Origin of the sequence: Actinomyces acetigenes (assembly GCF_031296635.1) — a bacterium.
GTDB classification, from domain to species: domain Bacteria; phylum Actinomycetota; class Actinomycetes; order Actinomycetales; family Actinomycetaceae; genus Actinomyces; species Actinomyces acetigenes.
The window spans coordinates 1-57,156 of the sequence record NZ_JASPFC010000011.1 but is presented as its reverse complement, the minus strand read 5'-3'; the positions used below and the strand labels follow the sequence as shown (position 1 = coordinate 57,156).

At 69.1% G+C, this 57,156-nt stretch carries 49 protein-coding genes and 4 tRNA genes (1 of these 53 only partly in view); 38 read left to right on the top strand and 15 right to left on the bottom strand.

The annotated features are described in order from the left end of the window. A protein-coding gene (locus RIV14_RS06180; RefSeq protein WP_075371739.1) for a fumarylacetoacetate hydrolase family protein crosses the window boundary here: on the top strand, positions 1-186 show its 3' portion. The gene continues 639 nt to the left of window position 1, outside the view; only the last 186 of its 825 coding nucleotides appear in the window; its start codon lies beyond the left edge, outside the window; the stop codon is at positions 184-186. A 140-nt stretch (positions 187-326) separates the two neighbouring features. Here RIV14_RS06180 and RIV14_RS06175 read toward each other — a convergent pair whose 3' ends face one another. After that, positions 327-1,175, bottom strand: a complete 849-nt coding sequence (locus tag RIV14_RS06175; protein ID WP_075371740.1) for a hypothetical protein — start codon at positions 1,173-1,175, stop codon at positions 327-329. A gap of 246 nt (positions 1,176-1,421) precedes the next feature. Between RIV14_RS06175 and gltX the strand changes: the two genes are divergently transcribed. After that, the gene (gene gltX / locus RIV14_RS06170; RefSeq protein WP_075371741.1) at positions 1,422-3,038 is read left to right on the top strand and encodes a glutamate--tRNA ligase; all 1,617 of its coding nucleotides are present in this window, start codon (positions 1,422-1,424) and stop codon (positions 3,036-3,038) included. 133 nt (positions 3,039-3,171) lie between these two features. On the opposite strand, the gene RIV14_RS06165 is transcribed toward gltX, so the two are convergent. Next, positions 3,172-3,927: a serine/arginine repetitive matrix protein 1 gene (locus RIV14_RS06165; protein ID WP_075371742.1), complete on the bottom strand. Its 756-nt coding sequence runs from the start codon at positions 3,925-3,927 to the stop codon at positions 3,172-3,174. A 93-nt stretch (positions 3,928-4,020) separates the two neighbouring features. Beyond that, on the bottom strand, positions 4,021-4,782 hold the full coding sequence (locus RIV14_RS06160; RefSeq protein WP_075371743.1) for a hypothetical protein: 762 nt from the start codon (positions 4,780-4,782) through the stop codon (positions 4,021-4,023). Positions 4,783-5,053: 271 nt separating this feature from the next. Between RIV14_RS06160 and RIV14_RS06155 the strand changes: the two genes are divergently transcribed. From RIV14_RS06155 to RIV14_RS06140, 4 genes are all read left to right on the top strand, one after another. Then, positions 5,054-5,125 (top strand) — tRNA-Gln (locus RIV14_RS06155). An 18-nt stretch (positions 5,126-5,143) separates the two neighbouring features. Continuing rightward, positions 5,144-5,216 (top strand) — tRNA-Glu (locus RIV14_RS06150). A gap of 41 nt (positions 5,217-5,257) precedes the next feature. Next, positions 5,258-5,330 (top strand) — tRNA-Glu (locus RIV14_RS06145). Between the two features lie 48 nt (positions 5,331-5,378). After that, a tRNA-Glu gene (locus RIV14_RS06140) sits at positions 5,379-5,451 on the top strand. A gap of 95 nt (positions 5,452-5,546) precedes the next feature. Here RIV14_RS06140 and RIV14_RS06135 read toward each other — a convergent pair. Then, on the bottom strand, positions 5,547-6,389 hold the full coding sequence (locus RIV14_RS06135) for a polysaccharide deacetylase family protein (protein ID WP_428978866.1): 843 nt from the start codon (positions 6,387-6,389) through the stop codon (positions 5,547-5,549). 173 nt (positions 6,390-6,562) lie between these two features. On the opposite strand from RIV14_RS06135, the gene RIV14_RS06130 reads away from it, so the two are divergent. From RIV14_RS06130 to RIV14_RS06120, 3 genes are all read left to right on the top strand, one after another. Next, positions 6,563-8,197, top strand: a complete 1,635-nt coding sequence (locus RIV14_RS06130; protein ID WP_075371893.1) for a ribonuclease J — start codon at positions 6,563-6,565, stop codon at positions 8,195-8,197. Between the two features lie 18 nt (positions 8,198-8,215). Continuing rightward, a complete protein-coding gene (locus RIV14_RS06125; RefSeq protein ID WP_075371744.1) occupies positions 8,216-9,151 on the top strand; it encodes a PfkB family carbohydrate kinase in 936 nt (311 codons plus the stop codon). A 156-nt stretch (positions 9,152-9,307) separates the two neighbouring features. Continuing rightward, positions 9,308-12,232, top strand: a complete 2,925-nt coding sequence (locus tag RIV14_RS06120) for an FtsK/SpoIIIE family DNA translocase (RefSeq protein ID WP_075371745.1) — start codon at positions 9,308-9,310, stop codon at positions 12,230-12,232. Here the strand turns inward: RIV14_RS06120 and RIV14_RS06115 are convergent. Further along, positions 12,221-13,564 carry a CapA family protein gene (locus RIV14_RS06115; protein WP_075371746.1) on the bottom strand — a complete coding sequence of 448 codons (1,344 nt, stop codon included), beginning with the start codon at positions 13,562-13,564 and terminating at the stop codon, positions 12,221-12,223. The genes RIV14_RS06120 and RIV14_RS06115 overlap by 12 nt on opposite strands. A gap of 241 nt (positions 13,565-13,805) precedes the next feature. Between RIV14_RS06115 and pgsA the strand changes: the two genes are divergently transcribed. The 6 genes from pgsA (at position 13,806) to RIV14_RS06085 (ending at position 17,893) form a co-directional block, all read left to right on the top strand. Continuing rightward, complete coding sequence (gene pgsA, locus RIV14_RS06110; protein WP_143223294.1) at positions 13,806-14,429, top strand: CDP-diacylglycerol--glycerol-3-phosphate 3-phosphatidyltransferase; 624 nt, start codon at positions 13,806-13,808, stop codon at positions 14,427-14,429. 22 nt (positions 14,430-14,451) lie between these two features. Beyond that, entirely contained in the window at positions 14,452-14,973 is a 522-nt protein-coding gene (locus RIV14_RS06105; protein ID WP_081379464.1) for a CinA family protein, read from the top strand. 161 nt (positions 14,974-15,134) lie between these two features. Further along, positions 15,135-15,545: a helix-turn-helix domain-containing protein gene (locus tag RIV14_RS06100; protein WP_004565236.1), complete on the top strand. Its 411-nt coding sequence runs from the start codon at positions 15,135-15,137 to the stop codon at positions 15,543-15,545. A 129-nt stretch (positions 15,546-15,674) separates the two neighbouring features. Then, on the top strand, positions 15,675-15,893 hold the full coding sequence (locus tag RIV14_RS06095) for a DUF3046 domain-containing protein (protein WP_070662908.1): 219 nt from the start codon (positions 15,675-15,677) through the stop codon (positions 15,891-15,893). 267 nt (positions 15,894-16,160) lie between these two features. Continuing rightward, positions 16,161-17,402, top strand: coding sequence for a recombinase RecA (gene recA, locus RIV14_RS06090; RefSeq protein ID WP_075371748.1), 1,242 nt, complete (start codon positions 16,161-16,163; stop codon positions 17,400-17,402). Beyond that, positions 17,402-17,893 carry a regulatory protein RecX gene (locus RIV14_RS06085; RefSeq protein ID WP_075371749.1) on the top strand — a complete coding sequence of 164 codons (492 nt, stop codon included), beginning with the start codon at positions 17,402-17,404 and terminating at the stop codon, positions 17,891-17,893. Before recA ends, RIV14_RS06085 begins: the two co-directional genes overlap by 1 nt. Positions 17,894-17,913: 20 nt before the next feature. On the opposite strand, the gene RIV14_RS06080 is transcribed toward RIV14_RS06085, so the two are convergent. Both RIV14_RS06080 and RIV14_RS06075 read right to left on the bottom strand, forming a co-directional pair. Next, positions 17,914-18,321 (bottom strand): hypothetical protein, encoded by a 408-nt coding sequence (locus tag RIV14_RS06080; protein ID WP_256699013.1) that lies wholly within the window; start codon positions 18,319-18,321, stop codon positions 17,914-17,916. Then, positions 18,309-19,196, bottom strand: coding sequence for a hypothetical protein (locus RIV14_RS06075; protein ID WP_256699015.1), 888 nt, complete (start codon positions 19,194-19,196; stop codon positions 18,309-18,311). The genes RIV14_RS06080 and RIV14_RS06075 overlap by 13 nt, the downstream gene beginning before the upstream one ends. Before the next feature lie 173 nt (positions 19,197-19,369). Here RIV14_RS06075 and RIV14_RS06070 point away from each other — a divergent pair, with 173 nt between their 5' ends. Then, positions 19,370-21,097, top strand: coding sequence for a formate--tetrahydrofolate ligase (locus tag RIV14_RS06070; protein ID WP_075371750.1), 1,728 nt, complete (start codon positions 19,370-19,372; stop codon positions 21,095-21,097). 67 nt (positions 21,098-21,164) lie between these two features. Here the strand turns inward: RIV14_RS06070 and RIV14_RS06065 are convergent, their stop codons facing one another. The 4 genes from RIV14_RS06065 to RIV14_RS06050 all read right to left on the bottom strand — a co-directional run bounded on the left by RIV14_RS06065 (position 21,165) and on the right by RIV14_RS06050 (position 26,738). Continuing rightward, complete coding sequence (locus RIV14_RS06065) at positions 21,165-22,559, bottom strand: ABC transporter substrate-binding protein (protein ID WP_081381786.1); 1,395 nt, start codon at positions 22,557-22,559, stop codon at positions 21,165-21,167. A gap of 8 nt (positions 22,560-22,567) precedes the next feature. Next, entirely contained in the window at positions 22,568-23,521 is a 954-nt protein-coding gene (locus RIV14_RS06060; protein WP_075371751.1) for a carbohydrate ABC transporter permease, read from the bottom strand. Positions 23,522-23,534: 13 nt separating this feature from the next. Further along, complete coding sequence (locus tag RIV14_RS06055; RefSeq protein ID WP_075371752.1) at positions 23,535-24,446, bottom strand: carbohydrate ABC transporter permease; 912 nt, start codon at positions 24,444-24,446, stop codon at positions 23,535-23,537. A 111-nt stretch (positions 24,447-24,557) separates the two neighbouring features. Continuing rightward, complete coding sequence (locus RIV14_RS06050) at positions 24,558-26,738, bottom strand: alpha-galactosidase (protein WP_075371753.1); 2,181 nt, start codon at positions 26,736-26,738, stop codon at positions 24,558-24,560. Between the two features lie 191 nt (positions 26,739-26,929). Between RIV14_RS06050 and RIV14_RS06045 the strand changes: the two genes are divergently transcribed. The 8 genes from RIV14_RS06045 to RIV14_RS06010 all read left to right on the top strand — a co-directional run bounded on the left by RIV14_RS06045 (position 26,930) and on the right by RIV14_RS06010 (position 36,250). After that, positions 26,930-28,072 carry an ROK family transcriptional regulator gene (locus RIV14_RS06045; RefSeq protein ID WP_075371754.1) on the top strand — a complete coding sequence of 381 codons (1,143 nt, stop codon included), beginning with the start codon at positions 26,930-26,932 and terminating at the stop codon, positions 28,070-28,072. Between the two features lie 175 nt (positions 28,073-28,247). Beyond that, a complete protein-coding gene (gene miaB, locus RIV14_RS06040) occupies positions 28,248-29,909 on the top strand; it encodes a tRNA (N6-isopentenyl adenosine(37)-C2)-methylthiotransferase MiaB (protein WP_075371755.1) in 1,662 nt (553 codons plus the stop codon). An 85-nt stretch (positions 29,910-29,994) separates the two neighbouring features. Then, the gene (locus RIV14_RS06035) at positions 29,995-30,465 is read left to right on the top strand and encodes a YbjN domain-containing protein (protein ID WP_075371756.1); all 471 of its coding nucleotides are present in this window, start codon (positions 29,995-29,997) and stop codon (positions 30,463-30,465) included. Continuing rightward, entirely contained in the window at positions 30,465-31,265 is an 801-nt protein-coding gene (locus RIV14_RS06030; protein WP_075371757.1) for a type III secretion system chaperone family protein, read from the top strand. The genes RIV14_RS06035 and RIV14_RS06030 overlap by 1 nt, the downstream gene beginning before the upstream one ends. A gap of 5 nt (positions 31,266-31,270) precedes the next feature. Next, the gene (gene miaA, locus RIV14_RS06025) at positions 31,271-32,266 is read left to right on the top strand and encodes a tRNA (adenosine(37)-N6)-dimethylallyltransferase MiaA (RefSeq protein WP_075371758.1); all 996 of its coding nucleotides are present in this window, start codon (positions 31,271-31,273) and stop codon (positions 32,264-32,266) included. Between the two features lie 10 nt (positions 32,267-32,276). After that, positions 32,277-33,227 (top strand): diaminopimelate epimerase, encoded by a 951-nt coding sequence (locus tag RIV14_RS06020; RefSeq protein ID WP_075371759.1) that lies wholly within the window; start codon positions 32,277-32,279, stop codon positions 33,225-33,227. An 82-nt stretch (positions 33,228-33,309) separates the two neighbouring features. Next, a complete protein-coding gene (brnQ, locus tag RIV14_RS06015; RefSeq protein WP_075371760.1) occupies positions 33,310-34,731 on the top strand; it encodes a branched-chain amino acid transport system II carrier protein in 1,422 nt (473 codons plus the stop codon). A 28-nt stretch (positions 34,732-34,759) separates the two neighbouring features. After that, positions 34,760-36,250 (top strand): MFS transporter, encoded by a 1,491-nt coding sequence (locus RIV14_RS06010; RefSeq protein WP_075371761.1) that lies wholly within the window; start codon positions 34,760-34,762, stop codon positions 36,248-36,250. Positions 36,251-36,332: 82 nt separating this feature from the next. On the opposite strand, the gene RIV14_RS06005 is transcribed toward RIV14_RS06010, so the two are convergent. Next, on the bottom strand, positions 36,333-36,941 hold the full coding sequence (locus tag RIV14_RS06005) for a class I SAM-dependent methyltransferase (RefSeq protein ID WP_075371762.1): 609 nt from the start codon (positions 36,939-36,941) through the stop codon (positions 36,333-36,335). A gap of 186 nt (positions 36,942-37,127) precedes the next feature. Between RIV14_RS06005 and hflX the strand changes: the two genes are divergently transcribed. The 3 genes from hflX to RIV14_RS05990 all read left to right on the top strand — a co-directional run bounded on the left by hflX (position 37,128) and on the right by RIV14_RS05990 (position 41,939). Then, complete coding sequence (gene hflX, locus RIV14_RS06000) at positions 37,128-38,750, top strand: GTPase HflX (protein WP_075371763.1); 1,623 nt, start codon at positions 37,128-37,130, stop codon at positions 38,748-38,750. A gap of 8 nt (positions 38,751-38,758) precedes the next feature. Continuing rightward, positions 38,759-40,819 (top strand): ATP-dependent DNA helicase, encoded by a 2,061-nt coding sequence (locus RIV14_RS05995; RefSeq protein WP_075371764.1) that lies wholly within the window; start codon positions 38,759-38,761, stop codon positions 40,817-40,819. 118 nt (positions 40,820-40,937) lie between these two features. Further along, complete coding sequence (locus RIV14_RS05990) at positions 40,938-41,939, top strand: L-lactate dehydrogenase (RefSeq protein ID WP_070662872.1); 1,002 nt, start codon at positions 40,938-40,940, stop codon at positions 41,937-41,939. 74 nt (positions 41,940-42,013) lie between these two features. Here RIV14_RS05990 and lexA read toward each other — a convergent pair whose 3' ends face one another. Next, complete coding sequence (gene lexA, locus RIV14_RS05985) at positions 42,014-42,802, bottom strand: transcriptional repressor LexA (RefSeq protein ID WP_075371765.1); 789 nt, start codon at positions 42,800-42,802, stop codon at positions 42,014-42,016. Positions 42,803-43,015: 213 nt separating this feature from the next. On the opposite strand from lexA, the gene RIV14_RS05980 reads away from it, so the two are divergent. The 3 genes from RIV14_RS05980 (at position 43,016) to RIV14_RS05970 (ending at position 45,559) form a co-directional block, all read left to right on the top strand. Continuing rightward, positions 43,016-43,771, top strand: coding sequence for a LysM peptidoglycan-binding domain-containing protein (locus tag RIV14_RS05980; RefSeq protein WP_075371766.1), 756 nt, complete (start codon positions 43,016-43,018; stop codon positions 43,769-43,771). Between the two features lie 106 nt (positions 43,772-43,877). Further along, complete coding sequence (gene nrdR / locus RIV14_RS05975) at positions 43,878-44,333, top strand: transcriptional regulator NrdR (RefSeq protein WP_070662870.1); 456 nt, start codon at positions 43,878-43,880, stop codon at positions 44,331-44,333. An 83-nt stretch (positions 44,334-44,416) separates the two neighbouring features. Next, entirely contained in the window at positions 44,417-45,559 is a 1,143-nt protein-coding gene (locus RIV14_RS05970; RefSeq protein WP_075371767.1) for a glycosyltransferase family 4 protein, read from the top strand. Positions 45,560-45,614: 55 nt separating this feature from the next. Here the strand turns inward: RIV14_RS05970 and RIV14_RS05965 are convergent, their stop codons facing one another. Beyond that, entirely contained in the window at positions 45,615-46,364 is a 750-nt protein-coding gene (locus RIV14_RS05965) for an IclR family transcriptional regulator (protein ID WP_070662866.1), read from the bottom strand. Between the two features lie 206 nt (positions 46,365-46,570). Between RIV14_RS05965 and leuC the strand changes: the two genes are divergently transcribed. The 7 genes from leuC (at position 46,571) to RIV14_RS05930 (ending at position 54,675) form a co-directional block, all read left to right on the top strand. Continuing rightward, positions 46,571-48,064 carry a 3-isopropylmalate dehydratase large subunit gene (leuC, locus tag RIV14_RS05960; RefSeq protein ID WP_075371768.1) on the top strand — a complete coding sequence of 498 codons (1,494 nt, stop codon included), beginning with the start codon at positions 46,571-46,573 and terminating at the stop codon, positions 48,062-48,064. 81 nt (positions 48,065-48,145) lie between these two features. Beyond that, entirely contained in the window at positions 48,146-48,799 is a 654-nt protein-coding gene (leuD, locus tag RIV14_RS05955) for a 3-isopropylmalate dehydratase small subunit (RefSeq protein WP_070662862.1), read from the top strand. 244 nt (positions 48,800-49,043) lie between these two features. After that, a complete protein-coding gene (gene murA / locus RIV14_RS05950) occupies positions 49,044-50,366 on the top strand; it encodes a UDP-N-acetylglucosamine 1-carboxyvinyltransferase (RefSeq protein ID WP_070662904.1) in 1,323 nt (440 codons plus the stop codon). Positions 50,367-50,507: 141 nt separating this feature from the next. Next, positions 50,508-51,275, top strand: a complete 768-nt coding sequence (locus tag RIV14_RS05945) for a lysophospholipid acyltransferase family protein (RefSeq protein ID WP_075371769.1) — start codon at positions 50,508-50,510, stop codon at positions 51,273-51,275. After that, positions 51,272-52,327, top strand: coding sequence for an NAD(P)H-dependent glycerol-3-phosphate dehydrogenase (locus RIV14_RS05940; RefSeq protein ID WP_428978865.1), 1,056 nt, complete (start codon positions 51,272-51,274; stop codon positions 52,325-52,327). The genes RIV14_RS05945 and RIV14_RS05940 overlap by 4 nt, the downstream gene beginning before the upstream one ends. 85 nt (positions 52,328-52,412) lie before the next feature. Then, a complete protein-coding gene (locus RIV14_RS05935; RefSeq protein WP_075371770.1) occupies positions 52,413-53,579 on the top strand; it encodes a D-alanine--D-alanine ligase family protein in 1,167 nt (388 codons plus the stop codon). Then, positions 53,566-54,675, top strand: coding sequence for a thiamine-phosphate kinase (locus RIV14_RS05930; RefSeq protein ID WP_075371771.1), 1,110 nt, complete (start codon positions 53,566-53,568; stop codon positions 54,673-54,675). Before RIV14_RS05935 ends, RIV14_RS05930 begins: the two co-directional genes overlap by 14 nt. Positions 54,676-54,769: 94 nt before the next feature. Here the strand turns inward: RIV14_RS05930 and rpmB are convergent, their stop codons facing one another. Next, positions 54,770-54,961 carry a 50S ribosomal protein L28 gene (rpmB, locus tag RIV14_RS05925; protein ID WP_003785965.1) on the bottom strand — a complete coding sequence of 64 codons (192 nt, stop codon included), beginning with the start codon at positions 54,959-54,961 and terminating at the stop codon, positions 54,770-54,772. Positions 54,962-55,479: 518 nt separating this feature from the next. Here rpmB and RIV14_RS05920 point away from each other — a divergent pair. Continuing rightward, positions 55,480-57,156 (top strand): DAK2 domain-containing protein (locus RIV14_RS05920; RefSeq protein WP_309325016.1); only part of this gene is annotated, 1,677 nt, incomplete at its 3' end.

The window sequence follows — 57,156 nt, the reverse complement described above, 5'->3', positions numbered from 1 at the left end:
ACCACGGACATGATCCGCACGATTCCCGAGCTGGTCTCCTACGTATCGACGATCTTTACCCTTCTGCCTGGCGACGTCATTCTCACTGGAACGCCGGCGGGAGTCGGCGAGATCCGCGCCGGTCAGCGCGTCGAGGTCGAGGTCGAGGGCATCGGCTTCTTCTCCAACCCGGTGGTCCGTCGCTGAGGCAATGTGACTGGTGCCGAGGAGCTGGAGTCCTCGCCCCGATGACGATGGGTGGGGTTCTCAGGCATGCCCCGAGAACCCCACCCATAACCGGTGAGTACCGGTGTTGCTCATCGGCTCAAGGGGAGCCGCGGGCCCGATCAGGTGTCCTTGGGAGAGCTTCCCGAGCCCTTCTCGTCGCTCTTCTTGTCGCCTGAATCGCTCTTCTCCTTGTTGTTACTCTTGGAGTCCTTGCCAGATCCGTTGTCGGGCCCGGCCTCATCCATGTCGGCTGGGCCGGGGTTACTGATCGGCGTGGCCTTGAACAGCGTCTCCATCTCGCTGGAGGAGTAGGCGTCAGCAGGGCAGGCGTACGCCGCCTGGAGCATAACGGGTGTGCCCACCGTGCTGAATACACGGACGACCCTGGTGACCTTGTAGTCCTTGTGGTCTTCCGTACCGGTGTATGTGAAATCCAGCCGTCTGGTCTCGATGCCGTGACCATCGGTGTCCTTGACCAGGGTGGAATCGTCCTTGGTGGGTTCGAAGGAGACGTTCGTGAAGTCCGGCTTCTGATAGGCGGTGATAAAGGCTTCTGCCTGATAGTCCGACTCGGCGCGATCGCCTTCCCCGCTTGATTCGTACAGGTTCTGCGTCGCGGAGAACACGCATCCGTTCGACTTTTCCATTCTGTTCTTGCCGTCGGTGTCGTAGACGGTTACCTTCCAACCGGAGTGGGACTGCGGGAACTCCCACGAAGGAACGTACTCGACGTTACTGTTCTTACCTCCCTTGGAGGGCTTTCCCGACGGCTCCGTGCTCTTGCCCGACTTTTCAGCGGATGATGACGCACTGCTGGAGGCGCTGGGGTGCGCGGGGCCGGACTCGTCCTGGCACGCAGCGAGAGCCGGGACGGCCAGAGCGAGGCTGAGCCCAGCGACAAGAGGGAGTCTGAGAGCCGATCGGCGGCGGTTGGCGGAACGCGCCAAGGGATGCAGGGACGGGGACATGAGGCCTCCAAGGAACGGTGAGTCGGGGGTCTTCCCGAACGGGCTGGGGATGTCAACACCTCTGGTGGAAGCCGCGAGGACTTCCTGGCGGCGACATCATGTTCTCATGGGTGGCACGTTAATTCGTCCGTGTGCGCAGTGCGATGGGGTGAGATCCCCATCTCTCGGAATGGTGGGTAACCCCCTTCAGGGGGTTACCCACCCTGTTCCCTGAGCGGCGCCTGAGGGGACTATCCTGGACCTATCATGCCTGAACTCAGTGATCACTCATCCGCCTTCCGTCCTGAGCCCGTAGCCGCCTCCGGCGTTCCGGGGCAGGGCTCATCGTCTGTGCGCGTGCGTTTCTGCCCTTCACCTACGGGAACCCCTCATGTGGGCATGGTGCGCACCTGCCTGTTCAACTGGGCCTACGCCCGCCATACCGGTGGCACCTTCGTCTTCCGGATCGAGGACACCGACGCCGCCCGTGACTCCGAGGAGTCTTTCGATGCCATCCTGGACTCCCTGACGTGGTTGGGCCTGGACTGGGACGAGGGCGTGGGTAAGGGCGGCCCTCATGAGCCCTACCGCCAGTCCCAGCGCATGGACCTGTACAAGGAGGTGGCCGCCGAGCTGCTGGCGGCGGGCTACCTGTACGAGTCCTTCTCCACCTCCGAGGAGATCGAGGCCCGTCACCGTGAGCGCGGCGAGGACCCCAAGCTCGGCTACGACGGCTTCGACCGCGATCTGACCCAGGAGCAGAAGGACGCCTTCCGCGCCGAAGGGCGCCTGCCCGTCCTGCGGATGCGGATGCCGGAGGAGGACATCACCTTCACCGACCTGGTCCGCGGCCCGATCACCTTCAAGGCCGGTAGCGTGCCGGACTACGTCGTCGTGCGCGCAGGCGGTGAGCCCCTCTACACCCTGGTCAACCCCGTTGACGACGCCGCGATGGGCATCACCCATGTTCTGCGCGGTGAGGATCTGCTGTCCTCCACTCCGCGGCAGGTGGTCCTCTACCGGGCCCTCATGGACATCGGTCGGGCTCGGGTCGTTCCCGAGTTCGGTCACCTGCCCTACGTCATGGGGGAGGGCAATCGGAAGCTGTCCAAGCGGGACCCGCAGTCCAACCTCCTCATCCACCGCTACCGCGGCATGATCCCCGAGGGGCTCCTCAACTACCTGGCCCTCCTGGGGTGGTCACTGAGCGCGGACCGCGACGTCTTCTCCGCTGCTGAGATGATCGAGGCCTTCGACGTCCACGACGTCAACCCCAACCCGGCCCGCTTCGACCCCAAGAAGTGCGAGGCCATCAATGCCGAGCAGGTGCGTGCGCTGGGGGAGGCCGACTTCCGGGACCGGCTGGTGCCCTACCTCGCCGATGCCTACCCCGACCCGACCGGAGAGACCGCTCAGGTGCCACTGGTCTCAGCGGACTCCTTCGACAAGCTCACTGCTCGGGAGCAGGAGATCCTCAACGAGGCTGCCCCTCTCATCCAGACGCGGATCCAGCTGCTGCGCGAGAGCCGCGACATGCTCGGCTTCCTCTTCGTGTCCGACGACGATCTCGTCGTTGACGACAAGGCCCTGGCCAAGCTCAAGGCCTCGGCCGGAGACGTGCTGGAGGCGGGCATCAGCGCCCTGGAGGGGCTCAGCCCTGAGCAGTGGGACAAGGACCATCTGGAGGAGGCCCTCAAGACCGCCATCGTCGAGGGGCGGGGCATGCCCGACGGCGAGGGGATCAAACCGCGTCTGGCCTACGGCCCGTTGCGTGTCGCGGTGACCGGGCGACAGGTCTCTCCGCCGTTGTTCGAGTCCATGGAGATCCTCGGAAGCAGCTCCACCCTGAACAGGCTGAAGGCTCTTCGGGCCCGGCTCGGGTGAGGTGACTGCACGATGAACTGAGCCGGTGGGGCCGGGACGCGGCGCTGAGTGCGGGCGTCCCGACCCCACCAGTGCAAAGCCGAGTGCAGTACCGCACCAGCCGTCCCGCTCTTCTGCGGGCCGCGCTGGCCGGCTACATGGCTCCGGCGTCGATTCCCTGGATCCGGATGCCTCCCAGAATCGTGTGCCACTGATCCAGCCCGATGAGAGAGCCCTGAGGGCACAGCAGCATGACCTCGAAAGTGAACCCCTTCTCTCCCACTCGCCTGTCGAAACGGTATCCATCCATGGGCGTGTTGGGGGCGTCTGAGAAGTTGACGGTCACGGAGAAGGTCTCCTCATAGCCCGGGAAGGTTCCGCTGTCGTCCCGGACGGCCTCCACCGGGTTTGGTCCCTGTGTCGTCTGGTATCCGGAGAAGATCGTCTGCTGGCCCTTGAGGGCCGCTTTGGACTGAATGTCGTCTCCGACTCCTCGGAGGGTGTAGTACCTCTCCTCCGCGTCGCTGGAGACGAAGCCGAAGCAGGCGGGGTTGGCGTTGACCGTGTATCCGTCAATAGTCCCGTTGGGGCCGGCCGAGTCCTTCTTGATGCGCTCGTCGTCGTGCGTCCAGACCGACGAGTCCTCGCTGGAGATGGTGACACTCGGTGCCGTCCATGTCGTTGCCGAGGGGGAGGGCGTCGATGGTGAGGCGCTCGGGCTCGGTGACTTGGACGGTGTGGGCGAGCTGGACTCGCTGGCCTCGGTGGAGGCCTCGGCGGAGGCGCCGGCGGGCTCGACGCTCAGCTGCCCCTTGTGGGCGGGGCCGCAGGCGCTCAGCGCCAGGCTGGCTGCGAGGCACATTCCCAGGGCGAGGCGACGAGCCCTGGAGGGGGTGCGGGCGAGGAACATCTGGCGATGGTGCTGTGCTGAATGAGGCAATGCGGCTCTCCTGGTGGTGAGAAAGGAGGAGGGAAGGTGCTGTGACTCGGTACCGGGACTCATTTATCCCATGGCCCCAGCATCGAGTCCTGCCACTCGTGTCGAGAACAAGAACTGGTGCCATGTATCGGCGGAGGCGAGTTTGTCCGGGGTGCACTCAAGGAAGACTTCGAGGGTGACGCCCAGATCGCTGATCTGCCGGAAGAAACGGTATCCCGCTACGTTGTTCGTCGAGCCGTTTGCATATGTGACAGTGGCTGTGTATTCGATTTCGTATCCGGGGAGCGTTCCATTGTCGTCTCGTACGGCGTTGACGGAAGTCGGACCTGAGGTCACCGAGAAAGAGCTGTGGTTCGACATCGTCTCCTGCACCTCGGTGGAGGAGGAGAGGTTGTCTCCACCCCTTCTTCCTTCGTCGTGAATTGTTTGGTTTGCTTTGTAGAAGATAATGGCTAGACAGCCTCCTGCGTCGAAGTTGTAGGCCTGGCTGATTTCTGATGATGTCGCGACCGGTCGTTCGAGTATGTCGTCCTGCCGGTGCCACGTGCCGGTGGTGTCGTTGGAGATTGTGACGTTCGGGGCCGTCCAGGCTGTTGCGGAAGATGTTGCCGATGGTGTCGGGGTTGGTGTCGTGGACGGCGTGTCCGAGCTGGAGGGGTCGGCCGTGGTGGAGGCGCCGGCGGGCTCGACGGTCAGCTGCCCCTTGTGAGAGGGACCGCAGGCGCCGAGGGGAAGGGCTGCGATCAGGGCCAGTCCAAGAGTGAGGAGGCGAGTGCTGCAGGGGCTGTGACCTACACGGTGACGGTGTCGCAGGCGGGTGGGCATATTGCCTCCCAGGAGGGTGGGGGTGAGTAGGAACTAGATGGGAGTGTAGGGGATGCCTCTGGAGCCCCGCTCGGTTGTGAGCGTTCAGAAAGGGGTGTGATGCTGGTTGCCAGGGTCTTGTGAGGCCGTGATCGGGAGAATGAAGGGGGGAGGTGCCTGAGGCTCCTGCTATGTGTCGGTCTTCACCTCTTGGCGATTTGATGGGGTGGGGATGGGCGTGTAGATTACTGCCCGCTGCCTCGGACGTGATCCGTTCCGGGGTGAGGCCCTTTGGGGTATGGTGTAATTGGCAACACGACTGATTCTGGTTCAGTTATTCTAGGTTCGAGTCCTGGTACCCCAGCGGATCTGACGATCTGTAGCCCCCATCGTTTAGTGGCCTAGGACACCGCCCTCTCACGGCGGCGGCGCCGGTTCGAATCCGGCTGGGGGTACGAGGGTCCGGTTGCTGGTTTCGGCACTCGGACTGTCATAAGCCCCCATCGTTTAGTGGCCTAGGACACCGCCCTCTCACGGCGGCGGCGCCGGTTCGAATCCGGCTGGGGGTACGGATCAGGCAGGCCGATCGGCTCTGCTGGTTCATTACTGCATAGCATGCCCCCATCGTTTAGTGGCCTAGGACACCGCCCTCTCACGGCGGCGGCGCCGGTTCGAATCCGGCTGGGGGTACGAGGACCAGGTGCCTGCTCCACCGCACGGTGGGGCAGGCACCTCCTGCTTTCTCGCGGCGAGATCTGCTCATGCGAGGGCCCCTCAGCCGTTCGTCAGACGGACGCCAGCAGGTCGCTGCCCGTCGTCACGGTGAGCCCTCGCTCCAGCAGCGAGCGCACGCCTCCTTCCAAGGCGGTGAACAGGGCTTCGGAAGGCTGCGTGCGCCCGTCATGGCACAGCACCACCGACCCGGCGCCGGCAGTGTCCTTGACGGCGGCGGCCTCCGCCGTCGAGGGCGTGTGAACGCTCCACAGCAACAGGTCCATCCTCTTGAGCGAGGCGACCATCATGGCTGGCGCGTCAACCCGGCCGTAGGGAGGCCGCCACAGGCGCGGAGACGGTGCTCCCGCCGCCATGATCGCCTCACGTGTCCGGTCCACCGAGTCGCTCAGCTCGGAGAAGCCCACGCCGTAGACATCCGTGTGCACCCAGTTGTGGACCGCGACCTCGTGCCCCTCGGCGACCTCCCGTGCGATCAGCTCGGGGTGGGCCTCTACCGCGGACCCCAGGACGAAGAAGGTGGCCCGTACGTGCAACCTCGCCAGCATGTCGAGCACGAGTGGAGTCCAGCGGGGGTCTGGTCCGTCGTCAAAGGTCAGCGCCAGCTTCCTGGATTCCCCGCCAGTCTGGAACACCACTCGCGTCCCGAGCGCGTTGCCGGGGCTTGCGGGGCGAGGGGCGGTTCGTGCCGTGGGGGAGAGGTGGGTGTCCCGCCAGTGAGTGACTCCTGCACCGGCGCCCGCGCCGAGCAGACCTGTTGCCGTTGCCAGGGCGGCTCTTCCCAGGAGGCCTCGTCGGCTCTCGCGAGGAGCGGGAGCCGACTGTGAGTCGGTTGATGGAGGGGGCTCGGTGTTCCTGGCTCCGTCATCCGGCAGGCTTGTGGTCGTCACCGGCATATCGTAGAGCGATCCTGACGTGCCCCTGAACTTCGTGTCGGAACGTTGCAGAAGCGCGACGGAATCCAACCGGATCATACCGTATCAATCGATAATCGGGGCATTCTCGGTAGGATGCCCGCGTGACGAACTTTCCCGCGCTGAAGACCCCCGGCCCCCTCGCTGATGGCACCATGCGCATCACTCCCCTGGGGGGCCTGGGAGAGGTTGGCCGCAACATGACCGTCTTCGAGCTGGACGGCAAACTGCTCATCGTTGACTGCGGTGTGCTCTTCCCTGAGGAGGACCAGCCGGGCGTCGACCTCATCCTTCCCGACTTCTCCTCCATCGAGCACCGCATCGACGACGTCGTCGCCCTGGTCCTGACTCACGGGCACGAGGACCACATCGGGGGCGTGCCCTACCTGCTGCGCCTGCGTGAGGACATCCCCCTGGTGGGAAGCGAGCTCACGCTGGCCTTTGTGGAGGCCAAGCTCAAGGAGCACCGTATCCGCCCGGTGCTGCGCCAGGTCGTCGAGCACGAGGAGGTCTCCTACGACCCCTTCGACCTGGAGTTCGTGGCCGTCAACCACTCCATCCCCGACGCCATGGCCGTCATGATCCGCACCGATGCCGGCAACGTGTTGGCCACCGGTGACTTCAAGATGGACTCCCTGCCCATCGACGGGCGCATCACGGACCTGCGCTCCTTCGCCCGCTTCGGTGAGGAGGGCGTGGACCTGTTCTGCGTGGACTCCACGAACGCCGAGGTCCCGGGCATGGTGGGCCATGAGGGTGAGATCGGCCGGGTCCTGGACAACGTCTTCGCCGACTCCGACGGGCAGATCGTCGTGGCCTCCTTCGCCAGCCACGTCCACCGGGTCCAGCAGGTCCTCGACGCCGCCGCCCTGCACGACAGGCGGGTTGCCCTCGTGGGGCGCTCCATGGTGCGCAACATGGGAATCGCCGCCGAGCGCGGCTACCTCAAGGTCCCCGCAGGCGTCCTCATCGATGCCCGGGACATCACCTCGCTGCCCCCGCACGAGAGAGTCCTCATGGTTACCGGCTCGCAGGGCGAGCCGATGGCGGCCCTGTCCCGGATGGCCCACTCCGAGCACCGCAGCGTCACCATTGAGCCCGGGGACACCGTCATCTTCGCCTCCTCCCTCATCCCCGGCAACGAGAACTCCGTCTTCCGGGTCATCAATCAGCTCATGCGGCTGGGTGCGCGCGTGGTCCACCAGGGCAACGCCAAGGTCCACGTCTCCGGGCACGCCTCCTCCGAGGAGCTGCTCCACGTCTACAACATCGTCCAGCCCCGCAACGTCATGCCCATTCACGGTGAGATCCGTCATCTGGTGGCCAATGGCGGGCTCGCCGTCAAGACGGGAATCGCCCCGGAGCGGGTCATGCTGTGCGAGGACGGCGTGGCCGTTGATCTGGATGGGGGAGCGGCCCGTATCGCTGGGCAGGTGCCCTGCGGCTACATCTACGTCGACGGCTCCTCGGTGGGGGAGATCGACGAGGCCGAGCTCAAGGACCGCCGCATCCTGGCGGAGGAGGGCTTCGTCTCCGTCTACGCCGTGGTGGAGACCACGACCGGCACGATCCTGGCCGGTCCCCATATCCAGGCGAGGGGGGTGGCCGAGGACGACTCGGTCTTCGAGGAGATCCTTCCTGATGTGACCGAGGCCCTGTCAGCCGCGCTGGAGACCGGCAAGGCGGACGCCTACTCCCTTCAGCAGGTCATGCGCCGCACCCTGGGGCGCTGGATCGGGCGCCGTCTCAGGCGCCGTCCCATGATCGTCCCGGTCGTCATCGAGGCGTAGCGGGAGGGCTCTCACTGCATGACTCTGTTCCGACCCGCATGCTTCATATCCACCGGATCCATCCTCATTGACATCCCCCTCCACGTCAGCCGCGTGCCGACGCCGGGAGGGGCGATCACCGGGGCGTCGTCGGGTCCGGTCGTCGGCGGCGGGTACACCGTGGTCTCGGCCGCAGCCAGGCAGGGTGTCCCCACCGCCCTGGCCGCCACCCTGGGGACCGGCCCCAACTCCGCGCGGGTGCGCGAGTCAATGCGCCTAGACCGGGTCGAGCTGCTTGTCGAGGAGCTCGTCGGGGACATCGGCACCTGCACCACTCTCATCGAGCCCTCCGGCAGACGCACCTTCATCACCACCGCGGGCGTCGAGGGGGAGCCTCAGCGCGAGGACCTTGAGAGCATCGACCTGAGAACCGGGGACTGGGTCTACGCCACCGGTTACGACCTGGCCCACTACACAAGCCGCGGCATCCTGGCCGACTGGCTCCTGTCGATCCCCGACGGCGTCGGGCTGGTGATCGACCTCGGTCCGGTCCAGCCCGACATCCCCGATCAGGTGCTTCTGCCGCTACTGAGGCGGGCAACGATACTGACCGGGAACGATCTGGAGATGGGGCGCCTCGAGAAGCGTCTGGGCGGCACGAGGGCCATCCGGCTGGCCTGTCCTGAAGCACTGATCGTCCACCGTACCGGCGTGAACGGCTGTGTTCTCCACCCGGTGGGCGGCGGGGCGATCGAGGTCCCCGGTTTCGTGCGTGAGGTCGTGGACACGACGGGGGCGGGAGACACGCATACCGGTGTCCTGGTCGCCGGTCTTCTTGACGGGCTCGACGTCGTCGAGGCGGCCAGGCGCGCCAACGCGGCCGCCGCCCACGCCGTTGCGTGCAGCGGCCCGGCCCAGGCCCCGCTGCGAGAGGAGATCGATGAGTTCCTCCGGGCAGGCGATGAGAGGTCCTGACCGGTCCTGACCGGTCCTGGGGCCGCGCCTGCCCCGCCGCTTCAGGGGGTGAGCCCCGCACCGGGCCGCAGCACCGAGAAGGTGACATGTCTCCGGCCGGCGCAGGCGGCGTGGCGAGGCCAATGACACCGAGAATCCGATAGTTTCTAGAGCATCATGGCCAATCGTCGCACCACGAGAACAGCTGCGTCCTCATCGGGAACCGGCAGAGGGCGTAATCGAGGCGGCTCCGCTTCAGGGACCGCTCCCCTCTCCGCACCCGGGACCGGGCCCTCCGGCGGGCGCTACCGCCGCACCGGCTGGGCCTTCCTCATCCTGGCCCTCGCAGCGGTGCTGGCACTGCGCGAGTGGTTCGGGATCTCCGGGGCCGCAGGCGACCTCCTGCACCACATCGCCGCGGGCCCCGTCGGTGTCCTGGGTATCTTCGTGCCCCCGCTCCTGGCGGCGCTGGGCATCGCCATGCTGCGGGTCCACAGCCTGGGGGCGGTGCACGCGCGGGTCTCGGTGGGTTGCCTGGGGCTGCTGACGGCTCTGACCGGAATGATCCAGGTCGGCAGCGGCAACCCGGTCCTCAAGAACAACATCGGCGGCCTGGAGAGTGCCGGAGGGCTGCTGGGATGGCTGGTGGGCTACCCCCTGGCGGCGCTGTTCTCCTCCGTGGGGGCCGTCATCCTGTTCCTCCTCCTGATCGCCTTCTCCGCCCTGGTCCTGTCCGGCAAGACCGTTGCCGAGATCCGTGACCTGCTGGAGCAGTACCGGGCCGCGGACGGTGACGGAGACTCCCACGGCGCCGACGGATCCGGTGACTCCCTGGCCCGGCGCCTGCTCGGACGGGTGCGTCGAGGCACCGGGCGGGCCGGCGCCTCGGGCGGGGACTCGGATCAGACGGCGCTCCTGGACTCCTACGACGGCGACGAGCCCTTCCGTTCCGCCCTGGAGGTGGAGGAGTCGTCCTCTCGCAAGCGTGGCAGTGGCCGGCGTAAGCGCTCGTCCGACCGGGAGGCCCAGCAGGCCTCGACCACCGAGCTCTTCGAGCCGGGCGGCGATCACGGCGCTCACTCCGGGGGCGAGGACTTCGTCATCCCGGACGTGGGCGAGGAGACCGACGTCATCGCCTCCCCGGCGCCCTCAGCCGCGTCCTCCACCCGGAGCAGGCCCGCCGGCCCGGCAGGTGGCCCCGCGGCCTCCGGCCCGGCCGCAGGGGGGCAGCGCAAACCCTCGTCCGCCAAGCGCCCCGTCCCGCAGGCACCTTCGCAGTCACCGTCCGGTTTCGACGCCGTCACCGAGGAGACCCCCGAGGTCGCCCTCGAGGAGCCCGACCTCGCCGACCAGATCGCCATGAGCGACCTGGGCAACATGGCCCTGCCCGACGGCTCGACCTACACCCTGCCCGAGGACGCGCTGCTCGGTCCTGGTCCGGGCCACTCCACCCGCACCCCCGCCAACGACGCCATCGTCGAGTCCCTGCAGAACGTCTTCGCCGAGTTCAACGTGGACGCCACGGTCACCGGCTACACGCGCGGTCCTCAGGTCACCCGCTACGAGGTCCACCGGGGCCGGGGGGTCAACGTCTCCCGGATCACGGGGCTGGAGAAGAACATCGCCTACGCGGTGGCCTCCGACGAGATCCGCCTGCTCACCCCCATTCCCGGCAAGAGCGCCATCGGCATCGAGATCCCCAACAGCGACCGGGAGATGGTCAAGCTCGGCGACGTCCTGCGCTCCCAGGCCGCGCGCAAGCAGGCGCACCCGCTGGTGGTCGGGCTGGGCAAGAACGTCGAGGGCGACTACGTCGTCACCAACCTGGCCAAGACCCCGCACCTGCTGGTGGCCGGTCAGACCGGTTCGGGTAAGTCCTCCTTCGTCAACTCGATGATCACCTCGATCATGATGCGCGCCACGCCCGAGGAGGTGCGCATGGTGCTCGTGGACCCCAAGCGGGTGGAACTGACCATCTACGAGGGTATCCCCCACCTCATCACCCCGATCATCACCTCCCCGAAGAAGGCGGCCGAGGCCCTGGAGTGGGTGGTGCGAGAGATGGACGCCCGCTACGACGACCTGGCCTCCTTCGGCTTCAAGCACATTGACGACTTCAACAAGGCGGTGCGCGCGGGAGAGGTCCAGCCCCTGCCGGGATCCCAGCGAGAGCTGAGCCCCTACCCCTACCTCCTGGTCGTCGTCGACGAGCTCGCCGACCTCATGATGACCGCCCCCAAGGACGTGGAGGCCTCCATCCAGCGCATCACCCAGCTGGCCCGCGCCGCCGGGATCCACCTGGTCCTGGCCACCCAGCGGCCCGTCGCCCAGGTGGTCACCGGCCTGATCAAGTCCAACGTCCCCTCGCGCCTGGCCTTCGCCACGGCCTCACAGCTGGACTCCCGGGTCATCCTCGACCAGAACGGGGCCGAGACTCTCACCGGCCAGGGTGACGCCCTCTACCTGGGGCCGGGCGCCTCCACGCCGGTGCGTATCCAGGGCTCCTGGGTCACCGAGTCCGAGATCCGCTCCGTCGTCGAGCACGTCAAGTCCCAGCTGACGCCCGAGTACCGTGAGGACGTCGTCGTCCCGGAGGTCAAGAAGCAGATCGACGAGGAGATCGGCGATGACATGGACCTGCTCCTGCAGGCCGCCGAGCTCATCATCTCCAGTCAGTTCGGCTCCACCTCCATGCTGCAGCGCAAGCTGCGCGTCGGCTTCGCCAAGGCCGGACGCCTCATGGACCTGCTCGAGTCCCGTGAGGTCGTTGGCCCCTCGGAGGGGTCCAAGGCCCGCGACGTCCTCGTCCAGCCCGAGCAGCTCGAGGAGACCCTGGCCTGGATCAAGGGCGAGGGCGGTGCGCCGGGAAGCGCGGAGACTCCCGAGGCCCATGACGCCCCTCAGGGCGAGCCGGGCTCCGACGAGCCGTCGGCTCCTGCCGCGAATGAGCCTCGTACCGCGGTCATGCCGTCGAACCGCCACAGCACGGATCCGTTGGAGGTCGCCTCGAGCCTGCCGGAGTCGGAGTCCTGGGACGACACCTCCGCCGATGAGGACTCCGAGGACGCCTGGTCGCTCACTGGTCGCGGCTCATCGTGGTGAGGAGGAGGCCGATGCCGTGCCCTGCGGGGCCGGGTGGGCTCCGGCTCGTGTGATGACCTCTTCCCGACTAGGAATCGTCGGGGCTGGCCCGGTGGGTGTGGGCGGCGTGGTGGACATGGTCGAGGCGTCCTTGACCTGAGAGGTCAGCAGGCTCCAGCGCCGGTCGATCTGCTCGGTGCTCAGGCCCAGGTCGGCAGGGCGCTCACCGTTGTGAAGCGCCGCCAGGTCCCTGATCTTGTGGCCGCCGGCGAGATCCATCGTGAACGGGTGCCAGTTCAGCTTGTCCACGCTCACCGAGCCGTCGGCGTGGGACGTGACGTCGGCCCAGACCAACTGGCCGACATCGGACAACGGGGCGCAGCACTCCTCATCCTGGTTGGAGATGTAGTTGCCGGCCGAGTACGACACCCACATCCCCTTGCCCCCGACTCCGCCGGAGAGCTTCTCTGCGGGCTGAGGCACATGGGGGTGAGCGCCGAAGAGGATGTCGACCTGCCCGCTGTCGGCCAGGGACTGGGCGTAGGAGACCTGCTTGTCGTTGGGCGTGGTCTCGTACTCCTCACCGAGCTGGGAGTGGACGACGACGAGGTCGGCACCCGCCGCGCGGGCCGACGTCGCCGCCTTCGTGATGGTGCCGACGTCGTTGAGCGACACCGAGTAGCCGGTGGGATCCTCCAGGCCGTTGAGGTCCATGGTCGTGGAGATCTGGGCGACGGTCACTGTGCGCCCACCCCGCTCAAGCTCGTAGAGCGCGAAGGGCACCGAGGCGTCCTGTCGGCTCCGGTAGGTGCCAGCGTGGCCCAGCCCGTGAGCGTCCAGGGCGTCCAAGGTGGCCACGACCCCCGCCTCTCCCCGATCCGCAGCGTGGTTGGAGGCGGTTGCGCAGCCGTCCCACCCGGATCTCGCCAAGGCGGCCACGACCTCGGCCGAGGTGCCGAAGGAGGGGTAGCCCGAGTAGACCCCGTCCGGAGCGACAGGAACCTCCATCCCGCACAGGGCCAGATCCAGGCCCTCGACCCAGGGGGTCTCAGCAGCGATGTTGGCGGTGATGTCCCCTGAGGCCCCCGGGGTGGACTCCATCACCGGCATGTGCATGAGGACGTCCCCGGCGTAGCCCACGGTGAAGCGCACGTCCTGTGAGCCGCCGGTACTGGCGGAGGCGGACGGAGTTGGCGACTGAGCCGGCACGGAGTGGTCAGTGCTCGTCGCGCAGCCGCTCACCGCGGCGGACACGGTGAGAACGACGGCGGTCAGCAGGCCCGGTCCTCGTGACCTGCGGGCGAGACGTGCCGAGCGTGGCGAAGACGAAGGCAGAGGAGCGGCTGAGTGCATGGTGATGAACGTAAGAGGTGGACCTTAATGACGTGTGCACGGTTCGTGCTCGTTCCGGCGGCGCGAGGTGGACGTGTCGAGACGTCGGCGTGAACCGTGGGTGAGAACGGATCTTATGCCGCGTGTCGTATGTGGTGGCGTCATGGCGCGTACGGCGGAGGTGAGCAGATACGAGGCAGTCGAGAAGATGGATCGAGGTTTCTGCGTCGACTGGAGGCCGTCCGCGACTAGGCTGACCCTGATGAACGCCCCGACCGCCCCGGACGGCGCCGCGCAGTCAGAGCAGGCGCCGCTGCTCAACATCGCCAACGTCCTGACGGTGCTGCGCCTGCTGCTCGTGCCCGTCTTCATCTGGCTCTCCCTGCTGCCAGGGGACCGGGCCAGGCTCGCCGCAGTCGTGGTCTTCGTCGTGGCGGCTTTCACGGATCGCCTGGACGGCCAGCTGGCGCGCTCGTGGGGGCTGGTGACCTCCTTCGGCAAGATCGCCGACCCGATCGCGGACAAGGCACTGACCCTGTCCGCATTCGTCCTGCTGAGCGTCAACCAACGACTGTGGTGGTGGGTCACCATCCTCATCGTCGTGCGCGAGGTCGGCATCACGGTCATGCGCTTCTTCATGCTGCGCCGCGCCGTCATGGCGGCCTCGCGCGGCGGCAAGATCAAGACGACGCTGCAGATGGTGGGGCTGGTCGGGCTGCTCACACCCTGGTCCATGCTCCTGCTGCCCGCGGGCCCGGCCACGTTCCTGACCAAGGCGGCCTACGTCATCGTGGCTGCGGCGCTCATCGTCACGGTGGTGACCGGCCTGGACTATGTCCGCCAGGCGATGCGGTTGAGTCGTCAGGACGGACGGAGCGACCAGTGACCTCCCCGGGGCGCAAGCCGTGGTGATCGGGGACGTGCAGGGCACCGAGGGACGTATCCGCGTGGCGACGGCCCTGCTGCAAGCTGCCGCGGATCGCGGAGTGAGTCTGGCGATCGCCGAGTCATTGACGGGTGGACAGGTCTCCTCCAGCCTGGTGGAGGTCCCCGGCGCCTCCCGTGTGCTCGTGGGGGCGGTCGTGGCCTACGCCACCCGGATCAAGGCGCAGGTCCTCGGGGTCGATGCTGCGCACCTGGAGCGGACCGGGCCGGTGGACCGCGATGTCGCCCTGCAGATGGCGCACGGAGTGCGCAGGCTCCTCGGGGCCGATCTGGGGCTGGCGACCACTGGAGTGGCCGGCCCGGGGCCGGCTGACGGCCATCCGGCGGGAACGGTTCACGTCGCCGTCGCCGCTCCATGGGGGCGCAGGCACCGCGAGCTGCACCTGAGCGGTGACCGCTCGCAGATCCGGCGCGCCACCGTGATGGAAGTGTGTGAGCTGGCCATCGGTTTCCTGCAGAAAGAAGGCCGTGAGTCGCAGCCGTGACTGCCTCACATCGACGACCGACCAACTACAGACCACAGACTAAGGCGTATTTCAGATTTCTCTCAGGAATACCGGTAGAGTGGTTCCCAACGTCACCGGAGCCGAAGAGCTGGACCCGCGTGGCGGGAATGAATCCACGACGTGAATGGTTGTGCTAGACGATGAACAACACGACTCACCCCCGCACCACTCGCCCGATCAACAACCGGATGCCGATGCGCCAGGGACCCGGGGCAGGGTACGGTGTGTCCGTGGACACCCCGAAGCACGAGAATGTCGTCCTGCGCCGCGAGATCGGAGAAGTCCTGCGCGGCGTCCGACAGCACCAGGGACGCACGCTGCGTGAGGTCTCCTCTCAGGCCCGCGTCTCCCTGGGGTACCTCTCCGAGGTTGAGCGTGGTCAGAAGGAAGCCTCCTCTGAGCTGCTCGCCTCCATCTGCCAGGCGCTTGACGCCCCCCTGTCCATGGTGCTGCGCGAGGTCTCCGACCGCATCGCCCTGACCGAGGGCGTCATGATTCCAGACACAGTTCCCGATGAGCTCGTGCGTCAGCAGGGGGTCGCCCTGCGGTGACCATCCGCTGATGCTCTGCTTGCGCTGCTCTCGCGGTGCGCAGGCCGTTGCCAGTGAGCCGACCCTCCCGGCGGTGGGGCCACGATGAGTGGACTCGCCGCCGGGTTGCCTGTTGACAAAGGGGGAGTGGTGAAGCACTCAGAGTTCTGGAACGCCGTCGAGACGGTCTTCGGTTCGGCCTACGGCCGGTCGCTGGCGCAGGATCTGGTTCTTCCGGGACTGGGGGTGACCTGCGTGCAGGCGCTTGACGACGGTGTGGCGCCGGAGCGGGTCTGGAGTCTTCTGTGCGACGAGACTGAGCGCACGGATGCCGAGCGATGGATCTTCCGCTCTGACCCCCGTCGCTGAGCCCAGGCGGTGAGGGCAGGTGCTGGGGCGAGCTCAGGAGCCGCCGACACGCGCGTGACGATGATGTCATGATCGAACAGGTGTTCGGGTACTGTTCTCCACGAACGACGACGACGCCCCCCGAGTCCACAGGGCTGATGAGGGGCGGAGATAGATGTCAGTGGTCAGGCATACCGTCGTTGGTGAGCCCCGGAGAGGGGACCTCGCCGAAGTTGACCAGCCATGTCCGCCGCGGCTGTGCGCCGCCCTGAGAACCGAGGTAGAACAATGCCCGCTGCCAGCCAGACCCAGGACCGCTCCAAGGCCCTGGCCACAGCCCTCGCCCAGATCGACAAGAGCTTCGGTAAGGGATCCGTCATGCGTCTGGGGGACGAGTCCCGTCCTCCGGTCTCCGTCATCCCGACGGGGTCGGTCGCCCTCGACGTGGCTCTGGGAGTCGGAGGGCTCCCGAGGGGGCGCATCATCGAGGTCTACGGGCCGGAGTCCTCCGGAAAGACCACCGTCGCCCTGCACGCCGTGGCCAGCGCGCAGAGGGCCGGCGGGAACGCGGCCTTCATTGACGCCGAGCACGCCCTCGACCCGGTCTACGCCAAGGCCCTGGGCGTCGACATCGACAACCTCCTGGTCTCACAGCCGGACACCGGGGAACAGGCCCTGGAGATCACCGACATGCTGGTGCGCTCGGGCGGCCTGGACATCATCGTCATCGACTCCGTGGCGGCCCTGGTCCCCAAGGCCGAGATCGAGGGGGAGATGGGGGACTCTCACGTCGGGCTCCAGGCTCGCCTCATGAGCCAGGCGCTGCGCAAGATCACCGGTGCACTGTCCTCCACTGGCACCACCGCCATCTTCATCAACCAGCTGCGCGAGAAGATCGGTGTGTTCTTCGGCAACCCGGAGACCACCACCGGTGGGAAGGCCCTGAAGTTCTACGCCTCCGTGCGTCTGGACGTGCGCCGCATCGGTGGGCTCAAGGACGGAGACCAGCCCGTGGGCAACCGCACCCGGGTCAAGGTCGTCAAGAACAAGATGGCGCCGCCCTTCAAGCAGGCCGAGTTCGACATCCTCTACGGCCAGGGCATCTCCCGTGAGGGCAGCCTGCTGGACCTGGGCGTGGACAACGGCGTGGTGCGCAAGTCGGGGGCCTGGTTCACCTACGGGGAGGACCAGCTCGGTCAGGGCAAGGAGAACGCCCGCAACTTCCTCAAGGACAACCCGCAGCTGGCCGCCGAGATCGAGGAGAAGATCCTCGCCGCCCTGGGAATCGGTGAGCCCGGCCGCAAGGCCCGGGAGGCTGAGGAGCTTGCCGCCGCCGAGGCGGCCGTGGCCGCGGCCGCCGTCCCGGTGGACAGCGCTGACACCGCCGCCACGAGTGCGGTCAAGAACGCCCGGGGGCGCGGGAAGAAGGCCGCCACCACCGCTAAGGCCTCCAAGAGCGCGAAGACCCCCAAGGCGGCGTCGGCGGATGAGCCGGACACCATCTTCGGTGAGGACGCTGGCGGGTTCTGATGCCCTGGCTCATCCCTGACACCCACGCGCAGGCGGTCGAGGCGGCGCGGGAGATCGTCCTGCGCCGCCTGGACCGCAGTGCGGCTCCTCGCGCGGCCCTGGCCGAGCTCCTCGAGCGCAAGGAGGTGGACCCCCGTGTGGCCACCGAGGTCCTCGACCGTCTGGAGGCGGCCGGAGTCATTGACGACACCGCCTACGCGGCCCGCCTGGCGCGCACCCGCTTCGCGGAGAAGGGGACGGCCAGACGGGCCATTGCCGAGGAGCTGCGGCGCAAGGGGCTGGGGGAGCGGGACGTCACTGAGGCCCTCGAGCAGATCAGCTCCGAGGACGAGGACGCGGCGGCGCTGGCGCTGGCCCGCAAGAAGCTCTCCGCCACCGGCCACCTGCCCCGGGAGGTGCGCCGGCGCCGCACCGCGGCCGTGCTGGGGCGCAAGGGCTACAGCCGGGAAGTGACCATGCGGGCCATCGCCGAAGCCCTCGCTGAGGACTAGCCCCGAGGGGAGCTCATGGCTCAGGAGCCTGAGGGCTTGAGATCCTTCTCGCTGAAGGCGGTCACGGTTGCGACGCCGTCGGCGGAGGTGGAGTACACGAGGTGGTGACCGTGGGCGCCAGGGACCGATTTCTCCGGCAGGTCGATCTTCGCCGAGCCGTTGGCGCTGATGTAGCGGAAGGAGAAGGTCTTTCCCTCATCCGAGGTGGAACGAACGATGATGCTGCCGTCGCTCAGGGTGGTGCTGATGGTGTCGGAGGGGTTCCCAATGGTCTTGGAGAGGCACTCTGTGGTCCCGTCCTGAGCGATGCGCAGCTGCCCGATGTAGTCATACGTGTCGCCGCTGCCGACCGCGAGGTTGCTCTTGGGCGGAATAGTGCATCCCTTGAGGTCGAGTACCTGAGCCCCGCTATCGGTTACGGACTGCAAGCGGCCGTCCGACTGGTCCAGAACCAGGATTCTTGTCGGCGTGGTCCAGATCCGGGCGTCTGCGCTGAGGTCGGGGATGGGCTTGGAGGTGTTGAGCTGGAGGAGATCGGCAGGGTCGGTGGGCTGAGCGCCTCTGATGCGCACCTGCCCCTGCGCACCTGCCCCTTCCATGAGAAGAACTCGGCCCGACTGCCGCCCGTCAGTCCCAGCTCCTGCGCGGAGTGACTCACGAGGGCGTGCGATGAGTCCACGATCTTCACTGCGCTCATCCCGCCGCTGTCGCCTATCTGAAGCCCTCCGACCAGCTGCTTGTGCGACGAGTAGGTGGTGCCGTCCTCGGCGAAGGGATCGGACCCCTGCTTCCCAGTACTGGTGTCGAACCAGTGAAGCTTGCCGCTGACCGGGTGGAGGCGGAGGGCGGAGTCCTCCGGGTCGATCTGGTCGGTGGTGAACCAGTAGGAGACGACGCCCAGCGCATCGTCATAGCTCATCATGGGAGACAGGGAGGCGGGATCGGTGCCGCTGGGGACCGGCACGCTTGCCTTCCAGGTCTCCTTGCCGTTCCAGTCCACGTGATGGACCGAGAGATCAGCGGCCGGATCCGTGATCGGGTCGACGTAGGTGAGACCCTTGTCGTCGTAGTTGCTCAGTCGAGGAGCGGTCTTGATGCTCATGGTGGCCTTCGACAGACCGAGCTTGTCGAGGCCCTTGATGTCCGACGGCGGGTCGACGGTACCGACGGGACCCGCGGGTGACGCGCTCGCAGAAGCGCTGGAGCCGGCCTGCGATGTCCCCGATGTGCCGGAGCAGCCCGTCACGGCAAGGCACAGTGATGCCGATGCGGCGAGGGCGGAGACGACAATCCGACGGTTCATAACAACCTCCATGGTTGGCCAATGAGTAACCGACAGATTAGTCGAATAAGGTTCAGTGTGTTGAAGGTATGACTCTTTGTCATGGAGAACTGCTGCTCTGCGGGCGTTCTACTAACCGGTATCGCTGCGACAGGTGAAGAAAGCCGGGAGCTGATTCCGACTAGGCTCAGCCCATGACTCAGGTGATTGCGGCCACCGGCGGCCCCCACGTCCCGATCGACCTCCACGCGCTGGCGGCGTCGGCGGGCATCGCCGCCGAGCACGTCATCCCTCACGGCCGCGACGTGGCCAAGATCGACCTGCGCGTGCTGGAATCCAGTGAGCACGTGTGCAGCGGGGGTGCGCATGCCCCTCACTACGTCGTCGTTACTGCGATCACGCCGACGCCTTTCGGGGAGGGCAAGACCACCACGGCCATCGGACTGACTCAGGGACTCACCCGCCTGGGCGAGCGGGCCGTCCTCACCCTGCGCCAGTCGGCCATGGGCCCCACCTTCGGCATCAAGGGCGGGGCCGGAGGCTCCGGAGGCGCCCGCATCCTGCCGGCCGAGCGGATGAACCTGCACCTGACCGGCGACTTCCACGCCATCACCGCCGCCCACAACCTCCTGTCGGCGATGATCGACAACCACCTGTACCACGGCAACGAGCTCGACATTGACGAACGCACCATCTCCTGGCCCCGGGTCCTGGACGTCAACGACCGCGCCCTGCGTCATATCGTCACCGGCCTGGGGTCCAGGATCGACGGCATCACCCGGCAGGCCTCCTTTGACATCACCCCGGCCAGCGAACTCATGGTCATCATGTCGCTGGCCACGGACCTGGCCGACCTGCGCAGGCGCCTGGGGCACATCGTCATCGGCCAAAGCCGCAGCGGGGAGTGGATCAGCGCTGAGGACCTCAAGGCAGCCGGGGCCATGTGCGCCATCCTGCGTGACGTGCTCGAGCCCAACCTCCTGCGCACCGGTGAGGGCACGCCCGTCCTGGTCCACACCGGCCCCTTCGGCAATATTGCCACCGGCTGCTCCTCGGTCATCGCCGACCGCGTCGCCGCAGCAGGGGTCGGCGACGGCGGCTACATCCTCACCGAGGCCGGCTTCGGATCCGACATGGGTCTGGAGCGCTTCATCGACCTCAAGTGCGCTGTCTCCGGAATGCGCCCGAGTATCGCCGTCGTCGTGGTCACCATCAGGGCGCTCAAGGCCCACAGCGGGCGCCACCGACTCGTCAGCGGCAAGGACCTGCCCGAGGAGATGCTCCAGGAGAACGTCGAGGACGTGCGCGCCGGCGCCGCCAACCTGCTCAAGCACCTGCAGATCGTGCGCGGCTTCGGCATCACCCCGGTCGTGGCCATCAACGTCTTCCCCACCGACCATGACAGCGAGATCGAGGAGGTAACTCGTATCGCCCACGACGCCGGAGCCCGGGTCGCGGCCTGCCACCCCGTCACCAGGGGAGGCGAGGGATGCCTCGACCTGGCCGGGACCGTCGTCGAGGCCTGCCAGGAGATGGGAGAGGCGGCCTGCCCCCGACCCGTCTACGAGTCTCAGGACGACCTGCGCACCAAGATCGCCAAGCTGGCCGAGCTCTACGGCGCCGACGGCGTGGACTACACCCCCGCCGCGAGCAGGCGGCTGGATGACTATGAACGCAGCGGCTTCGGGAACCTGCCCGTCATCGTTGCCAAGACCCCGCCGTCCCTGTCGGCTGAGCCCGGCCTCAAGGGCGTGCCCACCGGGTGGCGCCTGCCAGTGCGCGAGGTGCGCCTGGCCGCGGGGGCCGGCTACGTCTACGCGATCTGCGGCAGCCTGTCGACCATGCCGGGTCTGTCGAGCCACCCCGCCGCCGAACGCATCGACGTCGATCTCGGCACCGGGCAGATCATGGGGCTGCGCTGAGAAGTCACGGGCCAGGCCCGGCATATCGCCGGGCCCGGCCCGTAGCTGGTCAGGAACAACCCTGCTGCTAACCCTTCTTGTGCTTGGACGTCTTGAACAGGAGGTTGACCTGCTCGTTGTACTTCGTCAGCGTTGAGGCCGGCACCCGGTTGGCCCACAGGTCGTCCGTCGCAGGTTTCATGATGGCGGCCACGTCCGCGCCGAAGTAGGTCAGGGGGAAGAAGAAGGTGGACTTGTCCTCCAGGTGCTGGGTGAAGGGCTCGGTGGGAAGCCCCGTTTCCTCGAAGACCTTGACGGCCTTCTTCGTGGAGGAGGAGATCGCCGGGAAGACGATTCCGTGAGAGGCCACGATGTCCTGCGCCTCCGCGGTCCCCAGGAAGGCCACCCACTTGGAGGCGTTGTCGATGTTGGCCGACTGCTTGGAGATCGAGTCGCCCAGCCCGTTGAACAAGGAGACCGACTTTCCGTTGGGGCCCACGGGGTTCGCGGCGATCCCGACCTTGACGTCGAGCTTGGCGTAGGTGCCGAACATCCACGAGCCGTTGAAGCACATGGCGACCTTGCCGCTGCCGAGCTGGACATCGGTGCTGGTCGTGGAGGAGAAGGCGCCGCGCGGAGGCATGTAACCCTTGTCCACCAGGCTGAAGTACCAGTCCATCGTGTCCTGGAAGACCTTCTCGTCGTAGCGGTAGTGGTCACCCCAGGTTTCCTTGTTCGTGTAGAACCAGTCGCCGGCCGAACCGGTGAAGGGACTCCACTGGGTCTGGCCGTCCCCGGTACCGGCGTCCTGGATACCCAGGCCGTAGACGGCCACGTGGTTCTTATCGAAACCGGGCTCGTCACCGCGCACGCCGTTCTTGTCCACGGTCAGGCGGGCGAGGATCTTCTCGAAGGTTCCGCCGTCAGCGGGGTTCCAGGACCAGCCGGCCAGGTCGGCCTCGGACAGACCCGCCTGAGCGAGCATGTCCCGGTTGTAGAAGACCGCCACGGTGTCCCAGTCCTTGGGGCAGCCGTACTGGTGACCGTCCTCCCCCTTCCACAGGTCGATGAGGCCCTCCTGGAAGGCGGACTCATCGACGCCCGCCCAGGCGGCCTGCTTCTCCAGCGGAACCAGGACCTCCAGATCCACGAACTGGGCGAACTTGGAGATGTGGTCGGTGAAGGCGTCCGGACCCGTCCCGGCAATGAAGCCGGCCGTCAGCTTGGTCCAGTAGTCGCCCCAGGCGATCTGGGTGATGTTGACCTTGATGCCGGTCTTGGCCTCGAAGGCCTTGGCGCACGCCTCATAGGCGGGCAGCTGGCTGGCGTCCCACATCCAGTACTCGACGGCGCCGGCTCCCGACTTCCTGGAGCCACCGGAGCAGGCGGCCAGGGTCAGGGCGGCCGCTCCCGAGGCCAGTCCGCACAGGAGGCTGCGGCGCGACAGTGAGGAGCGAAGAGGGCTGATCGGTTGAGTCGTCATCTGGTGCCTCACTTGATTCCGGTAAAGCCGATGGAGTTGACGATGCGCCGGGCGAAGGCCATGAACAGCAGGAGCATCGGGAGAGCGGCCACCAGGGTGGCGGCCATGAGCCCGGCCCAGTCGGGACCGGTCTGAGGGGCCTGGGAACGGAAGACGGCCAGAGCCACCGTGAGTACCCGCGAGGAGTCCGTGTAAGAGACCAGCAGGGGCCAGAAGTAGTCGTTCCAGGCCGTGATGTAGGTCAGGATCGCCAGCGTCGAGATCGGGGCCTTGGCCATGGGCAGGATGAGGGTGAAGAACACCCGGACCTTCGAGGCGCCGTCGAGCAGCGCGGCCTCCTCCAGCTCGCGCGGGATATTCATGAAGAACTGCTTGAGGAAGAACACCGCGAAAGGCGTCATGAACATGGTCGGCAGCGCCACCCCCAGGAAGGTGTCAATGAGATGGAGCTGCTTGACCAGCACGAAGTTGGGCAGCAGCGTGAAGATCGAGGGGACCATGAGGGCGCCCAGGAACACGGCGAAGACCGTGTCGCGCCCCTTCCAGCGCAGGCGGGAGAAGGAGTAGGCGGCCATCGCTGAGAAGAAGACCTGCCCCACGGTGACCAGTGTGGAGATAATGACCGAGTTACGCAGGTAGAGCCAGAAGTTGATGGCTGCGCCGCTGCCGCCGTCGGCCAGCGCCTCCTTAGTGGACTGCATGCCGAAGACACGGGCGAAGCCGCGCAGGTTGATGTCTACCGGCAGCAGGCTGGTGGGGTGGGCGGTGATGCCCGCGTTGGAGGACAGCGCCGTACGCAGCACCCAGTAGAAGGGCAGGAGCGTGAACAGCATGATGAGGATCATCGCCGCCCAGGCCAGGGCCTTGCCGACGGTGAACCGGCGGCCCGGGGTCTCGCGGGACGCCGCAGCGGCCGCCCGGGAGGGCTTGGTGGAGGACACGGGTGCGGTTGTCGTTGTCATGGCTTGTCCTCCTTCAGTCCAGGTCCGTCTCGCCGGCACGGGTCATGCGGTACTGCAGGATCGTGATCGCGGCTAGGACGAGCAGCAGCCCCACCGCCATGGCGGAGGCGTATCCGAACTGGAAGCGCCCGAAGGCCATGTCGTAGATGTAGTACTGCAGCACGCGGGTGGCGTTGACGGGTCCGCCCTGGGTGGCCACCGAGACGGTGTCGAAGACCTGGAAGGAGCCGATCATCGTCATGATGAGCACCAGCGCCAGGATGGGGCGCAGCAGCGGGACGGTGATCCTCCAGAACATCCGCCACTCGCTGGCGCCGTCCATCTTGCCTGCCTCGTAGACCGTGCTCGGGATCGACTGCAGGCCCGCGAAGATGAGCAGGGCCGTGTAGCCCACGTGCCGCCACACGTTGATGATGGCGATGGTGGGGATGGCCATCGACGAGGAGAAGAAGTCGACGGCTGAGCCCGTCAGGGACTCCAGGAGTTGGTTGGTGATGCCCAGCGTGTTGTCCAGGATCCACAGCCACAGCATGGCCGCGACCACGTTGGAGACCAGGTAGGGCGTCAGCACGATGGAGCGTACGAAGGTGGACTGGGTCAGGCGCTGCATGAGGACGGCGATGAGAAGTGCCAGGATCGTCTGCAGACCGATGTTGATGACCACGTACTCCACGGTGACGACGACGGCGTTCCAGAAGATATCGTCCTGGACCATGCGCTTGTAGTTGTCCAGGCCGGTGAACTCCTCAGGAGTCAGAAGGTTGTACTCGGTGAAGGACAGCCAGATGCCTCGGATGAGGGGCCAGATGTAGAAGGCGACGAGGCCGATCGTCGCCGGGAGGATGAAGGCGAGGCCGAGCTTGAGGTCGGAGCGTGGCTTGCGCTGCCGACGCGATGGTCGCGCGAGCAGGGTCGAAGTTGACATCGGATCTCCAAATCAACGGTGATGTGGGAAATGGGTCGAAGGCGGATGGGCTGGGTAGGAACGGGTGGAAGAAGGGTGAACGGATCAGCGACTCAGAGGATCACCGAGCCCTCAGTCGACGGCGCTCACGCGCAGCAGGACGAGGTGGTCGGGGTGCAGCACCGGCAGCGCCAGCCCCGTGGTGGTCAGGTAGGAACCCGGCAGGGTGACGCCCTGGGCCATCCAGCCCGCCGCCAGACGCAGCTCGGGGTAGGCCGGTGCCGCCAGGCGCACGTGGTAGCGGCGCGAGGGGTCCAATCCGGGCAGCGGGCGCGGCGCCGTGGGCCAGGCCAGGAGCTGGCCCAGCGAGGCGATCTCGAACAGGGCGTCGGAGCCATCAGGGGCGACGACCCCCTCGATGCGCAGCACGTCGTCGTCGGGCAGATCCGCATGGACCGTCACCCCCGAGTGCAGCAGGCCGCGCAGCTCCTTGTGCAGCGCGATGATGGAGGCCAGGCGCTCACGGGTGGGCCCATCGGCCTCGGTGAGATCCCACTCCACTCCCATGTGGCCCCACAGGGCGGTGCCGGCCCGGAAGTCGAGGTCGAGGTCGCGCAGGGTGGTGTGCGCCCGCCCGGAGCCGACGTGGGTACCCACCATCTCGGGAGGAAGCAGCAGCGTGGTGCCGCGCTGGATGTTCTGACGGTCGTGGGCGTCGATGCAGTCCGAGGCCCACACCCGCTGAGTGCGCTCCATGATCCCCAGGTCGATGCGGCCGCCGCCGCCGGCGCAGGACTCGATCTCCAGAGAGGGGAAGCGCTCATGGAGCGCGTCCAGGAGACAGTAGACGGCCAGGGTCTGGTCGTGGACGGCGGCCGCCCCCTGGCGCCCCGCGGTGGGGTCGGCGACCTCGTGACCCGTGGCCAGCAGGGGGGAGTTATGGTCCCACTTGAGGTAGGCGATGCCGAGGCGCTCCACGAGGGTGGAGATGGCGTCAAACAGGTAGTCCCAGGCGCCGGGGGCAGACAGGTCCAGGACCCGCTGGTGGCGGTGCTCGGGCGCTCCGCCGGCGCCGTCGGACAGGATCCACTCCGGGTGGGTGCGGGCCAGCTCGGAGTCGACGTTGATCATCTCCGGCTCGAACCACAGGCCGAACTCCATGCCCAGGGCGTGGACGTGCTCCACGAGTGGCTCCAGACCGTCCGGCCAGGCCTCGGGGGAGACCTGCCAGTCGCCCAGTCCCGAGGTGTCGTCGCGGCGCGATCCGAACCAGCCGTCGTCCAGGACGTAGCGCTCGATACCGACCTGGGCCGCGGCGTCGGCCAGGGCCTTGAGCTTGTCCAGGTCGTGGTCGAAGTAGACGGCCTCCCAGGTGTTGAGCAGCACCGGGCGGGGACGGGTGGGGTGGGACGGGCGCGAGCGCAGCCAGGCGTGGCTGCGGTGGGCCAGGGCGTCCAGGCCCTCGCCCCAGGAAAAGACCGTCCACGCAGAGGTGTAGGTCTGACCGGGGGCCAGTAAGACCTCGCCCGGCAGGAGCAGCTCTCCGGCTCCCAGGAGCTTGCGCCCTGAGGTCGGGTTCATCGCCAGGTGACGGACGTTGCCGGACCAGGCTGCGTGAACGCCGTGGACGCGGCCGCTGCGCCACCCGAAGCCGGTGGGGCCGGCGGCCAGCCAGGTGACGGCGTCGTGCCCCGGGCGCCCCTCCCAGGACTCGCGCAGGCGGGTGCCCGGGGTGAAGGGGGTGCGCACGAGCCGACGCTCCTGGATGTGATGGCCGGTGGTGTCCAGCAGCTCGTCGGCGCTGTCGGGCAGCGGCAGTACCGGCGTGAGCTCGCCGACGACGAGGTCGGCCCCCTGATCGCCGCCGGACCCGGAGTGGTCGTTGCGGACCCAGGCGCGCAGGCGTACCAGGCCGCAGGGCTCCAGGCGCAGCTCAGTGCCCAGGGTCAGCGCGTGGGCGGTGTCGGTTCCGCTGGAGCGCACAACGAGGGCGGTTCCGGCCGGGGTGTCCTCGGAGCCCTCCTCGTGGGTGAAGGCAGTGGGGTGGGGCGAGAAGGCCGAGCCGTCGGTGCGTGAGAGCGCCACGGCAGGGCGGGAGCTCCACCCCAGGTGGGCCAGGGGCAGGATCGGCAGGTCGTTGGTGATCCAGGCGGTGTTGGTTCCCAAGGATGTCTGTGCGGCCAGGGCCGCGTCGGACAGGTCGTCACCGCTGACGTCACCCAGATCGGGGCCCCAGTGGCGCACCACCGGGAAACGGTCGTCAGGCAGGTCAAGGACCACGGAGGTGTCGGCGCATCGCAGATGGAGGGTCATCATTGTCCTTCCAGGGGAGGGAGAAGGAACCAGGAGCGATTCCTTGTAGGATGAAAATAATTGATGATGCTAGATTCCGCAAGGGTTTGCTCTACAGTGTCGGTACGACGTGGGCGGCGATGAACGTCGTCCCAGGTCACAGGCCATGCGGTCCCTGTGGCAGCTGACGACGATGGGAGCGGGAGTCGACGATGGGTGGTGGACGCAGCCTCGGCGCCAGGGCGCTGCTCACCCTGATCTCCGTCGGCCCCATGAGTCGTGGCGACCTTGCCGAGCGCCTGGGGCTGTCCGCGGCGACGACGACACGCACAGTGCGCCCCCTCATTGAGGCGGGCCTCATTGAGGAGCAGCCGCCGGTGGAGGTGGGGGGACCGGGACGGCCCACCCGCCTGCTGGCCGTCACCCCGAACAGCGCCACCGTGGCAGGCATCAAGCTCACTGCCGACCGCCTTTACGCCGTTCTGACCGATCCGCTGGGCGAGGTCCTCATCAGTGACTCACGACCGTTGACTGACACCGATGCCGGCTGTGTGACCGCCCTTATCGCCTCAGTGGTGGCGCAGCTGGCCCAGCGCAGCGGTCGACGGCCCGACGCCGTCGGAATCTCCCTGGGGGCGGCCGTCGTCGGGAGACGAACCGTGGTGGTGGCCAGCTTCCTGGGGTGGCGCGACGTGCCTCTGGCCGCCATGGTCACCGAGGCCACCGGGCTGCCCTGCGTCGCGGCCAATGACGTGCGCGCCTTCGCCTACGCCGAGGCCAGGTTCGGGGCCGGCCGCGGAAAGGACCCCTTCGCCATGGTCACCCTCGGCGCCGGGATCGGCTGCGGGGTCGTGGTGGCCGGTGAGATCGTCTCCGGTGCGCAGGGGGCGGCCGGCAGCGTCGGGCACCTGCCGGTGGACCCCTCAGGACCCAGCTGCGAGATCGGGCACCCCGGGTGCGCCCGGGCTCTGGCCTCGACCTCCGGAATCCTACGGGCGGCCGCCAGGCACCTGGGGTGTCAGGCCCAGGAGCTGAGCCTCGATCTGCTCCTGAGCCCCGACATGCGTCGCAACGACGGCGTCGACGACGTCCTACGGCGTGCGGCGCTGGCGGTCGGAAGGGTCGTGGGGACTCTCATCGCCTACGTCGACCCCGAGCTCGTCGTCGTCTCCGGGGAGGGGGTCGCCGTGGTGGAGACCTACCGGGAGGCCTTTGAGAAGGAGGTGGGAGGTCTGCGGCACTGGGCGGCGGCGCCGGCGCCCGTCCTGCTGCGTCCCTTCGAGTTCGACGAGTGGGCGCGGGGGGCGGCCGCCCTGGCCCTGGATCAGTGGACGGTGGTCGCGGGCGATCGGTGAGCGGCGCCTTGGCTCAGGCTGCCCGCAACGAGGTCAGAAGCGCCTCGCGCAAGAAGTCCTGACCCCGGTTCGCCCCGTCACTGGGAGAGCTGAGGGCCCCGCCCCGGCGTGCATCTGGTCACGACACTGCGCCAGGGCTGGGGCGGGGCCCCACCGCAACCTACACTGCTCGGCGATGACCACGCTGACCACCTCCGCACCTGTTCTCGATGCCCGAGGCGCCCGGCCGCGCACCTACCACGTGCGTACGCTCGGCTGCCAGATGAACGTCCACGACTCCGAGCACATGGCGGGACTGCTGGAGAGGGCCGGCTACCTGCGCGTCGAGGACGTGCCCGAGGCCGCCGCCCGCGCCACCGACGCCGGTGACGGCGGGGCCGACGTCGTCATCATCAACACCTGCTCCGTGCGTGAGAACGCCGCCACCCGGCTCTTCGGCAACCTGGGCCAGCTCGCCGCCGTCAAACGCGAGCGCCCCGGCATGCAGATCGCCGTGGCCGGGTGCCTGGCCCAGCAGATGGGGGAGGGAATCGTCGAGCGAGCCCCCTGGGTCGACGTCGTCTTCGGCACCCACAACCTCGACGTCCTGCCCGCCCTGCTCGAGCGCGCCCGGCACAACTCCGCGGCCGCCGTCGAGCTCGAGGAGTCCCTCAAGGTCTTCCCCTCCACCCTGCCCACCCGCCGCGAGTCCTCCTACGCCGCCTGGGTCTCCATCGCCGTGGGCTGCAACAACACCTGCACCTTCTGCATCGTGCCCTCCCTGCGCGGCAAGCAGCGCGACCGCCGCCCTGGCGACGTCCTGGCCGAGGTCGAGGCCGTCGCCGCACAGGGCGCCATCGAGGTGACCCTCCTGGGGCAGAACGTCAACTCTTACGGGGTCGGCTTCGGGGACCGCGGCGCCTTCGCCAAGTTGCTGCGGGCGACCGGCGCAGTCGAGGGTATCGAGCGCGTGCGCTTCACCAGCCCCCACCCCGCCGCCTTCACCGACGACGTCATCGAGGCCATGGCCACCACCGAGGCCGTCATGCCCAGCCTGCACATGCCCCTGCAGTCCGGCTCGGACCGGGTGCTGCGCGCCATGCGCCGCTCCTACCGTACCCAGCGCTTCCTGGGCATCCTGGACAAGGTCCGCGCTGTCATGCCCGAGGCCGCCATCACCACCGACATCATCGTCGGCTTCCCCGGTGAGACCGAGGAGGACTTCCAGGCCACCCTTGACGTCGTCGAGCAGGCCCGCTTCGCCTCGGCCTACACCTTCGAGTACTCCCCACGCCCGGGCACCCCCGCCGCCGACCGCGACGACCAGGTCCCCACCGAGGTCGTCAAGGACCGCTACCGGCGGCTCGACGCGCTCGTGCGCCGCATCGCCCACGAGGAGAACGAGCGCCAGGAGGGACGCGTCGTCGAGGTGCTCGTCGCCGAGGGCGAAGGGCGCCGGGACTCGGTCACCGCCCGCATCTCCGGACGCGCCGCCGACAACCGCCTCGTCCACGTGGCCCTGCCCGAGGGCCTGGGTGAGGACGACTACGCCGGCGGGGCCCCGCGCCCCGGCGACATGGTCACCGTGCGTGTCACCCACGGCGCCCCTCACAACCTCATCGCTGACTCCGCCCGCTGCGGACGCGAGCTGGACCCGCTCGCCGCGGCCGCCAACGAGGCCCTCAAACCCGGTGACCGCCTCTGGCTCGACGACGGCCCCGCCCTGTTCCAGGTGCGACGCACCCGCGCCGGTGACGCCTGGGAGCGCCGCCAGGCCGAGGCCTGCGCCGCTCCCGAGCCCGACACCGCCCCGGTGAGCCTGGGCCTACCCACCCTGCGCGTGGGCGCACCGGCCTGAGGCGGGTGAGGGCTGATTGCGCTGACGGTGGAGCGGGCCGGGCTGGGCTGGGGAGCAGCCCGCAGGCCCCGCTAGGCTGGGGAGCATGCCCAGCTTCGACGCCAGCTCTGCTGCCGCCGCCACGGTCCCCCGGCCCGTGGACGTCGACCGTATCCACGAGTGCGTCAAACGACTGGGACTGCGCTACTTCATCGATGACGAGGGCGACATCGGCATTCCCTGGCGCTACGTCACCGTCCACGCCATCTTTCAGGACACCAGGGCCGTCCAGATGCGCGGGATCTGGCACCGTATCGCCGACATTGAGCACCTGACCCAGTTGCGCGCCCTGGTCGAGGACTGGAACACCACCCGCATCGGCCCCAAGGCCTACCTCACCGTCGCCGACGGCGGGGTGGTGCGTCTTCACGGCGAGTACACCTACCCCCTCGAGGCGGGGATGACAGATCGACAGCTCGAGGACTTCGTCTTCGGCGGCTGCCGGCTCATCGTCGCCCTCATGCACGAGGCCGAGGAGCAGTTCCCCGACGAGCTACGCGGAAGCCTGGAGCCGTGATGCCCAGACTGCAACGCCTCACCGACTTCATCGCACGTCTCCTGGGCAAGGAGTGGGACGTGCGGGCACTGGACCGCCAGCGCAGCAGTCCGGCGAGCAGCCACCCGGGCGACTCGCGCGGCCGGCCCGACGAGCCCCCGACCATCTCACCGTACGTCGCAGGTCCCGTCGGTCCCGCAGACTCAGCCGACTCGACTGACTCAACCACCCCGGCCGACTCCAGCGGACCATCGGAGCCTGCCAGGGCAACCGCCTCGGCTCAGACCTTAGACGCCTCACGCACCTGGTCGAGCACATCAGACCGGTCGGAGGAGGACCCGGCAGCGGGAGGACAGGGCGCCGACCGCCCTTCAGACCTGGAGCCGACCGAGGAGGAGCCCCAGGTACTGACCCTGGCCCGGATCGAGTCCATGCTCACCGGCCCCATGGAGTACAACGTCCAGCTGACCGAGGACCGCGAGCACCCCTGCCTCCTGGGCACCTGGGACTCCTTCCCCTTCGTCATCGAGATTCCTGAGGGGCACGACGGCTGGCTCCTGGTCTCCGGGGACTGGGAGGAGGCCGCCCCCGCCTCCCAGAGGGACGAGATCGCCGCCAGCGTCAACGACTGGAACCGGGACAAGTTCTTCCCCACCGTCGGCGTCATCGACACCCCCATCGGTCCGCTGGTGCGCGCCACCTACCTCACCGACCTGTCCGCCGGGGCCACCGACGCCCAGCTGCGCCTCCACCTGGACACGGCGCTGTCCGCCTGCACCCAGGCCCTCAGCCTCGTGGGGCCTCTCCTGCCGGAGATCTGAGCCCCATGAGCCCAGCGTCCCCGAGCGTCCCCTGTCTGCCCAGACTCGTCGTCGTGGGGCCCACCGCCACCGGCAAGTCCGCCCTCGCACTCGACCTCGCCGAGCGGATGCACTCCGACGAACCGGCGACCCGCGCCGAGATCATCAACGCCGACGCCTCCCTGCTCTACCGCGGCATGGACATCGGCACCGCCAAACCCAGCCTCGCCGAGAGGGCCCGCGTCCCCCACCACCAGATCGACGTCCTCACCGTCCGGGACCGGGCATCCGTGGCGGCCTTCCAGCGCAGCGCCCGCGGCGATATCGACGCCGTCGAGTCCCGGGGCCACCTGCCGATCATCGCCGGAGGCTCCGGCCTGTACGTGCGGGCCCTGACCGACGACCTCGACTTCCCCGGCACCGACCCGGCCGTGCGCACCCGTCTGAGCGAGCGCGCCGAGCAGGAGGGAGCCGCCGCCCTCCACGCCGAGCTGGCCCGCCTCGACCCGGTCGCCGCCGAGCGCGTGGAGGCCTCCAATACCCGCAGGATCGTGCGGGCCCTGGAGGTCATCGAGATCACTGGCCGTCCCTTCTCCGCCTCCCTGCCTCGCTACGAGGACATCGCCCCCACCGTCCACATCGCCCTGCGCTGCGAGCGCCGGCTCCTGGATAAGCGCATCAACGAGCGGGCCCGCGCCATGTTCGAACGCGGCCTGGTCGAGGAGGTGGAGGCCCTCATCGACCAGGGCATCCGGGAGGGGGCGACCGCCTCGCGCGCCATCGGCTACGCCCAGGCGCTCGCGGTCATCGACGGGACCATGAGCGTGCCCGAGGCGGTCGACTCCACCGCCCTGGCCACCCGCCAGCTCGCCTCCCGCCAGATCAAGTGGTTCCGGCGCGATCCGCGGGTGCACTGGATCGACGTCGCCCTCACCGAGACCGGGCAGTGCACCGACTCCGAGCGCTCCCGGTTGACCCGGCAGGCATGGGAGCTCGTCTGCACGCGTCGTGGCGTCGCTTAGGCTAGGGACCATGCCGCACTCGACAGGTCTTCGCGGTCGTGAGCTCATCAAGGGCCACGCGACCCTCAACGACTTCCTCATGCTGGTCGACCCCGGCTGCGAGGTCGCCATCAGCGGCGCCGACATCGCGGCGGTCTGCGACCGCCACCGCGGTATCGGTGCCGACGGCTTCGTGCGCGTCGTACGGACCACCGCCCTGCCCGGCGGCGGAGCCTTCGCCGCCTCCGTGCCCGAGGCCGAGTGGTTCATGGACTACTACCGCGCCGACGGAACTGTGGCCGAGATGTGCGGCAACGCCGCACGCCTGTTCGCCCACGTCCTGGACCGTGAGGGGCTGTGCCCCATCGCCGACGGCGAGTCGGTCACCATCGGCACACGCGGCGGGGCCCGCACCATCACCCGCCTGGGCGAGCTGTGGACCGTGGACATGGGGCCGGCCCGCCTGGCCAGCCCCGAGGAGGCCGAGGACGAGGGCTGGGACACGGCCGTCGTCGTCCCCGGCCTGGACGGGCCGCGGGCCGCCCTGAGCGTGGAGATCGCCGGCCCCCACACCGTCGTCGCCCTGGGGAAGGAGAACGAGCTCGAGGCGGCCGCCTTCGCCGGGCTCACTGACTCCGCGGACCCGGTCGCCTACGACCCCGCCCCCGAGGTCGGCACCAATCTTGAGCTCGTCGTGCCGCTGGGGGAGGAGACCGATCCCGACACCCAGTCATCGGTGGGTATCGCCCGCGTGCGTGTCCTGGAGCGCGGCGTGGGGGAGTCCCTCTCCTACGGAGCGGGGTGCTGCGCCGTCGCCGTCGCCCTGCACGCCTGGAGTGGTCCGGGCGCTCCCGAGGACTACCGAGTGCTCGTTCCCGGCGGAGAGATCGGGGTCCACATGGGCGCCGACCCCCTGGGCGAGGACGGCAGCGTGCTGCTGACCGGACCGGCCACGATCACCGCGCGGATCACCGTCGCCTGAGGCGCCTCAGACCCGCCGCCATCCGCACTGCTCCCGGACGTCGCACCGACGCCACATCCGAGAAGAGAAACCGACCACCACTATGAGCCAGCCATCCACACGCTCCGCCGTCGGCGCCGTCCTGCCGACCGGCCTGATGCTCTTCGCCCTGTTCTTCGGGGCGGGCAACCTCATCTTCCCGCCTCTGCTGGGCGCCGCCTCGGGCAAGTCCTTCATTCCGGCCATGGGGGGCTTCCTCGCCACCGGGGTGCTCATGCCGCTCATCACCGTGGTCGCCGTCTCCGCATCCGGTGAGGGGATCCTGGGACTGGCTCGCAGAGTGGGACCACGATTCGGCACCGTCATGCCGCTGGCGGTCTATCTGGTGATCGGTCCTCTGACCGGTATCGCTCGTGCCGCCACGGTCGCCTACAAGCTGGCGACCCTTCCGGTGCTCGAGCTGCTGGGGATTCACCACTCCCGCCTGGCCCTGCTGGCGCATGTGACGGTGTTCATGGGGGTGTCCTTCAGCATCGCCCTCAGCCCGAGCCGCCTGGCCGACCGCGTCGGGCGCTGGCTCACTCCCGCCCTGCTGGCCCTGCTGGCCCTGCTGTGCGGGGCCGCCATCCTGATGTTCCCCAGCGTGGAGCGCGAGGCCGTCGGGGACTATGTGAGTCACCCCCTGACCACCGGGTTAACTCGGGGCTACCTCACCATGGACGTCCTGGCGGCCACCGTCTTCGGTGTCGTGGTCATCTCCTCCCTGCGTGAACGAGGCCTGTCCTCTTCCCGCGCCTTAGTGCGCAGCACGATCCTGTCCGGGGGTATCGCTGCCGCGCTCCTGGGGCTGGTGTACATCGGCCTGGCCGTCCTGGGAACCCACACCCGCGGGCGGATCACCGCCGATGCCGAGGAGGGCACCGAGTTGCTGAGCAACGCGGCCTCCTCGACGCTGGGGGCCTCGGGCGTCGTCATCTTCGCAGCTATCGTCATCCTGGCCTGCCTGACCACTGCCGTGGGGCTGCTGGCCTCCTGGGCCGGATACGCCTACACCGCCTGGCCGGCCGTCTCCTTCAACCGGCAGCTCGCCGCCTGCACGATCGTCGCCTTCGCGCTGGCCAACCTCGGACTGGATGCCATCCTCAAGATCGCGGGGCCGGTGACGTTCCTGCTCTACCCCCTCGTCATCGCCCTGGTGATCGTGACACTGATCGATGCCCTGGCGCCGGGACGGCTCAAGGCCGCCTACCGGTGGTGCGTGAGTACAGCCGGGATTCTCGGATCCGTCTCCGCCATCATGGCCACCGGCTGGAAGGGCCCCAGCAGGCTGCTGGAGCGCACCGGCCTGTGGAGCGACTCCACCGGCTGGATCCTGCTGGTGCTCATCGCCCTGGTGATTGGGATCGCCCTGCTGATCGGCATCCTCCTGGACATCCGCTCCGGAGCCTGGTCCACGCCCGCCCCCGGGGAACCTCCCAGCCGGGCCCAGCAGGACGTCGAGCACGCCGCGGCCTCACAGCTGTGAGCGGTCCGGCACGCGGTAGCCTCACGACGTGCCCACGCCTCACCCCCGAGACCCAGCCCAGACGCCGCGTCCGAACCATGAGCGGCTTCTGCCGACACTGCTCATCCCCGCCTTCGTCTCGCTGCTGGCCGTCTCCTCGGTCAATGTCATCCTGCCGGCCCTCTCCCACAGCCTGAGCGCAGGCACCGCCGGGCTCCAGCTCGTCGTGTCCGGCTACGCCCTCGTCTTCGGGGTCGCCCTCGTCCCGGCCGGCCGCGCCGGCGATGTCATGGGGCGGGGGCGGCTCTTCGTCATCGGCATGCTCCTGTTCGGTGCCGGATCCCTCGTCTCGGGCCTGGCTCCCGACGTCGTCACCCTCAACCTGGCCCGGGTCGTCATGGGAGTGGGTTCAGGGCTGCTCAACCCGCAGGTGACCGGCATGATCCAGCAGTACTACACCGGTGAGGCCCGAGGGCGCGCCTTCGGTCTCTTCGGCGCCGTCATCGGGGTCTCGGTGGCGCTGGGGCCGGTGCTCAGTGGCGGGTTCATCGGCTGGCTCGGGGACGACTGGGGCTGGCGCGCCTCCTTCCTCATCAACGTTCCCCTCACCCTGGCCGGCGTCTGGGCCGCGCGCCGCTACCTGCCGGCCTCCGCCTGGCACCGGGGAAGCGACACGGAGCAGACGGACCGCGCCGCCGCCGGCGACGCCACCGGGACCACCCGCCGCGGCGGGGTCGATCTCGACCCGGTGGGGATGGGGCTGCTCGCCGTCGGCACGCTGCTCATCATGATCCCCTTCATGGAGGCCTCGGCCGGCACCTGGATCTGGGGCCTGGAAGCCGCCGGCATCGGCGTCATCGGCGCCTGGGTGGCCTGGGAGAAGCGCTACCGGACCAGGGGCGGCGCCCCCATGGTGGACCTCAGCCTGCTGGCCATCCCCTCCTTCGCCTACGGCAGCCTGGCCATCGCCGTGTACTTCCTGGGCTACACCAGCGTGTGGATCATCGTGGCCCAGTATGTCCAGGCCGGTCTGGGCTCCAGTGCCTTGGCCAGCGGACTCATCGGAGTCCCGGCCGCCCTGGCGGGATCGATCGCCGCCGCCGTCGCCGGCCGCCGGGTCATCCGGGTGGGACGGGTCATGGTGCTCGGCGGCATGGTGCTGGGCATGGCCGGGCTGCTGGCGAGCATCGGCATCATGCACATGCACGCGCGCGCGGGGTGGAGCCCCTGGTGGCTGACCCTCACGCTGCTGGTGCTCGGAGTGGGGCAGGGCCTCGTGGTCTCCCCGAACCAGACCCTCTCCCTGGCCGACGTCCCCCTGGAGTACGCCGGGGCCGCGGGCGGCATCCTCCAGACCGGTGAGCGCATCGGCACCTCCATCGGCATCGCCGTCATCACGGGCCTGACCTTCCGAGTCTCGCACTCCTCGGGCTGGGAGGCCGCCGCCCAAGCCGGTCTGCTGGCCGTCGTGGCCGCCATCGCCGTCGCCGCCGGGGTCGCCGTCATCGATCTGCGTCTGGCGAGGCGACGACGCCGGTAGCAGGCCAAGACCATGGTCAGGGCCGCCGCCACGACCGTGGGCGGGTCCCGTCCGGGCATGGCCCGGCGTCGTGTCAGCCGTGTCAGCGGCGTACTCGCAGGACCCTGAAGCCCTTCGAGGAGGCCATCCGGCTCACGTCCCAGCCCTGGTCCCTCAACCAGGTGGCCAGGGAGTCGGCTCCCAGGTTCTTGAGCACCACCAGCCAGGCCTCGCCGTCGTCGGACAGCAGCGCCAGCCAGTCCTGCAGCAGGGTGTGCAGGGCCTTCTTGCCGATGCGCACCGGAGGGTTGGACCAGATGAGATCCACCGGCGTCGAGCCCTGGCGCAGCTCGGCCAGCAGCGCGTCGGCCGGGGCGACACGTACGTTGTCCAGGCCTGCGGCAGCGGCGTTGCGAGCGGTCAGCGCCAGCGAGCGCTCGTTGACATCGGTGGCCAGGACCTGTGCCTGTGGAGCGGCCCCGGCCAGGGCCAGCGTGATCGGCCCCCAGCCGCAGCCCAGGTCGAGGAACGTGCCGGTCTGGGCCGGATCGGGGACGTGATCGAGGAGGACCTGGGTGCCCTTGTCGAGGCGGTCGGCGCTGAAGACGCCCGAGGCCGTGACCACCGTGCGCTCGACGCCGCGGATCGAGAAGCGGTGGGTGCGCTCCTCCGCCTCGACGGCGGGGGAGGCGGTGAAGTAGTGCTCGCTCACGTGGTCCAGGTTACCCGGGCACCCCGACGCGCCGCCCGAGTCGGCGGGTGGCCCCACGCGCCCGCGGGCAGTACCATCGCCCCCATGTGGATCCTTCGTATGCGCTGAAACGGCGGCCGGCGCCGCTCCCCGCCAGAACCATCGCGCCCCATCGGAGGGGCGCAGGCATACGACGAAGGACTTTTTGTGACCCATCACCACTCCACTACCCCCAGCACCCCTTCCACCCCTGAGGACGCAACAGACACCCGTGACGCCCATGAGGGCCGTGACGTCCACGACGTCCATGACGTCGTCGCCCGGGTCCTGTCCCGGACCGGAACCGCCCTGGCCTCCACCGCCGCCCAGCACGAGCACGCCGATGGCTACGGGGACGGCCTCGACGACGGCGCCCTGGAGCGGGAGGCCCGGGCCGCCCGCCGCCGTGTGGCCGGACTGTCCACCGAGCTGGAGGACGTCAGCGAGGTCGAGTACCGCCAGGTCCGCCTGGAGAAGGTCGTCCTGGTCGGTCTGGAGCTGCCCCGGCCCCACGGCCCGGCCACCGGCGCAGCGGGCGGCAGCGGCCAGGTGTGCGACACCCAGGACGCCGACACCTCCCTGCGCGAGCTGGCCGCCCTGGCCCAGACCGCCGGCAGCGAGGTCCTCGACGCCCTCATCCAGAAGCGCGACCACCCCGACCCCGCCACCTACCTGGGCAGCGGCAAGGCACGCGAGCTGGCCGACGTGGTGGCCGCGGCCGGCGCCGACACGGTGATCGTCGACGGCGAGCTCGCCCCCTCCCAGCGCCGCGCCCTGGAGGACGTCGTCGGCGTCAAGGTCGTCGACCGCACCGCCCTCATCCTGGATATCTTCGCCCAGCACGCCAAGTCCCGCGAGGGCAAGGCCCAGGTCGAGCTCGCCCAGCTCGAGTACCTCCTGCCGCGCCTGCGCGGATGGGGTGAGTCCATGTCCAGGCAGGCCGGAGGCCGCGTGGCCGCCGGTCAGGGCATCGGCTCGCGCGGCCCCGGAGAGACCAAGATCGAGCTCGACCGGCGCCGCATCCGTCAGCGCATGGCCCGCCTGCGCCGCGAGATCCAGGCCATGGCGCCCTCGCGGGAGACCAAGCGTGGCTCGCGCCGACGCGGGGCCATCCCCTCGGTGGCGATCGCCGGCTACACCAACGCCGGCAAGTCCTCCCTCATGAACCGCCTCACCGAGGCCGGCATCATGGTTGAGGACGCCCTGTTCGCCACCCTCGACCCCACCGTCCGGCGGGCCGAGACCTCCGAAGGACGCACCTACACTCTCACCGACACCGTCGGTTTCGTGCGCAACCTGCCCCACGAGCTCATCGAGGCCTTCCGCTCCACCCTGGAGGAGGTCGCCGGGGCCGACCTCGTGCTGCACGTCGTCGACGCCGCCCACCCCGACCCCCTCAGCCAGGTGGCCGCCGTGCGCACCGTCCTGTCCGAGATCCCCGGCGCCCTGGACGTGCCCGAGCTCATCGTCCTGAACAAGACCGATCTCGCCGACGCCGTCACCCTGGCCGCGCTGCGCACCGGCCTGCCCGGGGCGGTCGCGGTCTCGGCCCGCACCGGGGAGGGGATCGAGGAGCTGCGCGCCCGCATCGAGCAGATGCTGCCCCACCCGCAGGTGAGCATCGACGTCGTGGTGCCCTACTGCCGTGGGGACCTCGTCTCCCGGGTCCACGCCGAGGGGGAGATCGACACGATCGACTACGTCGAGGCGGGCACTCACGTCGTCGCGCGCGTCGGCGCCGCCCTGGCGGCGGAGATCGAGGGCGCCGCCGCGGGTGCCACCGTCGGCTGAGAGGCGCCGTGACCCCGAGCGAGCCGAGCCGGACGCAGCGGCCTGACACTAACGGCGCCGGTGATCGCAAGGTCCTGGACGCCTTGGACGCCGCGGTGCGCTCCATGGGCGGCAGCCCCCGCCAGGGGCAGACCACCATGGCCCGGGAGGTCGCCCAGACCCTGGCCGACGGCACCCACCTCCTGGTGCAGGCCGGCACCGGGACGGGAAAGTCGCTGGGCTACCTGGTGCCCGCCATGGTCCACGCCGTGCAGGCCGGTGCCCGGGTCGTGGTCTCCACTGCCACCCTGGCCCTGCAACGGCAGATCCTCACCAAGGACGCGCCCCTGGCCGCCGACGCCGTCGAGCAGGTCACCGGCATCCGCCCCGAGGTGGCCCTGCTCAAGGGCTGGCAGAACTACCTGTGCCGACACCGCCTGGACGGAGGCTACCCGCAGGACGAGGATGAGGCCGCGCTCTTCGGCGTCGGGGAGGCCATCGCCCAGCCGTCCGCCGGGCACGGGAGTGACGCGAGCCTGGGCGAGCAGGTGGTCCGCCTGCGCGAGTGGGCGGCCAGGACCGACACCGGTGACCGCGACGACCTCGTTCCCGGCGTCTCCCAGCGCGCCTGGGCCCAGGTCTCCGTCTCCCGGGCCGAGTGCCTGGGGCAGTCCTGCCCCCTGAAGTCCGAGTGCTTTCCCGAGCTGGCGCGCGCCGCCGCCTCCCGGGCCGATCTCGTCGTGACCAACCACGCCATGCTCGGCGTGGTCGTGGCTGGCAACCCCGGCGTCCTGCCCGACCACCAGGTCCTCATCGTCGACGAGGCCCACGAGCTGGCCGACCGCATCCGCTCCCAGGGCACCATCGCCCTGTCGGCGGCCGCTGTGGCGCGCACCGCCGCCACCGCCCGCAAGCATGCCTCCGTGCTGGTCAGCGAGCTGGAGTCCGCGGGCCAGACCCTCCAGCTCGCGCTGGCCGAGCTGCCCGACGGCCGCCTGGAGGCGCCCCTGCCCACCGCCCTGCATGACGCGCTCGTGCTCCTGGCCGGCGCCGCCCGCCAGGTCGCCTCCGACGTGCGCGACCAGGCCCGCACCCTGGGGCGCGACCGCTCCAGCGAGGCCGCCGGGGGTCTGGCGGTCGCTCGCACCGCCGTCGCCGACCTGGTCGACGCCCTGGACCGCATGACCTCCGACTCGGTGGCCCAGGGCCGCGACGTCGCCTGGATCGAGCGCCCTCGCATGGGCGCCGAGCCCCCGCGCCTCCTCCTGGCCCCCATCGAGGTCGCCGGGTCGGTGGCCGGCCACCTGCTGGGCGGCCGCGTCGGCGTCATGACGTCGGCGACCCTCGCCCTGGGGGACAGCTTCGATCCCATGGCCCGCTCCCTGGGACTGACCCTGGCGGAGCAGCCCTGGAGAGGTCTCGACGTCGGCTCCCCCTTCGATTACCCCCGCCAGGGCATCCTCTACGTGGCCGCCCACCTGCCCCGCCCCGGCGCAGGCATCTCCGAGGCCGCCCTGGATGAGATGCTCGCCCTGGTTGAGGCCTCCGAAGGCGGCATGCTGGGCCTGTTCTCCTCCAGGCGCGCCGCCCAAGAGGCCGCCGAGGTACTGCGCGGAGCCACCGACCTGCCCGTCTACGCCCAGGGCGACGACCAACTGCCCACCCTGGTGCAGGCCTTCGCCGAGGACGACGCCGCCTGCCTGGTGGGCACCCTCTCACTGTGGCAGGGCGTGGACGTGCCCGGACGCACCTGCCGCCTCGTCGTCATCGACCGCATCCCCTTCCCCCGCCCCGACGACCCGGTCGCCCAGGCCCGCACCGACGCCGTCGTGGCCGCAGGCGGCAACGGCTTCATGAGCGTGTCGGCCACCCACGCGGCCCTGCTCCTGGCCCAGGGGGCCGGGCGCCTCATCCGCCGCAGCCAGGACCGCGGCGTCGTCGCTGTCCTGGACTCGCGCCTGCGCACGGCGCGCTACGGGGGCTTCCTCGCCCGCTCCATGCCCGCCCTGTGGCCGACGACGAAGCCCGACGTGGTGCGCGGCGCTCTGAGGCGTCTGGCCGTGCGGCCCGATGCCCCGGAGGAGGAGTGAACCTGTCGGCTGGGCCTTTCGGTAGGTGCCCCTCGGGAGGATCTGCACGTAGGCTTGGCGTGAGCGGGTGCTCGCGCCCCTGCGGTCCTGCCCAGCAGATCCCACCGAGGAGAAGAACGTGTCAGACCACATCACCACTACCGCTGAAGGCTCCTACCCCACCAACCGTTCCGGCCGCCCCTCCAAAGTCGCTGTCATCGGTGCCGGGGCAGTCGGCTCCACCCTCGCCTACGCCTGTGTAACCAAGGGCGTTGCCCGCGAGGTCGTGCTGCAGGACATCGTCAAGGAGAAGGTCGAGGCCGAGGCCCTCGACATCGCCCAGGGAATCCAGTTCACCTCCGCCGGCTCCGTCTCGGGATCCGACGACCCCGAGATCTGCCGCGACGCGGACGTCATCGCCATCACCGCCGGTGCCAAGCAGAAGCCCGGCCAGTCCCGCCTCGAGCTGGCCGGCGCCACCGTCGGCATCATGGAGAAGATCCTCCCCAAGCTGGTCGAGGTCGCTCCCAACGCCATCTTCGTCCTCGTGGCCAACCCGGTGGACGTGGTGACCTACTGCGCCAAGAAGATCACCGGCCTGCCCGAGAACCAGGTCTTCGGCTCCGGCACGGTGCTGGACACTGCCCGGATGCGGTACCTCATCTCCCTGGAGACCGGTACGGCCGTCCAGAACATCCACGGCTACATCGCCGGTGAGCACGGCGACTCCGAGGTGCCCCTGTGGTCCTCCACCGAGATCGGCGGCGTGCCGATCACCCAGTGGGGCACCACCCTTGACGGCGGCGTGTTCGACGAGTCCAAGCGTAAGCGCATCGCCCACGACGTGGTCCGCTCCGCCTACCGCATCATCGAGGGCAAGGGCGCCACCAACTACGCCGTCGGCCTGGCCGTGCAGCGCATCATCGGTGCCGTCCTCAACGACGAGCAGCGGGTTCTCACCATCTCCCCGCTGCTGGACAACTGGCACGGCATCTCCGACGTGTGCATGGCCGTCCCCACGATCGTGGGACGTGAGGGCGCCGGGCGTCGCCTCGAGCTCCCTCTAACCGCTGAGGAGGAGGAGCGTCTGATCGCCTCCGCCGACCACCTGCGTGAGGTCGCACGCGGCCTGGGTTACTGAGTCACTGGCCTGAAGCGATGAAGGACCGCCCCGCTGAACCGGGGCGGTCCTTCTGTCATGAAGACCGGGAGTGACTACAGGGCGCGCAGCACCGTGACCACCTTGCCCATGATCGTGGCATGGTCTCCGTCGATCGGGGCGTAGCTGGAGTTGCGGGGGAGCAGCCACTGGTGGCCGTCGCGACGCGAGAGCACCTTGACCGTCGCCGAGGCGCCGTCGACATCCTCGATCATGGCCGCCACGATCTCTCCGTTGGCCGCGTCGGGCTGAGAGCGCACCACCACCCAGTCGCCGTCGCAGATGGCGGCCTCGATCATCGAGTCCCCGTGCACCTCCAGCATGAAGAGCTCGCCCTCGCCGGTCAGGCGGCGGGGCAGGGCCATGACATCGGTGATCTCCTGCTCCGCCAGGATCGGGGTGCCGGCGGCGATCCGCCCCACCAGCGGAACGGCGACCGCGTCCCCGTCCTCGACGCCGGGGAGGTTGGGGGAGTCAAGAGAGGAGACGTGAGCGCCACCGGGGGCGGCTGCACGGTCGCCAGGGCCGTTGTCGGCGGAGACGACCTCCATCGCCCGAGGACGATGGGGGTCTCGGCGCACCAGGCCCAGGCGCTCGAGCTTGTCCAGCTGATGCTTGACGGACGAGGGACTGGTCAGCCCCACCTGCTCACCGATCTCACGCAGTGAGGGCGGATACCCGTGGGTGGCGATGGCCTCGCGGACGGCCTCATAGACCGCGCGGGCGCGCTTGTCGAGGTCGCTGACGGCCTCCGCGACCGCTGCTGCGTTGGTCGCCTTCGAACCGCCGGTTCCGGCGGGCAGCATCGGGTTCGGTAAGTCGCCCTGGTGTGCTGTGGTGCTCATGGTCCTGGCCCTCCCTGCCGGACGGCCCTCAGGCCCGGGGGCGTCAAGGGCACGGAATAGATGTCGGTGGTCCGTGATCGTCTTGGACATGACCAGCCTACTGGCGAGACGAGCACGATTCAAACACATGTTCGAAGAAGTGCTGGACGTGTCGCCTCTCAGGCGCTAATGTATCGAACAAGCGTTCGTCGAACATGTGTTCAGGAGGTTGCTGTGAGCGCCATTGCCATCCCGCTCCCGTCCCGCCAGGCTTCTCGGGCTCGGACTGATGAGCCCGTTGCCGGGCCGGCTAGCGGCCGGGGCGGTGGGCAGTCCTCCCGTCGGCCCAGGCTGAGGCTGGTCACCGAAGACTTCGTCCCCGAGGCTCCCGTGCGGAGCGGCCTCGAGGGCGCTCCGCGCCCCGTGTCCGCATCCGTAGGCGTCGCGGCGCTGCCGGCAGCGCCGGCAATGCCGGCAATGCGTCGTCCCGCGGCGCCCGTGGCCCTACGGGGCCGTCGCACGGAGCTGGAGAGACTGGCCCCGCAGCACCCGGCGGTGCGGGCCGCCGGGCTGCGACGGAGCGCCCAGCAGGAGGAGGATCGGCGAGGCGGCGCTCAGAGTGTGGGCAAGAGTGAGTCTGTCCCGTCCCGCCCGCGGAAGACGGTGAAGGCGGCGGTACGCTCTCGGGCGGGGCTGCGGCTTCTTCGTGGCGGGCTCGCGGTCATCGTCGCGGCCTTCGTGCTCACCTGCAGCGGACTGGCCATCGGGGCCCTGGTGAGCTTAGTCTCTGCGGCCCCCGCCACGGCGGTTGCACAGGTGTCGGCGGATACCACCACCACGGTTGTTCGCCCTGGTCAGTCCCTGTGGGACATCGCCGAGGCGAGCGGGACCTCGGACGTCCCCGGGATGGTGGCTCGGATCGCCGAGCTCAACGACCTGAAGGGAACCACCATCCGTGCCGGACAGACGCTTGCGATTCCTGCGGTGTGAGAACCGGTGCGCGGGTCGTACCTCGAGGAGGGCTTGCGGGGCGGCCCACCGGGCGTTTACCCTCCGATGGACTGACCGTAGTCCAGTGAGTTCGGAGGTTGTAGGCGTGCACTGCCCCTTCTGCCGTCATGACGGCTCGCGCGTTGTCGACTCCCGGACCGCTGAGGACGGCACCTCGATCCGTCGTCGTCGTGAGTGTCAGCAGTGCGGGCGCCGCTTCACCACTCTGGAGACCGCCAGCCTTTCGGTCCGCAAGCGCTCCGGCGTCGTCGAGCCCTTCAGCCGTGACAAGGTCGTGGTCGGGGTCAGACGCGCCTGTCAGGGACGCCCCGTCTCCGACGATCAGCTCGCGCTGCTGGCGCACCAGGTTGAGGAGGCCATTCGCGCGGGAGGTCAGGCGCTCGTCGACTCCCACGACGTCGGGTTGGCGATCCTGGGGCCCTTACGCGAGCTGGATCAGATCGCTTACCTGCGCTTCGCCTCGGTCTACTCCTCCTTCGACTCCCTGGAGGACTTCGAGAAGGCCATTGCCGAGCTGCGCAGCACCGAGGCTGCCTGCTGACCTGGCCGCACGACGAGGGCCTGCGCGGCGTGAGGAGCCCGTCAGGGGCTTGTGACAAAGGAGGACGTGGCAGACTTAACGTCATGCGCGTCCTCATCGTCTCCGACTGCTACGCGCCCAGGCTGGGCGGCATCGAAACTCAGGTGCGGGATCTCGCCCACAACCTGAAGCTGGCCGGTCATGAGCCCGCCGTCGTCACCGCCACACCGGTCGGTGACGGTCGTGGCCGCAGTGTTGAGAGGGTCGATGGCTTCCCCGTCTTCCGCACCACTGCGCACCTGCCCAAGGAGCTGCCCGTTCATCCCCGAGCCGGGCGCGAGCTCGATGACCTCCTGTCGCGCCTGCACCCCGACGTCGTGCACGCCCACGTCGGCGTCGTCTCGCCCTTCGCCTGGTCCGGCATCGCCGCGGCCCGGCGAGCGGGACTCCCGCTGGCCGTCACCTTCCACTGCGTCCTGGGGTCCTGGGCGCACGTGGCCGGAGCGCTGGGTCCCGTCAGCCCCGTGCGGCTGTGGCAGCGCGGCGGCGCCGACCTGACGGCCGTGTCCTCCATGCTTGCCGCCGAGGTCCGTCGCGCCGGCGCTCACGAGCCCGTCACCGTTCTGCCCAACGGCATCACCGTCGAGGACTGGCGCCTGGAGCGCCCCGGCCCCCAGGAGCGACGGCCTCACCGGCCAGTCACGGTCGTGGCCTCTCTGCGATGGGTCGAGCGCAAGCGCCCCCTGCAGGTCGTGCGCGCCTTCACCCAGGCGGTCAGAAGTACCCCCGGCACCGATGCGCTCCTCAAGATCTATGGGGACGGTCCACTGCGCGAGCAGCTCGCCCGCGAGGTCGCCGAATCCGGCCTGGCCGACCGCATCGAGCTCGTGGGGCGCGTCGAGCGCACTGAGCTCGCCCAGGCCTTCACGCGCGCAGACATCTACCTGCAGACCTCGCCCGCCGACTCCTTCGGTATCTCCACCCTGGAGGCCCGCAGTGCGGGGCTGGCCGTTGTCGCTCTGCGCTCCAGCGGAGTGCGCGACTTCATCACCGACGGCGTCGATGGTCTCCTCGCCGCCGACGACGCGGGCCTGGCCCGCGAGCTCGCCACTCTCCTGGAGGACGACGAGCTGCTCGAGCGCGTCAAGACCCACAACTACGACAACGCCCCCTTGCCCGAGTGGGGCGCTGTGGCGCAGATGAACGTCGAGGCCTACCGGCGCGCCATCGCCCTGGCAGCTGCGTGAGCCTAACTGGCTGCGTGAGCCGGCGTTGGAGGTGAGGACGTTATCGACCCCCTCGTCAGGCGGTACTGGCGTCGTTGAGCACCTCGGAGAGTCGACGTGCCGCGGCCATGACCACGTGCCCGTGAACCCGGCCGGGTTGACGGCCCATGCGTTCAATAGGGCCGGAGATCGAGATCGCGGCCACCACCTTGCCTCCGGGCCCGCGTACTGGCGCCGAGACGGAGGCGACTCCGGGCTCACGCTCCCCAACCGACTGAGCCCATCCCCGACGTCGGACCGCCGAGAGCATGGTGGCGGTGAAGCGGGCCCCCACCAGACCGCGGTGCAGGCGGTCGGGCTCCTCCCAGGCGAGGAGCACCTGGGCAGCCGAGCCGCCCTGCATGGACATGGTGGCGCCCACGGGAATGGAGTCGCGCAGCCCGATCGGGCGCTCGGCATTGGCCACACAGATACGCACATCCCCCTGGCGGCGGTAGAGTTGCGCCGACTCGTGGGTCTTGTCGCGCAGGGCCGCCAGCACCGGTCCGGCGGCGGACAGGAGATGGTCCTCTCCCGCGGCGCTGGCCAGCTCGGTGAGCCTGGGGCCCAGGATGAAGCGTCCCTGGGAGTCGCGGGCGACCAGGCGGTGGAACTCCAGGGCGACCGCGATGCGGTGAGCTGTGGGCCGGGCCAGGTGCGTGGTGGACACGAGCTGGGCCAGGGTCGCCGGCCCCGATTCCAGCGCACTCATCACCAGGGCCGCCTTGTCGATGACGCCGACGCCGCTGCTGTCGTTCTCCGGGGAGTTCTCTGAGGGGCTGTCCATAATCTGATACTGGCATTTCAAGGTATGAGATTTCAAGTTAGGGTCCACCTCGGAAGCGGCGCAGTGTCAGCATCCTGTAGGCCAAGGCTCAATGGCCTCGGATGTGGAGCGGCCGCTTCGCGCGGTCTGCGCGGGCCAGCAGCGTCTTCGGGTGCTCCTGAGCGCGGAGCGGATCGGGAACACCTGTTGCTGAGAGGATGAAGTCGATGGGAATGACTCTCGCCGAGAAGGTATGGCGCGATCATGTGGTGTCCAAGGGGAGCGACGGCGCTCCCGACCTGCTGTACATCGACCTCCACCTGGTCCACGAGGTCACCAGCCCCCAGGCCTTCGAGGGGCTGCGCCTGGCCGGACGCACGGTCCGTCGCCCCGACCTGACGATCGCCACGGAGGACCACAACACCCCCACCGTGGACATCGACCTGCCGATCGCCGACGTCACCAGCCGTGCTCAGATCGAGACCCTGCGCGCCAACTGCGCTGAGTTCGGGGTGCGGTTGCACTCCCTGGGTGACGCCGACCAGGGGATCGTCCACGCCGTCGGCCCGCAGCTGGGGCTGACTCAGCCTGGCATGACCGTGGTCTGCGGCGACTCCCACACCTCCACCCACGGCGCCTTTGGGGCGCTCGCCTTCGGTATCGGCACTTCCCAGGTCGAGCACGTCCTGGCCACCCAGACCCTGCCCATCGCCCCCTTCAAGACGATGAGCGTCACCATCGACGGGGACCTGCCCTCGGGCAGCGGGGCCAAGGACATCATCCTGGCCATTATCGCCAAGATCGGTACTAACGGGGCCCAGGGGCACGTCATCGAGTACCGCGGCCGGGCCATCGAGCAGCTCTCGATGGAGGCCCGGATGACGATCTGCAACATGAGCATCGAGGGCGGGGCCCGGGCCGGCATGATCGCCCCGGACCAGACCACCTTCGACTACCTCAAGGGCCGTCCTCACGCGCCCGTCGGCGAGGACTGGGACGCCGCCGTGGAGTACTGGTCCAGCCTGCGCACCGACCCCGACGCCGTCTTCGACACCGAGGTGGTCCTTCAGGCCGAGGACATCGAGCCCTTCGTCACCTGGGGCACCAATCCCGGGCAGGGCCTGCCGCTGTCCGCGCGGGTCCCCGACCCCGAGGATATCGCCGACGCCACCGAGCGGCTGGCCGCCGAACGAGCCCTGGAGTACATGGACCTCGTTCCGGGAACGCCCCTGCGCGACATCAAGGTCGACACCGTCTTCATCGGCTCGTGCACCAACGGCCGTATCGAGGACCTGCGGGCCGCCGCCGAGGTGGTGCGCGGACGCAAGAAGGCTGAAGGACTGCGCATGCTCGTGGTACCGGCCTCAGCCCGAGTGCGTCTGCAGGCCGAGGCCGAGGGTCTGGACCGGGTCTTCACGAGCTTCGGCGCTGAGTGGCGCAACGCCGGCTGCTCCATGTGCCTGGCCATGAACCCCGACAAGCTCTCCTCCGGGGAGCGCGCGGCCTCCACCTCCAACCGCAACTTCGAGGGGCGTCAAGGAAAAGGCGGACGGACCCACCTCGTCTCCCCCGTCGTTGCCGCGGCCACCGCCGTGCGCGGGGCGCTGTCGGCCCCGGGGGACCTGCCGCCGCGGCCCAAGACCTCGCAGGACTCGGGCGATATCCCGACGGTCCCGGCGGTTGCGCCGGTCGCTGGCGCGCCTGCGGCGAGCGTCCAGTAGGGGCTGGCGCGCAGGAGATGAAGGCATACAGGTGAGGGCAGGCCCGCTAGGGGCCGAGTAGAGGCAAGGAGCTCACAGACCGTGGACAAGTTCATCCGACACACCGGCATCGGCGCCCCGTTGCGGCGCAGCGCCGTCGACACCGACCAGATCATCCCGGCGGTGTATCTCAAACGCATCACCCGCACGGGTTTCGACGACGCCCTGTTCGCCTCCTGGCGGGCCGGTGAGCCCGACTTCATCCTCAACCAGGAGGCATACAAGCGGGCCTCGGTGCTCGTCGCCGGTCCCGACTTCGGCACGGGCTCCTCACGGGAGCACGCCGTGTGGGCGCTCAAGGACTACGGCTTCAAGGTCGTACTGGCACCCCGCTTCGCCGACATCTTCCGTGGCAACGCTGGCAAGCAGGGACTGGTGGCCGGCGTGGTCTCCCAGGAGGACTGCGAGCAGCTGTGGAAGATCCTCGAGACCGAGCCGGGCACCGAGGTGACGGTGGACCTGGAGAACCGCACGGTCGAGGCCGGGTCCTTCCGCTGCGCCTTCTCCATCGACGACTACGTGCGCTGGATTCTCATGGAGGGACTCGACGACATCTCCCTGACCCTCACCCAGGAGGACGCCATCCGCGCCTACGAGGAGGCCCGTCCAAGCTTCAAGCCACGCACCCTGCCGGCCAAGCACCTGCCTGCCCAGGAGGTTGTCTCTGCCCGGGCCGCGGATATGCCCCGGCCCTGAGCGGGACCGGGAGGCTCGCAGCCGGCGCGCGAAAGAATTCCTCCTCCGAATTTCATCAGTATTGGCACGGCCTGCCCTATTATTAATTGGGGCTTTCTGTGAGTCGAAGGCCACCTGATACAGCCCTGAAAAAGACCCTGGGAGTCCCTCCAGTGCGCTTATGCTGGGACGGCCTCGCGCGCCTGCGCGGGGATGGGTGAGCGGCTCGTGCGCGGCACACCCAGATGACGTCATGGAGGTGTGCATGGTCGACGGTCTGCTCCAGGTCGAGGGCGGTCGCCCGCTGACTGGTGAGATCACCGTCCGCGGAGCCAAGAACCTGGTTCCCAAGGCGATGGTGGCGGCGCTGCTGGGCTCGTCTCCCTCGGTGCTGCGCAATGTCCCGCTCATTCGTGACGTCGACGTGGTCTCGGGGCTGCTGAGCCTGCACGGCGTGAGCATCGACTACGACCAGCGCGAGGGCGTCCTCCAGCTGGACCCATCCAAGGTCGAGTCGGCGCACATGGCCGACATCGACGCGCACGCCGGCTCCTCGCGCATTCCGATCCTCTTCTGCGGTCCGCTCCTGCACCGCCTGGGAGAGGCCTTCATCCCCGACTTGGGCGGGTGCCGTATCGGTGATCGCCCCATTGACTTCCACCTGGAGATCCTGCGTCAGTTCGGCGCCGTGGTGGACAAACAGGCCCAGGGTATCCGACTGACCGCGCCTCACGGTCTCAGCGGCACCGTCATCGAGCTTCCCTACCCCTCAGTCGGAGCCACCGAGCAGACCCTGCTCACTGCTGTGCGCGCTCAAGGGCTGACCGAGCTGCGCAATGCCGCCGTCGAGCCCGAGATCATGGACCTGGTCGATGTCCTGCAGAAGATGGGCGCCATCATCTCGGTGGACACCGATCGCACCATCCACGTCGAGGGCGTTGACGAGCTGTGCGGCTACACCCACTCGGCCCTACCGGACCGCATTGAGGCGGCCTCCTGGGCCTCGGCCGCCCTGGCCACTCGCGGGGACGTGTTCGTGCGCGGAGCCCACCAGAGCCACATGACCACCTTCCTCAACACCTTCCGCAAGGTGGGGGGCGCCTTCGACGTCACCGATGCGGGCATCCGCTTCTACCACCCCGGTGGGGACCTGAAGTCGATTGTGGTGGAGACCAACGTCCACCCTGGCTTCATGACCGACTGGCAACAGCCTCTCGTCGTGGCGCTCACCCAGGCCCAGGGCCTGTCCATCGTCCACGAGACCGTCTACGAGAACCGCTTCGGATTCACCGGTGCCCTTCGCAAGATGGGGGCTACCATCCAGGTCTACCGCGAGTGCCTGGGCGGCACTGAGTGCCGCTTCGGCCAGCGCAACTTCTACCACTCCGCAGTCATCTCCGGGCCCACGCCCCTGACCGGTGCCGACATCGTCGTGCCCGACCTGCGCGGCGGCTTCTCCCATCTCATCGCGGCCCTGGCCGCCGAGGGCACCAGCCAGGTCGAGGGCGTCAACCTCATCGACCGCGGCTATGAGCACTTCATGTCCAAGCTGGAGTCCCTCAACGCTGCCGTCACCCGTCTGGCCTGAGGCAGACCGACGCCGGCCCTTGCCCGTGGGCCCCGTGGACCCGCAAGGCCGGGGCGCACGGGCAGGGGCCGGGCCCGGCTCGGACAGCCTCGTTCAGAGCGCCTCAGCGGATAGAGTTCACCCGTGCCTGCAACACGCCCCATGACCCCGTTCTACCGCTTCGCCGCGCGCGGAGCGATCATCCCGTTCCTCAAGATGGTCTCCCGGCAGAAGGTGACCGGCCTGGAGAACATCCCTCGCGAGGGTGGCTTCATCACCGTGGCCAACCACCTGACCGACCTCGACTCGCTCACGGCCATGCGAGCCCTGGTCGATGCCGATGTCCCCGTCTACTCGCTGGCCAAGTCCACCCTGTTCAAGGTGCCGGTGCTCGGCTCCATCCTGCGGGCTGGCGGCCAGATCCCGGTCCAGCGGGGCACACAGAACGCGGCCACGGCCCTCAAGGCCGCCAGTGAGGTCCTGGCCGACGGCGGCGCCATCATGATCTTCCCCGAGGGCACGCTCTCCCGCGACCCCCTCAAGTGGCCGATGGTGGCCAAGACCGGGGCGGCCCGACTCGCCATGACCAGCGGCGCCCCCGTCCTGCCCATGGGGCAGTGGGGTGCTCACGAGATCCTGGACACCTACGGGCGTTCCTTCCACCCCTTCCCCCGCAAGGACGTGCGCGTCACCATCGGTGAGCTCATGGACCTGTCCCGATTCGGCTCGGACACCCAGGACCGCGAGGCCGTGCGCGCCTGCACCGCCGAGATCATGCGGGCCATCACCTCCCTGGTGGAGGAGCTCCGCGGGGAGAAGGCCCCCCGCCCCTTCGACATGCACTACGACGGCGACCCCGGCAAGGGAAGGATCGGCGTGCGCCGCCCCGACCCGCTGCCCGAGGCGGACACTCAGGAGGACGGTCAGTGAACGGCGTCGAACCCGCAATGAGCGCATCGGTGCGCCCGGCCGCGGCCGTCATCGGCTCAGGAGCCTGGGGCACCACCTTCGCCAGTCTCTTGGCCCAGGCCGGCACCCCCACGACGATCTGGGCCCGGCGCCAGGAGGTGGCCGAGGAGATCAATGCCGGCACCAACGAGCGCTACGTCTCCGGTCACCGCTTGCCGCAGGGCCTGAAGGCGACCACCGACCTGGCCGAAGCTGTCACGGGGGCGGGCATCGTCGTCGTCGCCGTGCCCTCCCAGGAGGCCCGGGGGGTCCTGGAGCCCCTCCGGGGCGCCCTGGCCGACGACGCTGTGGCCGTCTCCCTCATGAAGGGCATCGAGCTGGGTACCGGGCTGCGGATGAGCGAGGTCCTGGCCGAGGCGCTGGGCATCGACGCCTCCCGCGTCGTGGTCGTCTCCGGCCCCAACCTCGCCGACGAGATCGCTGCGGGCCAGCCCACCGCCACCGTCGTGGCCGCCGCCGACGAGCAGATCGCCGCCCGGATCGCCTCCCTGTGCGCCACCGGCACCTTCCGCCCCTACACCAACACCGACGTCCTGGGCGTCGAGCTGTGCGGGGCGGTCAAGAACGTCATCGCCCTAGCCGTCGGTGCGGCCGCGGGCCGGGGTTTGGGGGACAACTCCAAGGCCACGATCATCACCCGGGGCCTGGTGGAGATCACCCGCCTGGGCCTCAAGCTCGGGGCTTGCCCGGAGACCTTCTCCGGGCTGGCAGGCATGGGGGACCTGGTGGCCACCTGCTCCTCGCCCCTGAGCCGCAACCAGACCTTCGGCCGCCACCTCGGCGAGGGGATGAGCGTTGCCGAGGCCGCTGCGGCCTCCCGGGGCGTGGCCGAGGGCGCCAAGTCGGCCCGCGCCGTCCTGGACCTGGCCCGGGCTCACGGCGTGGACATGCCGATCACCGCCGGAGTCGTCACCGTCGTCGAGGGAGCCGCCAGCGTCGCTCAGGTCACTGACGCGCTGCTGGCACGTCCCCGCAAGGCCGAGGGCGTTCACGCTGCACCATCTCAGGCCTAGCCGCTGTGACTCCTGAGAGCCGCCTTAATTCCGGGTTCGCCATGCGTTATCAGCATGTGGGGCGCCGCGCGGTAGCGTGGGGCCTATGACAGCCCTCCAGGAAACCGGCCCCTCCGTGCCCAGCTCTGACAAGTCCACAGTGCGTGTTGCCGTCGTCTTCGGCGGACGCAGCGGCGAGCACACGATCTCCTGCGCCACCGCCGCCGGTGTCCTGTCAGCCATCGACCGCGACCGCTACGAGGTTCTTCCAGTGGGTATCACGCCCGAGGGCCAGTGGCTGCTCGTCGAGGACGATCCGGCCGCCCTCGAGCTCAGCGACAACCGCCCCCCGGTGACCATCACCGCCGAGGGCCTGGGGCGGGGAAGGCTCAGCGCCCCCCTGGGAGGAGGCGAGCTCACGGTACTCGGCCCCACGGGGCCTGAGGTCCTGGGCCAGGTCGACGTCGTCCTGCCGCTGCTGCACGGGCCCTACGGCGAGGACGGAACCATCCAGGGCATGCTGGAGATGATGGGTCTTCCCTACGTCGGCTGCGGGGTGCTGGCCAGCGCCGCGGGTATGGACAAGCAGGTCACCAAGGTGCTCCTGGGGGCCGCGGGCATCGCCACGGCGCCGCACGTCGTCGTCGGCCCTCACGTCTGGAAGCGCGACCCCGAGGCGATCCTGGAGGCCTGCCGGTCCCTGACCTACCCCCTGTTCGTCAAGCCCGCTCGCGCCGGCTCCTCCCTGGGTATCAGCAAGGTCGACCGCCCTGAGGACCTCCCCGAGGCCATTGAGACGGCCCGCGCGGTCGACCCTAAGGTCCTCGTGGAGAGCGGCATCGTCGGACGCGAGGTCGAGGTCGCCGTCCTTCAGGGCCGCGGCGATGACGCCCCCCGGGTGGCCGAGCCCGGCGAGATTGCCATGGACGCCTCCCAGGGCGCCGGCGAGTTCTACGACTACCAGACCAAGTACCTGGCCCACGACGCCGTCGCCATGGTCTGCCCGGCGCGCATCGACCCTGAGGCACGCGCACTCCTCATAGATACCGCCGCCCGGGCCTTCGAGGCACTCGGCTGCGAGGGACTGGCCCGCGTCGACTTCTTCCTCACCGATACCGGTGAGGCGGTCGTCAACGAGATCAACACGATGCCCGGCTTCACCCCCTTCTCCATGTACCCCTACATGTGGCAGGTCTCCGGGCTGGGCTACACCGAGCTGGTCTCCGAGCTCATCGAGCTGGCCGTGGCCCGCTCCACCGATGTCAACCGCTGAGCAGGCCCCAGCCGGCGCAGAGGCAGCGGGGGAGGACGTGCGGGTCGGTGACCTCAGCGAGGAGGAGCTTCTCGCCGTCATCACCCCCCTCCTGCCCCGCGGCCCGCAGGCCCCCGTCGGCACGGGGGACGACTGCGCGGTCCTGTCCTTTCCCGACTCGCGCACGGCGGTGAGCACCGACGTCCTGGTCGAGGGGCGCCACTTCCGCACCCAGTGGTCCACGGGTCGCGACGTCGGGGCGAGGGCCGCTGCCCAGAACCTCGCCGATGCCGCCGCCATGGGCGCCAGGCCCGTCGCGCTCGTCGTCGGCCTGGTCATGCCTGCGGCCACCCCGGTCAGCTGGGTGCGGGACTTCGCCCGAGGACTGGCCCAGGGCTGCGAGCCCTGCGGGGCAGGCGTCGTGGGTGGCGATCTCAGCTCCGGTGACTCACTGATCGTGTCCGTCACGGTCCTGGGCGACCTTGAGGGCAGGGCCCCGGTTCTGCGAAGCGGAGCGAGGCCCGGTGACGCCGTCGTGCACGTTGGAACCCTGGGACGCAGCGCGGCGGGACTCGCCCTGCTCAGCGCGGGCACCGACTGCGCATCAGGCGCGAGCGGCGCTCTCCCCTCAGGTCAGGAGCATCCCCGGGCCCAAGCCTGTATCGAGGCCTTCCGCGCCCCCGCCCCGCCCCTGGCCGCGGGCCGAGAACTGGCACTGGCCGGCGCCACCTCCATGCTGGACGTCTCCGACGGGCTGCTGCGCGACGCCAGTCGGATCGCCCGCGCCAGCGGCGTCGTCATCGAGCTCGATGATCCCGGCGACCTGCCGGACGCGTCCTTCCTCGAGCCGGTGGCCGCGCTCGTGAGCGGCCACGACGGATCAGCCGCTCGCGACCTGGCCCGCAGCTGGTTGCTCACCGGGGGAGAGGACCACGGACTGCTCGCCACCGTCCCAGCAGACGCCTTCGATCGGCTGCCCGCCGGAGCCCGGGTGATCGGCCGGGTCCTGAGCCCGCAGTCCTCACCGGCCCAGGTGCCGGGGCGCCGACCGGGCGTCCTCCTGGCAGGAGAACCCGCGCAGGAGCACACCGGGTGGGACCACTTCTCCCACACCTGACGGGCCGTACCCGTGAGGAATACGGGGCACGACAAAGGCCGCCGACTGCTTGCGCAGCGGCGGCCCCGTGCTCGAAGGACTCGAGGTGATGCGCTCAGATGTTGCGCGTCACCTTCCCGGCCTTGAGGCAGGACGTGCACACGTTGAGGCGCTTGGGGGCGCCATTGACGAGTGCACGCACACGCTGGATGTTGGGGTTCCACCGGCGGTTGGTCCGCACGTGGGAGTGCGAGACGCTCTTGCCGAAGATGGGGCCCTTGCCGCAAACGTCGCACACAGCAGCCACGGTCTCACTCCTGATCTTCAATGCTTCAACGCTCAGGCCGATACCTGGCGCCAGGTCTTACCGCCCAAGCGCGAGGCGCCGGGCAACCCGAACACAATAGCGGACCTGCATGTGGCGCCCCAAGCCGCCTTGGCGTGCGTTCGAGCACATGCCATCGCGCTTGAGGCCCGAGGAGCAAGTGTTGACTCAGCGTAAAATGTGATGAATATCATTAAGTGATGAACGTGTGCCCTAGCCGGATGTGGTGGTAGGGGCCTGACCAGCGCGCCGAAGTCCCGAATGCCCCTTCGGCTCCCCACCGCCCCGGGCGTGGTCCTGGTGCGGGCGTCTCGCTCCGGTGGGAGGAATGTGTTCGGACAGGTACTCTGAAACCACATATCAAACCAAAGGCTCGGCCCAGCCATGAACCAGGCTCGCTGAACGCCTGCACATATGCAGATCATGCAATGGAACAGAAGGTGTTCGCAGCGTGAGACACATGGTGTGCTGGTCGTAGCCGGGATGCAGGGGAGGCGAAGATGGCGCAGTCTCAAGGACGCCGCCCCGTTACCCCTGTCTCAGGGGCCCAGGTGCTGCAGGGGGCCGCAGTGCGGCGCTGGATCGCGCTGGCGGAGATCGTTGCCGATCAGACTCGGGACCTGGTGGACGTCCTCAATGTCTTCCCCGTGCCGGATGCGGATACCGGAACCAACGTCCTACTCACCCTGCGCTCGGCCTCCGACGCCCTCCACTGCCTGGGGCGGGCCGCTGATGCCGCCCAGGTGGCCCGCGCCGCAGCCGACGGCGCGGTCCGGGGAGCCCGCGGGAACTCGGGTCTTCTGGTCTCCCAGGCCCTGGCCGCCTTCGCCGACGTCTGCGCCGAGGCCCCGGATCCCACTGGCCTGCGCCCCGTCGAGCTCGTGCACGTCTACGAGGCCATGGCGGACACCACCTGGGCGGCGGTCTCCCGCCCGGTCTCGGGGACCCTGCTGTCAGTCGCTCGAGACGCGGCCACGGCCGCCCGCTCCGCCCTGGAGGAGGCGACCGCGAGCTCGCCCGCGACCCTGAGCCTCATCGCCGCTGCCGCCGCCTTCGGTGCCCAGGAGTCCGTTGTGGAGACCTCCGGCCTCGGGCACGGCCCGGTGGATGCCGGGGGAGCAGCCTTCATGCTGCTGCTGACCTGCCTGTCGGACACCATCGACGCGATGCAGGATGCGGACCCCAGGACGACTGACGCCCCGGAGCTGCGTCAGGGCCAGCAGGACGCTGACGAGCACGCCCCCTACACCGCCGTCGCCCGCCAGATGCTCACCGACCTGGCCGCAGGCGGGGTGCCGCACAGTATCGGTCCTGAGCCCCTGGGCATGTCCACCGGCGAGTTCGAGGTAATGTACCTGCTGGAGGCGACCGCGGTCCAGGCCGGTCAGCTGCGCCGGGACCTGGAGCGCATTGGTGACTCCGTGGGCGTCGTCGGCACTCCGGACGCCCTGGGGGTGGGCCTCTACCAGGTCCACGTCCACACCGACACTCCGCGTGCCGCCTTGCCGCACGCGGGCCGCGCCCGCCAGATCTGCATCCACCACCTCCACCCCACCGCCCTGGTGAGCTCCACGGACGAGCCCCCGTCTCCGTGGGGGGCGCTCGACTCCGACCCCACGGGTCACGTGGTCTCCTTCGAGCGCCTGGCCGCGCGCCGGGCCGAGCGCAAGGCGAAGTCGGTGCGCATGCACCCCTCCCAAGCGGCCGCCCCCCGCCCCGCGCCGGCGCAGGCCCCGCATCTGGCCGTGCGCTCGCGGCAGTCCGGCGTCGGTGTCATCGCCTGCACCCGGGCTCCCGGGCTCATTGAGCAGCTGGCCCGCTCCGACGCCGCCGTCGTCCTCAACCCGGATCGGGAGGGGATCGCCCGAGCCGCCGCGGACCTGGGGGCCTCCCAGGTCATCGTGCTGCCCTGCGACGCCGCCTGCACCGAGGCGGCCCACGACGCCGCCCGCTTCCTCGCGGCCCGCTCCGCGGTCTCCACCGTCCGCCCACCGGCGGGGACCCGTCAGGCGGGCGCCGCTCGCGAGACCGCCCGTGTCGGGGGACAGCCGGAGCGCTATGCGGCCGAGGGCATTCAGCTCCTCGTGTGCGACACCGACGACGAGGCCCGGGTCCTGGCCGCGGCGGTGGCCCTGGCCGGCAGGGGCGAGGAGGCCGAGCTGACCGACCTGGCGCGC

What these genes read in the sequence shown, in the direction of transcription:
- RIV14_RS06175 (WP_075371740.1), bottom strand. Translation starts at nt 1,175, where the DNA reads ATGTCCCCGTCCCTGCATCCCTTGGCGCGTTCCGCCAACCGCCGCCGA.
- gltX (WP_075371741.1), top strand. Translation starts at nt 1,422, where the DNA reads ATGCCTGAACTCAGTGATCACTCATCCGCCTTCCGTCCTGAGCCCGTA.
- RIV14_RS06165 (WP_075371742.1), bottom strand. Translation starts at nt 3,927, where the DNA reads ATGTTCCTCGCCCGCACCCCCTCCAGGGCTCGTCGCCTCGCCCTGGGA.
- RIV14_RS06160 (WP_075371743.1), bottom strand. Translation starts at nt 4,782, where the DNA reads ATGCCCACCCGCCTGCGACACCGTCACCGTGTAGGTCACAGCCCCTGC.
- RIV14_RS06135 (WP_428978866.1), bottom strand. Translation starts at nt 6,389, where the DNA reads ATGCCGGTGACGACCACAAGCCTGCCGGATGACGGAGCCAGGAACACC.
- RIV14_RS06130 (WP_075371893.1), top strand. Translation starts at nt 6,563, where the DNA reads ATGCGCATCACTCCCCTGGGGGGCCTGGGAGAGGTTGGCCGCAACATG.
- RIV14_RS06125 (WP_075371744.1), top strand. Translation starts at nt 8,216, where the DNA reads ATGACTCTGTTCCGACCCGCATGCTTCATATCCACCGGATCCATCCTC.
- RIV14_RS06120 (WP_075371745.1), top strand. Translation starts at nt 9,308, where the DNA reads ATGGCCAATCGTCGCACCACGAGAACAGCTGCGTCCTCATCGGGAACC.
- RIV14_RS06115 (WP_075371746.1), bottom strand. Translation starts at nt 13,564, where the DNA reads ATGCACTCAGCCGCTCCTCTGCCTTCGTCTTCGCCACGCTCGGCACGT.
- pgsA (WP_143223294.1), top strand. Translation starts at nt 13,806, where the DNA reads ATGAACGCCCCGACCGCCCCGGACGGCGCCGCGCAGTCAGAGCAGGCG.
- RIV14_RS06100 (WP_004565236.1), top strand. Translation starts at nt 15,135, where the DNA reads ATGAACAACACGACTCACCCCCGCACCACTCGCCCGATCAACAACCGG.
- recA (WP_075371748.1), top strand. Translation starts at nt 16,161, where the DNA reads ATGCCCGCTGCCAGCCAGACCCAGGACCGCTCCAAGGCCCTGGCCACA.
- RIV14_RS06085 (WP_075371749.1), top strand. Translation starts at nt 17,402, where the DNA reads ATGCCCTGGCTCATCCCTGACACCCACGCGCAGGCGGTCGAGGCGGCG.
- RIV14_RS06075 (WP_256699015.1), bottom strand. Translation starts at nt 19,196, where the DNA reads ATGAACCGTCGGATTGTCGTCTCCGCCCTCGCCGCATCGGCATCACTG.
- RIV14_RS06070 (WP_075371750.1), top strand. Translation starts at nt 19,370, where the DNA reads ATGACTCAGGTGATTGCGGCCACCGGCGGCCCCCACGTCCCGATCGAC.
- RIV14_RS06065 (WP_081381786.1), bottom strand. Translation starts at nt 22,559, where the DNA reads ATGACGACTCAACCGATCAGCCCTCTTCGCTCCTCACTGTCGCGCCGC.
- RIV14_RS06060 (WP_075371751.1), bottom strand. Translation starts at nt 23,521, where the DNA reads ATGACAACGACAACCGCACCCGTGTCCTCCACCAAGCCCTCCCGGGCG.
- RIV14_RS06055 (WP_075371752.1), bottom strand. Translation starts at nt 24,446, where the DNA reads ATGTCAACTTCGACCCTGCTCGCGCGACCATCGCGTCGGCAGCGCAAG.
- RIV14_RS06050 (WP_075371753.1), bottom strand. Translation starts at nt 26,738, where the DNA reads ATGACCCTCCATCTGCGATGCGCCGACACCTCCGTGGTCCTTGACCTG.
- RIV14_RS06045 (WP_075371754.1), top strand. Translation starts at nt 26,930, where the DNA reads ATGGGTGGTGGACGCAGCCTCGGCGCCAGGGCGCTGCTCACCCTGATC.
- miaB (WP_075371755.1), top strand. Translation starts at nt 28,248, where the DNA reads ATGACCACGCTGACCACCTCCGCACCTGTTCTCGATGCCCGAGGCGCC.
- RIV14_RS06035 (WP_075371756.1), top strand. Translation starts at nt 29,995, where the DNA reads ATGCCCAGCTTCGACGCCAGCTCTGCTGCCGCCGCCACGGTCCCCCGG.
- RIV14_RS06030 (WP_075371757.1), top strand. Translation starts at nt 30,465, where the DNA reads ATGCCCAGACTGCAACGCCTCACCGACTTCATCGCACGTCTCCTGGGC.
- miaA (WP_075371758.1), top strand. Translation starts at nt 31,271, where the DNA reads ATGAGCCCAGCGTCCCCGAGCGTCCCCTGTCTGCCCAGACTCGTCGTC.
- RIV14_RS06020 (WP_075371759.1), top strand. Translation starts at nt 32,277, where the DNA reads ATGCCGCACTCGACAGGTCTTCGCGGTCGTGAGCTCATCAAGGGCCAC.
- brnQ (WP_075371760.1), top strand. Translation starts at nt 33,310, where the DNA reads ATGAGCCAGCCATCCACACGCTCCGCCGTCGGCGCCGTCCTGCCGACC.
- lexA (WP_075371765.1), bottom strand. Translation starts at nt 42,802, where the DNA reads ATGAGCACCACAGCACACCAGGGCGACTTACCGAACCCGATGCTGCCC.
- RIV14_RS05970 (WP_075371767.1), top strand. Translation starts at nt 44,417, where the DNA reads ATGCGCGTCCTCATCGTCTCCGACTGCTACGCGCCCAGGCTGGGCGGC.
- RIV14_RS05965 (WP_070662866.1), bottom strand. Translation starts at nt 46,364, where the DNA reads ATGGACAGCCCCTCAGAGAACTCCCCGGAGAACGACAGCAGCGGCGTC.
- leuC (WP_075371768.1), top strand. Translation starts at nt 46,571, where the DNA reads ATGGGAATGACTCTCGCCGAGAAGGTATGGCGCGATCATGTGGTGTCC.
- murA (WP_070662904.1), top strand. Translation starts at nt 49,044, where the DNA reads ATGGTCGACGGTCTGCTCCAGGTCGAGGGCGGTCGCCCGCTGACTGGT.
- RIV14_RS05945 (WP_075371769.1), top strand. Translation starts at nt 50,508, where the DNA reads ATGACCCCGTTCTACCGCTTCGCCGCGCGCGGAGCGATCATCCCGTTC.
- RIV14_RS05935 (WP_075371770.1), top strand. Translation starts at nt 52,413, where the DNA reads ATGACAGCCCTCCAGGAAACCGGCCCCTCCGTGCCCAGCTCTGACAAG.
- RIV14_RS05930 (WP_075371771.1), top strand. Translation starts at nt 53,566, where the DNA reads ATGTCAACCGCTGAGCAGGCCCCAGCCGGCGCAGAGGCAGCGGGGGAG.